Annotated in this window: 49 protein-coding genes and 1 tRNA gene (1 of these 50 cut by a window edge); 24 read left to right on the top strand and 26 right to left on the bottom strand. The window is 72.1% G+C overall.

The window, feature by feature from the left end:
• Positions 1–210 carry the 3' end of a WGR domain-containing protein gene (locus tag ACZ7H1_RS17955; protein ID WP_470787717.1) on the top strand. The gene continues 1230 nt to the left of window position 1, outside the view, so 210 of the gene's 1440 nt are visible here — the last part of the coding sequence; the start codon falls outside the window, past its left edge; it ends in the stop codon at positions 208–210.
• Between the two features lie 75 nt (positions 211–285).
• Positions 286–945 (top strand): DUF2293 domain-containing protein, encoded by a 660-nt coding sequence (locus ACZ7H1_RS17950; protein ID WP_470787716.1) that lies wholly within the window; start codon positions 286–288, stop codon positions 943–945.
• Positions 946–948: 3 nt separating this feature from the next.
• Here ACZ7H1_RS17950 and ACZ7H1_RS17945 read toward each other — a convergent pair whose 3' ends face one another.
• The 4 genes from ACZ7H1_RS17945 to ACZ7H1_RS17930 all read right to left on the bottom strand — a co-directional run bounded on the left by ACZ7H1_RS17945 (position 949) and on the right by ACZ7H1_RS17930 (position 7501).
• A complete protein-coding gene (locus ACZ7H1_RS17945; protein WP_470787715.1) occupies positions 949–1635 on the bottom strand; it encodes a chaplin in 687 nt (228 codons plus the stop codon).
• 171 nt (positions 1636–1806) lie between these two features.
• Positions 1807–3027, bottom strand: a complete 1221-nt coding sequence (locus ACZ7H1_RS17940; protein WP_470787714.1) for an SWIM zinc finger family protein — start codon at positions 3025–3027, stop codon at positions 1807–1809.
• Positions 3024–5924, bottom strand: a complete 2901-nt coding sequence (locus ACZ7H1_RS17935) for a DEAD/DEAH box helicase (RefSeq protein ID WP_470787712.1) — start codon at positions 5922–5924, stop codon at positions 3024–3026. The genes ACZ7H1_RS17940 and ACZ7H1_RS17935 overlap by 4 nt, the downstream gene beginning before the upstream one ends.
• Positions 5925–6037: 113 nt before the next feature.
• Positions 6038–7501, bottom strand: coding sequence for a helix-turn-helix domain-containing protein (locus ACZ7H1_RS17930; protein ID WP_470787711.1), 1464 nt, complete (start codon positions 7499–7501; stop codon positions 6038–6040).
• Positions 7502–7683: 182 nt separating this feature from the next.
• On the opposite strand from ACZ7H1_RS17930, the gene ACZ7H1_RS17925 reads away from it, so the two are divergent.
• Both ACZ7H1_RS17925 and ACZ7H1_RS17920 read left to right on the top strand, forming a co-directional pair.
• Positions 7684–8328, top strand: a complete 645-nt coding sequence (locus ACZ7H1_RS17925) for a hypothetical protein (RefSeq protein WP_470787709.1) — start codon at positions 7684–7686, stop codon at positions 8326–8328.
• A gap of 58 nt (positions 8329–8386) precedes the next feature.
• On the top strand, positions 8387–8650 hold the full coding sequence (locus ACZ7H1_RS17920) for a DUF6343 family protein (RefSeq protein WP_470787708.1): 264 nt from the start codon (positions 8387–8389) through the stop codon (positions 8648–8650).
• Positions 8651–8689: 39 nt separating this feature from the next.
• Here the strand turns inward: ACZ7H1_RS17920 and ACZ7H1_RS17915 are convergent, their stop codons facing one another.
• The 4 genes from ACZ7H1_RS17915 to rpsA all read right to left on the bottom strand — a co-directional run bounded on the left by ACZ7H1_RS17915 (position 8690) and on the right by rpsA (position 12470).
• Positions 8690–9061, bottom strand: a complete 372-nt coding sequence (locus tag ACZ7H1_RS17915) for a tetratricopeptide repeat protein (RefSeq protein WP_470787706.1) — start codon at positions 9059–9061, stop codon at positions 8690–8692.
• A 78-nt stretch (positions 9062–9139) separates the two neighbouring features.
• Positions 9140–9745, bottom strand: coding sequence for a dephospho-CoA kinase (gene coaE / locus ACZ7H1_RS17910; RefSeq protein WP_470787704.1), 606 nt, complete (start codon positions 9743–9745; stop codon positions 9140–9142).
• 44 nt (positions 9746–9789) lie between these two features.
• A complete protein-coding gene (locus ACZ7H1_RS17905) occupies positions 9790–10728 on the bottom strand; it encodes a PAC2 family protein (RefSeq protein WP_470787703.1) in 939 nt (312 codons plus the stop codon).
• 230 nt (positions 10729–10958) lie between these two features.
• A complete protein-coding gene (gene rpsA / locus ACZ7H1_RS17900; protein ID WP_470787702.1) occupies positions 10959–12470 on the bottom strand; it encodes a 30S ribosomal protein S1 in 1512 nt (503 codons plus the stop codon).
• Between the two features lie 338 nt (positions 12471–12808).
• On the opposite strand from rpsA, the gene ACZ7H1_RS17895 reads away from it, so the two are divergent.
• Both ACZ7H1_RS17895 and hrpB read left to right on the top strand, forming a co-directional pair.
• On the top strand, positions 12809–13681 hold the full coding sequence (locus ACZ7H1_RS17895; protein WP_470787700.1) for a class I SAM-dependent methyltransferase: 873 nt from the start codon (positions 12809–12811) through the stop codon (positions 13679–13681).
• Positions 13682–13688: 7 nt separating this feature from the next.
• Positions 13689–16292, top strand: coding sequence for an ATP-dependent helicase HrpB (gene hrpB, locus ACZ7H1_RS17890; protein WP_470787699.1), 2604 nt, complete (start codon positions 13689–13691; stop codon positions 16290–16292).
• Here the strand turns inward: hrpB and pgfA are convergent.
• The 3 genes from pgfA to ACZ7H1_RS17875 all read right to left on the bottom strand — a co-directional run bounded on the left by pgfA (position 16282) and on the right by ACZ7H1_RS17875 (position 18768).
• Complete coding sequence (gene pgfA, locus ACZ7H1_RS17885; RefSeq protein ID WP_470787698.1) at positions 16282–17322, bottom strand: cell envelope lipid trafficking protein PgfA; 1041 nt, start codon at positions 17320–17322, stop codon at positions 16282–16284. The two genes, hrpB and pgfA, sit on opposite strands and share 11 nt — an antisense overlap.
• A gap of 14 nt (positions 17323–17336) precedes the next feature.
• Positions 17337–17477 (bottom strand): SPW_0924 family protein, encoded by a 141-nt coding sequence (locus ACZ7H1_RS17880; RefSeq protein WP_470787696.1) that lies wholly within the window; start codon positions 17475–17477, stop codon positions 17337–17339.
• A 100-nt stretch (positions 17478–17577) separates the two neighbouring features.
• Complete coding sequence (locus ACZ7H1_RS17875) at positions 17578–18768, bottom strand: lytic transglycosylase domain-containing protein (RefSeq protein WP_470787695.1); 1191 nt, start codon at positions 18766–18768, stop codon at positions 17578–17580.
• A 155-nt stretch (positions 18769–18923) separates the two neighbouring features.
• Here ACZ7H1_RS17875 and ACZ7H1_RS17870 point away from each other — a divergent pair, with 155 nt between their 5' ends.
• Complete coding sequence (locus ACZ7H1_RS17870) at positions 18924–19778, top strand: DUF4184 family protein (RefSeq protein ID WP_470787694.1); 855 nt, start codon at positions 18924–18926, stop codon at positions 19776–19778.
• 55 nt (positions 19779–19833) lie between these two features.
• On the opposite strand, the gene polA is transcribed toward ACZ7H1_RS17870, so the two are convergent.
• Positions 19834–22554: a DNA polymerase I gene (gene polA, locus ACZ7H1_RS17865; protein ID WP_470787693.1), complete on the bottom strand. Its 2721-nt coding sequence runs from the start codon at positions 22552–22554 to the stop codon at positions 19834–19836.
• A 113-nt stretch (positions 22555–22667) separates the two neighbouring features.
• Between polA and ACZ7H1_RS17860 the strand changes: the two genes are divergently transcribed.
• The 8 genes from ACZ7H1_RS17860 (at position 22668) to ACZ7H1_RS17825 (ending at position 32373) form a co-directional block, all read left to right on the top strand.
• A complete protein-coding gene (locus ACZ7H1_RS17860; RefSeq protein WP_470787692.1) occupies positions 22668–24953 on the top strand; it encodes an FdhF/YdeP family oxidoreductase in 2286 nt (761 codons plus the stop codon).
• Between the two features lie 65 nt (positions 24954–25018).
• Complete coding sequence (locus tag ACZ7H1_RS17855; protein ID WP_470787691.1) at positions 25019–25507, top strand: PaaI family thioesterase; 489 nt, start codon at positions 25019–25021, stop codon at positions 25505–25507.
• 149 nt (positions 25508–25656) lie between these two features.
• Positions 25657–26070, top strand: coding sequence for a hypothetical protein (locus ACZ7H1_RS17850; RefSeq protein ID WP_470787689.1), 414 nt, complete (start codon positions 25657–25659; stop codon positions 26068–26070).
• A gap of 563 nt (positions 26071–26633) precedes the next feature.
• Complete coding sequence (locus ACZ7H1_RS17845) at positions 26634–27872, top strand: branched-chain amino acid ABC transporter substrate-binding protein (protein WP_470787688.1); 1239 nt, start codon at positions 26634–26636, stop codon at positions 27870–27872.
• Between the two features lie 115 nt (positions 27873–27987).
• Complete coding sequence (locus tag ACZ7H1_RS17840) at positions 27988–28920, top strand: branched-chain amino acid ABC transporter permease (protein WP_470787686.1); 933 nt, start codon at positions 27988–27990, stop codon at positions 28918–28920.
• A 5-nt stretch (positions 28921–28925) separates the two neighbouring features.
• Positions 28926–30641, top strand: a complete 1716-nt coding sequence (locus ACZ7H1_RS17835; RefSeq protein ID WP_470787685.1) for a branched-chain amino acid ABC transporter permease — start codon at positions 28926–28928, stop codon at positions 30639–30641.
• Positions 30642–30646: 5 nt separating this feature from the next.
• Positions 30647–31660 carry an ABC transporter ATP-binding protein gene (locus tag ACZ7H1_RS17830; RefSeq protein WP_470787939.1) on the top strand — a complete coding sequence of 338 codons (1014 nt, stop codon included), beginning with the start codon at positions 30647–30649 and terminating at the stop codon, positions 31658–31660.
• The gene (locus ACZ7H1_RS17825; protein WP_470787684.1) at positions 31657–32373 is read left to right on the top strand and encodes an ABC transporter ATP-binding protein; all 717 of its coding nucleotides are present in this window, start codon (positions 31657–31659) and stop codon (positions 32371–32373) included. Before ACZ7H1_RS17830 ends, ACZ7H1_RS17825 begins: the two co-directional genes overlap by 4 nt.
• A 69-nt stretch (positions 32374–32442) precedes the next feature.
• On the opposite strand, the gene ACZ7H1_RS17820 is transcribed toward ACZ7H1_RS17825, so the two are convergent.
• Complete coding sequence (locus ACZ7H1_RS17820; protein ID WP_470787682.1) at positions 32443–32949, bottom strand: DinB family protein; 507 nt, start codon at positions 32947–32949, stop codon at positions 32443–32445.
• A gap of 81 nt (positions 32950–33030) precedes the next feature.
• Positions 33031–33687 carry an ANTAR domain-containing response regulator gene (locus ACZ7H1_RS17815; RefSeq protein WP_470787681.1) on the bottom strand — a complete coding sequence of 219 codons (657 nt, stop codon included), beginning with the start codon at positions 33685–33687 and terminating at the stop codon, positions 33031–33033.
• A gap of 92 nt (positions 33688–33779) precedes the next feature.
• Between ACZ7H1_RS17815 and ACZ7H1_RS17810 the strand changes: the two genes are divergently transcribed.
• Together ACZ7H1_RS17810 and ACZ7H1_RS17805 are read left to right on the top strand one after the other, a co-directional pair.
• A tRNA-Leu gene (locus tag ACZ7H1_RS17810) sits at positions 33780–33866 on the top strand.
• Between the two features lie 82 nt (positions 33867–33948).
• Positions 33949–34725: a helix-turn-helix domain-containing protein gene (locus ACZ7H1_RS17805; protein WP_470787680.1), complete on the top strand. Its 777-nt coding sequence runs from the start codon at positions 33949–33951 to the stop codon at positions 34723–34725.
• Between the two features lie 13 nt (positions 34726–34738).
• On the opposite strand, the gene ACZ7H1_RS17800 is transcribed toward ACZ7H1_RS17805, so the two are convergent.
• From ACZ7H1_RS17800 to ACZ7H1_RS17790, 3 genes are all read right to left on the bottom strand, one after another.
• A complete protein-coding gene (locus tag ACZ7H1_RS17800) occupies positions 34739–35566 on the bottom strand; it encodes a glutamate ABC transporter substrate-binding protein (RefSeq protein WP_470787679.1) in 828 nt (275 codons plus the stop codon).
• Positions 35567–35757: 191 nt separating this feature from the next.
• A complete protein-coding gene (gene pyk / locus ACZ7H1_RS17795; protein WP_470787677.1) occupies positions 35758–37185 on the bottom strand; it encodes a pyruvate kinase in 1428 nt (475 codons plus the stop codon).
• A gap of 161 nt (positions 37186–37346) precedes the next feature.
• Positions 37347–38048, bottom strand: coding sequence for an SIMPL domain-containing protein (locus tag ACZ7H1_RS17790; RefSeq protein ID WP_470787676.1), 702 nt, complete (start codon positions 38046–38048; stop codon positions 37347–37349).
• A 129-nt stretch (positions 38049–38177) separates the two neighbouring features.
• Between ACZ7H1_RS17790 and ACZ7H1_RS17785 the strand changes: the two genes are divergently transcribed.
• Complete coding sequence (locus ACZ7H1_RS17785) at positions 38178–39995, top strand: bifunctional metallophosphatase/5'-nucleotidase (RefSeq protein ID WP_470787675.1); 1818 nt, start codon at positions 38178–38180, stop codon at positions 39993–39995.
• 14 nt (positions 39996–40009) lie between these two features.
• On the opposite strand, the gene ACZ7H1_RS17780 is transcribed toward ACZ7H1_RS17785, so the two are convergent.
• The 7 genes from ACZ7H1_RS17780 to ACZ7H1_RS17750 form a co-directional block, all read right to left on the bottom strand.
• Positions 40010–41431: a lysine N(6)-hydroxylase/L-ornithine N(5)-oxygenase family protein gene (locus ACZ7H1_RS17780; RefSeq protein WP_470787674.1), complete on the bottom strand. Its 1422-nt coding sequence runs from the start codon at positions 41429–41431 to the stop codon at positions 40010–40012.
• Positions 41428–42822, bottom strand: a complete 1395-nt coding sequence (locus ACZ7H1_RS17775; protein WP_470787673.1) for a pyridoxal phosphate-dependent decarboxylase family protein — start codon at positions 42820–42822, stop codon at positions 41428–41430. Before ACZ7H1_RS17775 ends, ACZ7H1_RS17780 begins: the two co-directional genes overlap by 4 nt.
• A gap of 220 nt (positions 42823–43042) precedes the next feature.
• Entirely contained in the window at positions 43043–45607 is a 2565-nt protein-coding gene (gene pepN, locus ACZ7H1_RS17770; RefSeq protein ID WP_470787672.1) for an aminopeptidase N, read from the bottom strand.
• 23 nt (positions 45608–45630) lie between these two features.
• Positions 45631–45951, bottom strand: a complete 321-nt coding sequence (locus ACZ7H1_RS17765; protein ID WP_470787670.1) for a chorismate mutase — start codon at positions 45949–45951, stop codon at positions 45631–45633.
• Between the two features lie 71 nt (positions 45952–46022).
• Positions 46023–47168, bottom strand: coding sequence for a sensor histidine kinase (locus ACZ7H1_RS17760; RefSeq protein ID WP_470787668.1), 1146 nt, complete (start codon positions 47166–47168; stop codon positions 46023–46025).
• Positions 47169–47208: 40 nt separating this feature from the next.
• Positions 47209–47865, bottom strand: coding sequence for a response regulator (locus ACZ7H1_RS17755; RefSeq protein ID WP_470787667.1), 657 nt, complete (start codon positions 47863–47865; stop codon positions 47209–47211).
• Positions 47866–48172: 307 nt separating this feature from the next.
• The gene (locus ACZ7H1_RS17750) at positions 48173–48985 is read right to left on the bottom strand and encodes a serine protease (RefSeq protein ID WP_470787665.1); all 813 of its coding nucleotides are present in this window, start codon (positions 48983–48985) and stop codon (positions 48173–48175) included.
• Between the two features lie 109 nt (positions 48986–49094).
• Between ACZ7H1_RS17750 and ACZ7H1_RS17745 the strand changes: the two genes are divergently transcribed.
• Positions 49095–50018 (top strand): hypothetical protein, encoded by a 924-nt coding sequence (locus ACZ7H1_RS17745; RefSeq protein ID WP_470787663.1) that lies wholly within the window; start codon positions 49095–49097, stop codon positions 50016–50018.
• Between the two features lie 147 nt (positions 50019–50165).
• Here the strand turns inward: ACZ7H1_RS17745 and ACZ7H1_RS17740 are convergent, their stop codons facing one another.
• Positions 50166–51077: an SDR family oxidoreductase gene (locus tag ACZ7H1_RS17740; protein ID WP_470787662.1), complete on the bottom strand. Its 912-nt coding sequence runs from the start codon at positions 51075–51077 to the stop codon at positions 50166–50168.
• A 1-nt stretch (position 51078) separates the two neighbouring features.
• Positions 51079–51843 carry an SDR family oxidoreductase gene (locus ACZ7H1_RS17735; protein ID WP_470787660.1) on the bottom strand — a complete coding sequence of 255 codons (765 nt, stop codon included), beginning with the start codon at positions 51841–51843 and terminating at the stop codon, positions 51079–51081.
• Between the two features lie 54 nt (positions 51844–51897).
• Between ACZ7H1_RS17735 and ACZ7H1_RS17730 the strand changes: the two genes are divergently transcribed.
• The 5 genes from ACZ7H1_RS17730 to ACZ7H1_RS17710 all read left to right on the top strand — a co-directional run bounded on the left by ACZ7H1_RS17730 (position 51898) and on the right by ACZ7H1_RS17710 (position 56378).
• Entirely contained in the window at positions 51898–52656 is a 759-nt protein-coding gene (locus ACZ7H1_RS17730; protein ID WP_470787658.1) for an enoyl-CoA hydratase family protein, read from the top strand.
• Positions 52657–52739: 83 nt separating this feature from the next.
• Positions 52740–53576: a CoA transferase subunit A gene (locus tag ACZ7H1_RS17725; RefSeq protein ID WP_470787937.1), complete on the top strand. Its 837-nt coding sequence runs from the start codon at positions 52740–52742 to the stop codon at positions 53574–53576.
• Complete coding sequence (locus tag ACZ7H1_RS17720) at positions 53573–54328, top strand: CoA-transferase subunit beta (RefSeq protein ID WP_470787656.1); 756 nt, start codon at positions 53573–53575, stop codon at positions 54326–54328. Before ACZ7H1_RS17725 ends, ACZ7H1_RS17720 begins: the two co-directional genes overlap by 4 nt.
• The gene (locus ACZ7H1_RS17715; RefSeq protein WP_470787654.1) at positions 54328–55395 is read left to right on the top strand and encodes an NAD(P)H-dependent flavin oxidoreductase; all 1068 of its coding nucleotides are present in this window, start codon (positions 54328–54330) and stop codon (positions 55393–55395) included. The genes ACZ7H1_RS17720 and ACZ7H1_RS17715 overlap by 1 nt, the downstream gene beginning before the upstream one ends.
• A gap of 29 nt (positions 55396–55424) precedes the next feature.
• Complete coding sequence (locus ACZ7H1_RS17710) at positions 55425–56378, top strand: tyrosine-protein phosphatase (protein ID WP_470787652.1); 954 nt, start codon at positions 55425–55427, stop codon at positions 56376–56378.
• The last annotated feature ends 191 nt before the right edge of the window (positions 56379–56569 follow it).

Raw genomic sequence — 56569 nt, 5'->3', positions numbered from 1 at the left:
GCGGCGCCCGCGGGCGGCGTGGTGGTGGAGTGCGTGCAGGACGGCAGCCGGCTGCGGGTGCAGGTCGTGTCGGGCGGCTTCGAGCCGGGGTGGAACGTGCAGTTTCCGCGGGGGATCCGGGAGGCGGGGGCGCGCTACGTCGTCGACGGACTGCACCCGGCCTCGGGCGGCTTCTACCGGGTCCGCGGCGAGATACGCCGACTGGTCTGACGGAACTCCCCGCGGTCGTCGGCGAATCGGCGGCGGACAGGTGAGAGGGGGCTGCGCCGGCGGTATCAACCACCCATGAACCTGGTCGTCTTCGAGGTGCTCAGGCCGGTGCACTGCGCGGAGTGCCGGCAGGGCCCGCTGTCCCTGCTCGTCCGTGAGTCCGGAGTGCCGCGCTGCCTGGACTGCGCCGACCTCGGACACCTCGTCTACCTCCCGCGCGGCAATGCGGCGCTCACCCGGCGGGCCCGCGAGGGCAGTTCGCTGTACGCCGTCGTCGTGCGCCATGTGAAGCGGCGCCGCCGGCACGAACGCCAGGGGCTGCTGGTCGAGGAGGAGGCGCTGGTCCGCGCGGAGGCCCGGTGCCTGGCGGATGCCGAGGCGCGGGCCCGGCGGCGGGCCCGCGACCGGGTGCGCCGCGCGGCCGAGGACACGCGCTTCACTGCGGCGTTCGCGGCGGAGATCCGCCGGCTGTTCCCCGGCATACCGCCCGAACGGGCCCTGTTGATCGCCGCGCACGCCTCGGCGCGGGGTAGTGGCCGAGTGGGCCGCACCGCGGCCGGCCGGGCCCTCGACGAGGACGCGGTCTCGGTCGCGGTGCGGGCCTCTGTACGCCACGACGACACGGACTACGACGCACTGCTGATGGCGGGGGTCCCCCGCTACCAGGCCCGCGCCCGGCTGGCGCCGCGCATCGAGGCGATCCTGGCGGCGTGGCGCCGCCCGGAGGCCGCGTAGGGGTCAGGAGCTCTGGCCTGCGACGGGGCGGAAGCGGCGATAGAGCACGGCGCCGCCGAGCAGCAGGGCGGCGCCCGCGGGGACGGCGTAGCCGATGCCGTCGGCCCCGGTGTGGGCGAGGGACTCGGTCACCGGACGCTCGGGCCGGGGCGCGGGTGCGGGAGGGGGCGGGGGCGTCACCGGGCGGACCTCGGGGCGCTGCGGCGGCTTCGCTCCGCTGCGTCCGGGCTCGGTGCCGTTGACGGAGGTGTTGCCCGTGCTGCCGTTGCCGACGCCGACGACGTTCACGGAGTTGCCGGAGACGTTGACCGGCAGCTCGACCGGAACCTGGACGCCGTTGCCGGAGAGCACCCCGGGCGAATCCTTTCCGCGCCCGTCGGCTACCGCTCCCCCGGCCCGCCCGGGCCCCGGTTTGGAGCCGTGCGGGGCCTTGCCCCGATGGCTTTCGTTGACGCAGGTATTGCCTGGGGCCGGGTTCAGCAGCCCGACGACGTTCACGGTGTTGCCGCACACGTTCACCGGCGCGTGCACGGGCAGTTGCACCAGGTTCCCGGAGAGCAGCCCCGGCGAACGCTCGGCCCTGCCGCTCGCATCCGCATCCGCGAACGCAGCCCCGGCGGCACCCGCCACCGAGAGCGCACCGCCCGCGACGACCGCCGCGATCAGGCCGTTACGACGACTCTGCCGCATCAGATTCCCTGCCTTCCGGAGGAGTTCACGGGCGTCCCGCCCGCACCCGGATCAACGCGGTAAACCCGTTCGGGTTATAGAGCCGGTACGCATTTCACTCCATCGTGTACTGGGACCTCCCGACTTCATGACCGGTCGCACCGACGGCCACACGGGCGGCACCCCTGCCCGTCACACCGGCCGGTCTCCGCGGGCGAGCGCCTCGACCGGATCGCGGTGCGGGGGGCCCGCGGGCCACCAGTCCGCGGTGTCCGGCGGGGATTCGTACGGGTACCAGAGGCCGTTGCGGCCGAGGCGGAGCTGCCGCGTGGAGGCGGTCAGGTGGTTGCGGTGGGGGCGGAAGGCGCCCTGCCCGGCCGCCAGGAGCGCGGGGCGGGCCCGGTCGAAGGGGCCGGCGGGCGGGTCCCAGACCTCCTCCAGCACTTCCAGCGCCGCAAGTTCCCCGTGCCGCCAGGCCGTTGCCGCGCGGGCGAGGTCGGTCGCCGACCGGCCGGTGGCCCGGGAGAGGTCCCGGTAGAGGGTGCGGGCCGCGCCGGTCAGGCCCGAGGTGGGGTGGGCCGCGGCGAGGCGGACAGCGTCCTGCCAGACGTCCAGCGGGGCGATGGGGTCGGCGCCCGTCGTGAGGACGGCGTACGCGCGGGCGGCCGCGTCCGTCGCCAGCTGGTCGAGGGCCAGCAGGTCCGGGGCGCCCGGCCCGCCCGGGTAGGCGGGCGGGTGGGACGGGGCGGCCGGGTCCGGCTGCGGGGCCGGCAGCGGCGGCAGGGTGCGCGGCGCGACGGCCGTACGGGCGGGGACACCCGGCAGCCCCTCCGGGGGCGCTGTCTGCTCACGGGCGGCGTGGGCGGCGTTGCGCCGGGTCAGCTCCTCGGTCAGTTCGCGTTCGCCGCGGCCGCGCAGCAGCAGGAGGACGAACGGATCCTCGTCGAGCAGCCTGCCGGTCCGGTAGCAGAGCGCGGCGGCGTGCTTGCAGGGCGGCTGTGCGGGGTCGGGGCAGGAGCAGCGGGGCCGCAGGTCTCCGGGTCCGGGCAGCAGGGCGTCGGCGAGGCCCCGCGGCACGTCCCCTTCGAGCAGCGCCGCCAGCTGCCCGGGATCGGCGGCGGTGCGCTCCAGGAACACCTCCCAGTCCTGCGCACCGAAGGGCTCCACGGCGATCTCGGTCCGGTACGGGCGGGACCTGCTTCCGCGGACGTACGCCACGATCCGTCCGGGGGTGACCGTAACGGCGTCGACGTGCCCCTCGGCGGCGTACCGCAGGCCGCGGGCGAGCCGGCCGGCGTCCTGCGAGGCCGCCTCCAGTGCGGCCACCCAGGTCCGGCCCCACCAGGTGGTGGCCTCCGGGCCGCCGGGAAGCGAGTCGAAGGTGCGGCGGCGGTCGTCCCGCGCGGTGATCATGAGGGCCTGCGCAGGGAGACGAGGTCGGACAGCTCGGCGTCGGTCAGTTCGGTCAGGGCCGCCTCACCCGTGCCGAGCACGGCGTCGGCCAGGGCGCGCTTCGACGCGAGCATCTCGGCGATCCGGTCCTCGACCGTGCCTTCCGCGATCAGTCGGTGCACCTGCACGGGCTGGGTCTGCCCGATGCGGTAGGCGCGGTCCGTGGCCTGCTCCTCGACGGCCGGGTTCCACCAGCGGTCGTAGTGCACGACGTGCCCGGCGCGGGTGAGGTTCAGCCCGGTGCCGGCGGCCTTCAGCGAGAGCAGGAAGACGGGGACCTCGCCGGCCTGGAAGCGGTCGACCATCTCCTCGCGGCGGGCCACCGGAGTGCCCCCGTGCAGCAGCTGCGAGGGGACTCCGCGCGCGGTGAGGTGGTCGGAGAGGATCCGGGCCATCGAGACGTACTGGGTGAAGACCAGCACGGAGCCGCCCTCGGCCAGGATCGTGTCGAGCAGTTCGTCGAGCAGGGTGAGCTTGCCGGAGCGGTGCGCGAGACGCGTCCGCCCTTCCTTCAGATACTGCGCCGGGTGGTTGCAGATCTGCTTGAGCGAGGCCAGCAGCTTCATCACCAGGCCTCGCCGCGCGATTCCCTCGCTGGCCTCGATCAGCGCCATGGTCTCCGTGACGGCCGCCTGGTAGAGCGAGGCCTGTTCCCGGGTCAGGGCGACGGGATGGTCGGTCTCGGTCTTCGGCGGCAGCTCGGGGGCGATGCCCGGGTCGGACTTCTTGCGGCGCAGCAGGAACGGCCGCACGAGGCGGGCCAGCCGGGCCACCGCCTCCTCGTGTCCCGGGTTCTCGCCCTGCTCCGCGGCCCGCGCGTGCCGGGCGCGGAAGGTGGTGAGCGGTCCGAGCAGTCCGGGTGTCGTCCAGTCGAGCAGCGCCCACAGCTCGGAGAGGTTGTTCTCGACGGGCGTGCCGGTCAGGGCGACCCGGGCGGGCGCGGGCAGGGTGCGCAGGGCCTTCGCCGTGGCCGAGTGCGGGTTCTTCACGTGCTGGGCCTCGTCGGCGACGACCATCCCCCAGGGCTGCCCCGCGAGCCGGGGGGCGCTCGCGCGCATCGTGCCGTACGTGGTCAGGACGAACCCCCCGCCGAGGCTGTCGAAGCCGTCGAGGCTGCGGCTGCTGCCGTGGAAGCGGCGGACCGGGACGCCGGGGGCGAACTTCTCGATCTCGCGCTGCCAGTTGCCGAGCAGCGAGGCGGGGCAGACCACGAGCGTGGGCTCCGGCCGGGCCCGGTGCAGGTGCAGGGCGATCAGGGTGACGGTCTTGCCGAGGCCCATGTCGTCGGCGAGGCAGCCCCCGAGGCCGAGGGAGGTCATCAGGTCCAGCCAGGCGAGGCCGCGCTGCTGGTATTCGCGGAGCACGGCCGCCAGGCCCGGCGGCTCGGCGAGCGGTGCGAGCTCGGCGGTCAGCCTGGTCCGCAGGGCGGCGAGCGCCCCGACGGGCACGGCCTCCACGCGCTCTCCGTCCACCTCCGCGGTGCCGGTCAGGGCCGCCGCCAGCGCGTCGACGGGGTCGAGCAGGCCCAGTTCGCGCTTGCGGGCCTTGCGTACGAGCGCGGGGTCGACCCGCACCCACTGGTCCCGCAGCCGCACGATCGGCCGGTGCGCCTCGGCCAGGGCGTCCATCTCGGAGGGCGTGAGCCGGTCGCCGCCGAGCGCCACCTCCCACGCGAACGAGAACAGCTGCGAGGCGTCGAAGAACGACGTGCCGTCGGCGGCCGAGCCCGGCGCGGACCGCACGACCGCGGTGGCGGTGAGCGTACGGGCGAGCTCCCGGGGCCAGTGCACGACGACCCCGGCGTCGGCCAGCCGGGTCGCCGCCGTGCCGAGCAGTTCCTCCAGCTCCGTGTCCGAAAGGGCCAGCACGTCCGGCACGGGCTGTTCCAGCAGCCGCAGCAGCGGGGGCCAGACCCGCGCGGCCCGGCGCAGGGCGAGTACGGCGTCGATCCGGGCCCGGGGCCCGAAGCTCTCGGCCGGGGCCCGGCCCGCCCACAGCAGGCCGGCGTCCGTGACCCGGGTGGGATCGGCGAGGCTGTGGACCTGGACCACGGCCGCCCCCGCCCGGCGCAGGCGGCGCTCCGGACGCCGGTCCCGGTGCTCGTGCCGGGGGCCGGAGGAGTCCCGCACCGCAGCCTCCTCCGGGTCGTCGGAGGAGTCGAACAGCCCGTACGCGGACAGGTCGAGCCGCAGGGAGATGCCGACTCCTTCGTCCGCTCCGGCGGCCACCTGCACCGCCCAGTCCCGCATCGCCGGAACCTGCTGCGGCTCGCGGGCCGCGAAGGGGCGGCCCGCCGCGTGCGCGGCCGCCGGCGTGCGGGGCAGCGCGTCGGCGACGGCGTCGAGGAAGGCCCGCAGCAGCGCTTCCGGCTCCGGCAGGAGGAGGGGTCCGCGGCCCGCCAGCGGGGTGGCGTGGGCCTCGTACGGCATCGCGGCCGCGACCGCCCTCAGGTGGGCGAGGTCGTCGGCGGACAGCGGCCCGGCCCGCCAGGCGTCGTGGCCCCCGGCCGTCACCCCGGGCAGCAGTCGGCCCCGGGCGGTCAGCCGGAGGGCCTGCCGGGCGGCCGCGCCCCAGCAGCGGGACGCGGGATGCGCGCCCGGATCGGTCCCGGCCCGTATGAGCAGCGGCAGCGCGGCGACGACGGGAAGCACGGCGGCGGCCACGGACCGGCTGCGGGCACCGGAACCGTGCGGACCGGCCACCGTGAGCACGGCGGTGACGGCCCCGGTCGGCAGCTCCGCGGGGAGCGGCTCGCCGTCGGGCGACCAGAAGGCCATCCGTCCCTCGCGGGGCACCTCCGCGGGCAGGAAGACCGCGGCGCGGCGCAGCAGGGCGCGCACTGCTGCGGACTCGTCCATCGCCGCCGCCCTCCCTCACTCGCCGCTGCCGTCACCGGTTACCCACTGCGAGTCTAGGTGCGCCCGCTGACAGCGCCTCTGACCTGGGGTGATGAACAGCGGCGAAGGGTGGGTCAGCCGGTTGCCCAGCGGCCCGACTCCGCCGCGTAACCGTAGAGCGGCCGTCCGGTGGCCGCGCTGGTGCGGAAGGGCCGTCCGCCGTCGTCGATGCGCGTGGATCCCCGCCGGCCGTCGGCCGTCCACTGCACTTCGAGGTACCAGTCGCAGTCGCAGCCGCTCGCGGCCGCCTCGACCCGCAGCACGGCCGGGTCGTCCGCCGTGACGGTCAGGGGGAAGGCGGGCGGCTCGATGGCGTTCTCCCCGTCGTGCCCGGCGACGGGCCGGGCCAGCGGGCGCGGGGCGTCGAGGTTGACCGTGAAGACCGCGGGCGTGAGGGAGCCGCCGCAGCCCTGGGACATCGCGTACACGTTCCACGGCGGCGGGGTGCGGCGGCCCACCACGCGGACGTTCAGCGCCTGGAGGACCACCGGTCCCGCCGCCCTCGGGCCCGTGACCGTCGCCTCGACGATCTGGCGCCCGGCGTGCACGGCGCCCTGGGCGCGCGCCCAGCTCTCGGCGTCCTGCTCGACCGGTGGCGCGGGCACCCCGGCGGGGCCGCGGCGGATGAGGTACGCGTGGTCGCAGCCGTTCTGCCACACGTGCGAGCGCACCGCGACGGCCGGCGGCCGCGCCGGAACCGCACCCGGGCCGCCTCCCGCGGTCCGGGACGGCGTGGCCGAAGGGCCGGCGGACGGGCGTGCGGACCCGGCTGTTCCGGAGGCGACGGGCGTCGGGGCGCCGGTGGGGGCCGTGGGCGTCGCGGTGCCGCCTGGTGGCGACGCGGGACCCGCACCGCCGCCGGGCAGCGCGCCGGAACGCGAGGCGGAGGGGCGCACCGCACCCGCGCCCTGTTCCCTTCCGGGTCCCGAGGGGGCGGTCACCGCCAGGGCGAGTGCGATGACCACGCCGACGGCTGCCCCGGCTCCGGCCACGCCGGCGACCCGCCGCCTGCGGTACCAGGGGGCGGGGGCCGTACCCGTGCCCGGTGCCGCGGGCCCCCCGGCCTGCGGGCCCGACACCAGGGTCTCCGGCTCCGCCGCCACCACCGGCTTCTCCCGCACGGGAGCGTCCCCGGCACCGGCACCGGCACCGGCACCGGCACCGGCACCGGATCCAGCCTCCGCCGCGACCTGCTCGGCCGGCTCGACAGGCTCGGCCGGCTCGGCCGCAGTGCCCCGGGCCGCCGTCTCCCTGACCGCCGTCTCCCGTGCCGCCGCGCGCCGCCGAGCATCCGCCAGCAGCCACGCCCGGTGCAGGTCCAGCGCCTCCGCCTGCGCCGCCCCGCACGCACGCGCGAACCGGTCCACGACCGCGAACTCAGCCGGCACGGCATCGCCGTTGCAGTACCGGTGGAGCGTCGACGTACTCGTGTGCAGCCGCCGCGCCAGGGTGCCGTAGCTGAGCCCCGACCTGTCCTTCAGCCCCCGCATCAGGCGCGCGAACGCCTCTGCCTCCGCTGCCCTTTCCGACCCGCCCACGGCTCCCCCGTCCCGCTACGCCGTTCCATGCGAAGGGTGTTCCCCCAGCTCACAGCACCTTTATCCGTTCCAGTGTCCCGAATCGGCGCCGTTCCATTGTCCGACACCCCGGGCGGGGGCAAGTCTGTTGCCACAGCACGAGACCACACCGAAACGCACCGATCACTACGGGGAGAACCACCGTGTTCAAGCGCTCCACGACCGTCGCCGCCACGGCCGCAGCCGCAGCCGTCACCGCCGCCCTGGTCATCCCGGCGGCCACCGCCGCCTCTGCCTCCACCGCCGCGCCCCGGGCCGCTGCCGCCGTCACCGCACCGGGCTTCATCAAGGGCAAGGACCTCCCGCCGCACCCCGGATCCGCCTGGTTCGCGGGCCCGGTCAAGAAGGGACTCCCGGACAACGGGCTGTTCTGCATCGCCGGGGCGGTCCCGACCGCCAACACCTGGCACCGGCTCTTCGGCACGGAGTTCGACACGGGCGCGAGCCAGATCTCGGTCCGCGCCGGCACCGAGGCCAAGGCCAAGGCCCTCGCCGCCACCCTGGAGAAGCGCGTTGCGGCCTGCGCGGCCGACTGGCTGCGGAAGACCCCGGGCGGCACCGCCAGTTGGCAGGACTACGGCAAGCTCCGCGTCGAGGAGGGCGCCCACGTCTACGGCGTGCACACCTCCATTCCGGAGTCGGAGCCCGGCGTCCACCTCTTCGGCATCGGCCGCGACGGCTCGACCGTCACCGTCGTCGAGTGGGGGCAGATGGGGAACCTGAGCCACGCACCCGTCGCCGCCTTCAAGAAGACGACCATCACGGCCGTGAACAAGCTCAACCCGTAGCGGAGCCCGCGGGCGGGCGGCAGCGGTGAGACCATGTACGTGAGGCGAGGCGATGGCCATGCGTACCGGAAACGAGCCGCTGACCGCCCGCAGCCCCCTCCGGCTGCGGTTCTGGCTCAGCGTGTGGGGCCTGATCTGGGCGGTCGCGGGTACCGCCGCGTTCGCGCTGGCCGAGCGCCCGGGCTGGGCGATCACCTGCGCCGTGCTGACGCTCCTGGTCGGAGCGGACCTGATGATGGTGGTCCACCGCCTCCACCAGGGCGCCCACTACCAGCCCGGCCCGGACGTCCCCCCGTACGAGCCCCCCGACGACCACGCCTGAAGCCCGCCGCGCCCCGGCCCGGCCAGGCCCGCGGAAGATCTAGTCCTCGAAGCGCGCCGCGGCCAGGTACTCCGGGTTCGGGTCCAGGGCAGCCGCCAGCCTGAAGTGGCGCCGGGCGGGCTCGTTGCGCCCCGCGCGCTGGAGGGTGCGGGCCAGCGCGAAGTGCGCGAAGGCGTTGTCCGGCTCCCGCTCCAGGACCAGTTCGAATTCGAGCTCGGCCGGACGCAGTTGGGCGGCCGCGAAGAAGGCGCGGGCCCGCAGCAGCCGGGCGGCCGTGTTCTCGGGGTGGGCGGCTATGACCGAGTCGAGCAGCTTCACGGCTCCGCGCGGATCCTTCGCCGCGAGCAGCTGTTCGGCGGCGCGGTAGTCGATGACGTGCGTCTCGGGGCTGCCGGGGCTGGTATCGGACACGGTCCACTTCCTTCCCTGTTCAGGGACGTTCAACGCGGGCAGCCGAGGCCGTCGTTCCGACACCGGGCCGGGCGGGCCTCAGGCGGCGCGGCCGGCCCGCTCCAGGAGCTCTGCCCAGACCTTGCGGACCTGGGGCTCCAGCGCCTCCAGCGGACCGTCGTTGTCGATCACGAGATCGGCGACGGCGAGCCGCTGTTCGCGCGTGGCCTGCGCCGCCATCCGCGCCCTGGCCTCCTCCTCGGCCATCCCGCGCCGCGCGGTCAGCCGGGCCAGCTGGGTCTCCGGCGCCGCGTCCACCACGACGACCAGGTCGTACAGCGGCGCGAGGCCGTTCTCCGCCAGCAGCGGTACGTCGTTCACGACGATCGCGTCCGGCCCCGCAACCGCCTGGAGCTCGGCGGAGCGGGCGCCGACCAGCGGGTGCACGATGGCGTTCAGCGTCCGGAGCTTCTCCTCGTCGGCGAAGACGAGGGATCCGAGCCTCGGCCGGTCCAGGGTGCCTTCGGGGGTCAGTACCGAGTCCCCGAAGGCCTCGACCACGGCCGCGAGGCCCGGCGTGCCCGGCTCGACGACCTCGCGCGCGATGCGGTCCGCGTCGACGATCACCGCTCCGTACCCCGCCAGCAGCCGCGACACTTCGCTCTTGCCCGCGCCGATCCCGCCCGTCAGACCCACTCTCAGCATGGTCCGAAGCTTAGACGGGCCGCCCCTCCCCCAGAAGGGCCGGTCTACGCATCTCCCTCGCGCTCCGCCAGGAAGCGCTCGAACTCGCGGCCGATCTCGTCCGCGGAGGGGATCTCCGCGGGCTCGGCGATCATGTTGCCCCGGGTCTCGGCCCCGGCAGCTGCGTCGTACTGGTGCTCGAGGCCCTGGACCAGCGAGACCAGCTCGTCGTCGCCCTCGCGGATCTGGCGGTCGATCTCGGTCTGCGTGCGGTGCGCCTCGGTGCGCAGGGAGTGCGCGATGCCGGGCAGGACCAGGCCGGTCGCCGCCGTGATCGCCTCCAGCGCGGTGAGCGCGGCGTCCGGGTACGGCGAGCGCGCGATGTAGTGCGGAACGTGCGCGGCCACCCCCAGGACGTCGTGTCCGGCCTGCGCGAGCCGGAACTCGACCAGCGACTCCGCACTGCCCGGCACCTGCGCCTCCTCGAACGGGCTGCGGTGCCCCGGCATCAGGTCGGTGCGGTTGCCGTGCGGGGTGATGCCCACGGGGCGGGTGTGCGGGACGCCCATCGGGATGCCGTGGAAGTTCACCGCGAGCCGGACCCCGAGGCGCTCGACGATCTGCTCGACGGCCTTGGCGAAGCGCTCCCACTCCACGTCCGGCTCGGGGCCGGAGAGCAGCAGGAAGGGCGCCCCGGTGGCGTCCTGCACCAGGCGGACGTCGAGCTGGGGCGCGTCGAACTCGGCCCAGTGGTCGCGCTGGAAGGTGAGCAACGGGCGGCGGGCGCGGTAGTCCACGAGCCGGTCCGCGTCGAACCGGGCGACGACCTGGTGCGGCAGCGTGTCGAGCATCCGCTCGACGATCTGCTCGCCGGTGTCCCCCGCGTCGATGTACCCCTCGAAGTGGTAGAGCATGACCAGTCCGGCGGAGTCCTGGGCGAGCGCCAGGTCGACCACCGCCAGACCCTTGGCGTCCCATTCGTACAAACCTTGTGGATCAAGCACGGTTACCACTCCTCCTCGCGTCAATGCCAAGAACGTACGAAGAGTCGCGACCATTCCCCCGTCCGTGAACGCGCAGTGAAAAACGCCAGGAGAGAGGGCACGCAGGAAGAAGGGCGGGACGCCGCCGGGGGGCCGCACGGGCCCGGGAACGCGGTGAGGCCCGCCCCCCGGAGGGGACGGGCCTTACCGTTTCAGCTCAGCTCACGCCGGAGCGTGATGCGCTGCTGCGATCAGCTCTGGCCGCCGGCCAGCTTCTCGCGGAGCGCGGCCAGGGCCTCGTCCGACGCCAGGGCGCCGGAGTTGTCGTCCGACTCCGAGGAGTACGAACCACCCGAGATGCCCGCACCGGCGTTGCCACCGGCGGCCGGGGCGGCAGCGCCCTCGGCGGCAGCGGCCTCGTCGGCCTCGCGGCTCTTGATGACCTGGGCCTGGTGCTGCTCGAAGCGGACCTGCGCCTCGGCGTACTGGCGCTCCCACGTCTCGCGCTGGGTGTCGAAGCCCTCGAGCCAGTCGTTGGTCTCGGGGTCGAAGCCCTCGGGGTAGATGTAGTTGCCCTGGTCGTCGTAAGACGCGGCCATGCCGTACAGGGTCGGGTCGAACTCGACCGAGGCCGGGTCGGCACCGAAGGACTCGTTGGCCTGCTTCAGCGAGAGGCTGATGCGACGACGCTCGAGGTCGATGTCGATGACCTTGACGAAGATCTCGTCGTTGACCTGGACGACCTGCTCCGGGATCTCCACGTGGCGCTCGGCCAGCTCGGAGATGTGGACCAGACCCTCGATGCCCTCGTCCACGCGGACGAACGCACCGAACGGAACCAGCTTGGTGACCTTACCCGGGACGACCTGGCCGATCTGGTGGGTCCGGGCGAACTGCTGCCACGGGTCTTCCTGCGTCGCCTTCAGCGACAGGGAGACGCGCTCGCGGTCCATGTCGACGTCGAGGACCTCGACGGTGACTTCCTGGCCGACCTCGACAACCTCGGACGGGTGGTCGATGTGCTTCCAGGACAGCTCGGAGACGTGGACGAGACCGTCGACGCCGCCCAGGTCCACGAAGGCACCGAAGTTGACGATCGAGGAGACGACGCCGGAGCGGACCTGACCCTTCTGCAGGGTGGTGAGGAACGTCTGGCGAACCTCGGACTGGGTCTGCTCGAGCCAGGCGCGGCGGGACAGGACCACGTTGTTGCGGTTCTTGTCCAGCTCGATGATCTTCGCCTCGAGCTCCTTGCCCACGTAGGGCTGGAGGTCGCGGACGCGACGCATCTCGACGAGGGAGGCCGGCAGGAAGCCACGGAGGCCGATGTCGAGGATGAGACCACCCTTGACGACCTCGATGACGGTACCGGTGACGATGCCGTCTTCTTCCTTGATCTTCTCGATCGTGCCCCAGGCACGCTCGTACTGAGCGCGCTTCTTGGACAGGATGAGACGGCCTTCCTTGTCCTCCTTCTGGAGAACCAGGGCCTCGATCTCGTCGCCGACCTTGACGACCTCGTTCGGGTCAACATCGTGCTTGATCGAGAGCTCGCGGCTCGGGATCACGCCTTCGGTCTTGTAACCGATGTCGAGCAGGACCTCGTCCCGGTCGACCTTCACGATGACGCCGTCGACGATGTCGCCGTCGTTGAAGTACTTGATCGTCTCGTCGATCGCGGCCAGGAAGGCTTCCGCGTTACCGATGTCGTTGACCGCTACCTGCGGAGGGGTGGTGGCGGTGGTCTCGGTGCTGCTCGTCATGTGGGAAAGGGCTCCGGTTACGGACAGAAAGTCGTAGGTACTGCTACGCCGGGAGCCTTTATCGCGTCTGCCTGAGCCGGACAGCCAAGGAGGCCTCGCACCGCCAGCGGCGGGGAAAACCTCGAAAACCGAGAGGTTGCAACAGATGCGAGCGCAGCCTGCTAGGTCTGAGGAGCGCAGGCTCGCAGCGCAACTTGTAGCATACGGGGGCAGCCGGACAGGGTCAATGCGCGAAGGCGCCGACCCGTTACGGAACACCACAAACCCGGCACAACTCGTGTGCGGGCGTGCGCGGCTGCGCGCTGCAACGTGGTGCGAAGACTACGACGACGGGCCCGATGAACCAAGAGGATGACGCCTCCGAAGGCGTGTACGAGTTTCCGAACCTGCCCGGCGCGGTCGACACGGACGACGACGACGGCTCCGAGGCCACCCGCCGTGACGCCGACGACGCGGAGAGCAGCCGGGCCAGCCGCGGCTGGTGGGACCGCAACGCCGACGAGTACCAGAGCGAGCACGGGGCCTTCCTCGGCGACGACCGCTTCGTCTGGGGGCCCGAGGGCCTGGACGAGGCCGAGGCGGGCCTCCTCGGCCCGGCGGCCTCGCTCAAGGGCCGCGCCGTCCTGGAGATCGGCGCGGGCGCGGCCCAGTGCAGCCGCTGGCTGGCCGCGCAGGGCGCCCGGCCGGTGGCCCTGGACCTCTCCCACCGCCAGCTCCAGCACGCCCTGCGGATCGGCGAGGGCGACGTGCCGCTCGTCCAGGCCGACGCCGGGGCGCTGCCGTTCCGCGACGGCTCCTTCGACCTGGCGTGCTCGGCCTACGGCGCCGTGCCGTTCGTCGCGGACCCCGTGAACGTCATGCGCGAGGTGCACCGGGTGCTGCGCCCCGGAGGCCGCTGGGTCTTCTCCGTCACGCACCCGATCCGCTGGGCGTTCCCCGACGAGCCGGGCCCGGAGGGCCTGTCCGTCTCCGCCTCCTACTTCGACCGGACGCCGTACGTCGAGCAGGACGAGCAGGGCCGGGCCGTGTACGTGGAACACCACCGCACCCTCGGCGACCGGGTCCGCGACGTGGTCGCGGGCGGCTTCCGCCTGGTCGACCTCGTCGAGCCCGAGTGGCCGGCCTGGAACAGCCAGGAGTGGGGCGGCTGGTCCCCGCTGCGCGGGAACCTGATCCCCGGCACGGCGGTCTTCGTCTGCGAGAGGGACTGATCGTCCGGTGCGCACCGAGGCCCTCGACGCCCTCCCGGTACGGGAGGCCGTACCCGCCCTGACCGCGGCCCTGAACGCGCACGGCACCGCGGTGCTGTGCGCGCCGCCCGGCACCGGCAAGACCACCCTGGTGCCGCTGGTGCTCGCCGGGCTGGCCGGCGCCGGCGGCCCGGTGCGGCGCGTGGTCGTGGCCGAGCCGCGGCGGATCGCGGCCCGCGCGGCGGCCCGCCGGATGGCGTGGCTGCTCGGCGAGCGGGCCGGGCACCGGGTGGGCTTCACGGTGCGAGGCGAGCGGGTCGTCGGCCCCTCGACGGTCGTGGAGGTGGTCACCACCGGTGTGCTGCTCCAGCGCCTCCAGCGCGATCCGGAACTGTCCGGGGTGGACGTCGTGGTCATCGACGAGTGCCACGAGCGCCATCTCGACGCCGACACGGTCGCCGCGTTCCTCCTGGACGTGCGCGCCACCCTGCGCCCGGAGCTGAGGCTGCTGGCGGCCTCGGCCACCACGGACGCGGCGGGCTGGGCCCGGCTGCTGGGGAACGCCCCGGTGGTGGAGGCGGCGGGGGTATCGCACCCGGTGGACGTGGTGTGGGCTCCCCCGGCGCGGCCGGTGCGCCCGCCGCACGGGATGCGGGTGGACCCGGCCCTGCTCGCGCACGTCGCCGCGGTGGTGCGCCGGGCGCTGGCCGAGCACGAGGGGGACGTGCTGTGCTTCCTGCCCGGCACCGGCGAGATCGCCCGGGTGGCGGGGCAGCTGGGCGGTGTGCCCGCCGAGGTGCTCCAGGTGCACGGGCGGGCCCCGGCGGCCGTGCAGGACGCGGTCCTCGCGGGCGGAGCCGGACGGCGGGTGATCCTGGCGACGGCGGTCGCGGAGTCGAGCCTGACGGTGCCCGGGGTGCGGATCGTGGTGGACGCGGGCCTGGCGCGGGAACCGCGGACCGACCACGCCCGGGGGCTGGGCGCCCTGACGACCGTACGCGCCTCCCGGGCGTCGGCGCGCCAGCGCGCCGGCCGGGCCGGGCGCGAGGCGCCGGGCGTGGTGTACCGCTGCTGGCCGGAGGCGGAGGACGGCCGGCTGGCCGCGTTCCCCGCACCCGAGATCAAGATCGCGGATCTGGCGGAGTTCGCCCTGCAGGCCGCCTGCTGGGGCGATCCCGACGCGTCGGGTCTGGCGCTGCTGGACCCGCCGCCCGCCGGGGCGCTGGCAGCGGCCCGCGAGGTGCTGGCGGCCGTGGGCGCGGTCGACGCCGCCGGGCGGGCCACCGCGCGCGGCGTCCGGATGTCACGGCTGGGCCTCCACCCCCGGCTGGCGCGGGCACTGCTCGACGCGGCCCCGCTGGTCGGCGCCCGCAGGGCCGCCGAGGTGGTGGCCCTGCTGAGCGAGGAGCCACCCCGGGCGTACGGCGACGACCTGGCCGCGGCATGGCGCGAGGCGCGCCGCGGCGGCGCCGGGGACGGGTACGCGGCACGGTGGCGTACGGAGGTGCGGCGGCTGGCCCGCGCGGCCGAGAGGGCCGGCGCTGCGGACGCGGAGGACCCCGGGAGCGGCGCGGGCGGCGGGAACGGCGGGGGCGGCGGGAACGGCGCGGACAGCGGCAACGGCGGGAGCGGCCGGGATGCCGGGCCGTCGGACGATGCGGTGGCCGGGCTGGTGGCGGCGTTCGCGTTCCCCGAGCGGGTGGCGCGGGCCCGCGGCGAGGGCGCGTACCTGATGGCGTCCGGGACCGGCGCCGAGCTCGCGGACGGGTCGCGGCTGCGCAGCGCGCCCTGGCTGGCGGTGGCCGTCGCCGACCGGGGTGCGCACGCCGCCTCGGCGCGGGTGCGGCTGGCTGCCGTACTGGACGAGGACACGGCCCGGACCGCGGCCGCGCACCTGCTGGCTTCGGGTGAGGAGGTGCACTGGGAGGACGGCGAGGTCGTCGCCCGGCACGTGGAGCGCCTCGGTGCGGTGGAGCTGGCAGTACGCCCGCTGCGGGACCCGGATGCGGCGCTGGTGCGCGACGCCCTGCTGTCGGGTCTGGGCCGGGAGGGCCTCGGGCTGCTGCGGTGGACTCCGGAGGCGGCGGGGCTGCGGGCCCGGCTGGCGTTCCTGCACCGGGTGGCGGGCGAGCCGTGGCCGGAGGTGTCGGACGGGGCGCTCCTGGCCCGCGCGGGCGACTGGCTGGAGCCGGAGCTGTCCCGGGCGCGGCGCCGGTCGGACCTGGGGCGGATCGACGCCGGGCAGGCGCTGAACCGGCTGCTGCCGTGGGCCGGCGGTGAGGCGTACCGCCTGGACGAGCTGGCTCCGGAGCGGCTGGAGGTGCCGAGCGGCTCGCGGATACGCCTGGACTACTCGGCCGAGCAGCCGGTGCTGGCGGTCAAGCTCCAGGAGCTGTTCGGGCTGCGCGAGACCCCGCGGGTGGGCGGGGTGCCGGGGGTGCCGGTGCTCGTCCACCTGCTGTCGCCGGCCGGCCGGCCCGCGGCGGTGACCGCGGACCTGGCGTCGTTCTGGCGCGACGGGTACCGGGCGGTGCGGGCCGAGCTGCGCGGCCGCTACCCGAAGCACCCGTGGCCGGAGGACCCGGCGACGGCCGAGCCGACCCGGCACACGAACGCGCGCCTCAGGCGCTGACGGGGACCCCGCCCGGTTCGCCGGTGCTCGCGCCGCCGCCGGCCGTACCGCCCGCGCCGCCCGCCGAGCCGCCCGCCCGGGGGCGCCGGGCGCGGGCCTCGAGCCAGAGCGCGAGGGCGAGCAGCCCGGCGCCGCCGACGGCGAGGCCGACGGGGGCGTAGGTGTGCAGGACGAGGATCTTGGTGCGGTTCGCGGAGACCAGCTTCACCACGTGGCGGATGTAGTCCTCGCGCATCTTGACGTGCCCGTCGAAGACGACGAGCCGCTGGTCGGGCGCGGCCGCGGCGAGCTGGCCGCCGCGCAGCTCCTCGGTGTGGATCTCCTCGCCGTTGACGGGCGCGCCCGTGACGGGGTCGACCCAGAACATCCGCTTGGTGGTGTACCAGCGGCTGGTGCCCATGGTCTTCTCGATGCTCGCCGGGTCGAAGCCCGGGATCGGCATCTTCTTCGGGAAGGGCACCTTGGTCCAGGGGATGGTCTGCTCGAAGTAGTAGACGTCCATGCCGCGGAACGTGCGGGGTCCCACGTAGTGGATGGGCGCGGAGGTGCGGGTCTGCGCGTCGAAGTAGAGGTAGTCCCGCGGCTCGGTGAAGAACGGCCACTTGAACTCGATGCCCTCGCGCCGGACGGGGTCGCCGTCGACCATCTCGCCGCTCGCGTGCACCGGGTCCTGGGTGTGCGCGTCGAAGATGTAGCGCTCGGGGATCGCCGACACCATCTTGCCGTCCGGTCCGACGACGTAGGAGAGCCCGTCCCAGACGACGACGTCCTTGCCCGCGCCGGCTTCGATCTCCTCGGAGCGCTCGACGTTGCCCTTGAGGGTCTGCACGATCGTGATCTTCGAGACCTTCTTGGGCTTGAGCGTGGAGTAGTCGAGCAGGGTCGCGGGAGCGGCCTCCAGGACCGTCTCCTGGTACTGGCTCGGCGGGATCTTCGCCATGCTCGGGTACATCCACCAGCGCATAAGCGGCGCGAGCGTGGTGCAGAACACGGCGAGGGAAAGCAGGACGAGGCTCGCTCTGCGTCGCATGGCCGGGCCTCCTCTCACTGTCCGGGCGCGGACGGGACGCTGGTGAGCAGCGGCTTGGGCGAGGTGGTGCCTTCGGGCGGCCCGATCGCCGTGACGACGAACACGAGGGCCAGCGCGGCGACCAGCCCGATGGCGGCGGCGAGCAATGCGCGCATGGCGGGGCCTCCGGAATCTGATACGGCGTCAGGGCTGGGGCACCGTAGCAATGCGGGGGCGAGATGAGAACACCGGTGCGCGGGCGCGCCCGCGGCACGGTCAGGGGGAGTCGGAGGCCGCCGGGGAGGGGCTCGCACCGGCCGTCGGGGTTGCCGGCGCGGAAGCGGAAGCGGAAGCGGACGCGGATGCGGACGCGGACGCGGACGCGGTGGGCGACGGCGTGGCGGTGGGAGTCGGGGTGGGCGTGGGACTCGGGGTCGGCGTCGGCTTCGGGGTGGGAGCAGGCGTGGGCTTGGGCGTCGGGGTGGGAGTGGGCTTCGGGGTCGGCGTAGGAGTCGGCGTCGGCCTGGGGGTCGGGGTCGGCTTGGGGGTCGGCGTAGGAGTCGGCGTCGGGCGGGCGTCCGGGACCTCGTGGATGCCGTCGACGCCCGAGTAGTACGCGAACCACGACCGCACCGTGTGCAGGTACTCCGCCGAGCGGTTGTAGCTGAGCACCGCGCGGTCCAGATCCGCCCCGACCCGCAGGTCCCGCCCGCCCGCACACAGGTAGCGGCCCGCCGCCAGTGCCGCGTCGAAGACGTTGTCCGGGTTGCGGCGCCCGTCGCCGTCGGCGTCCCGGCCCCACGCGGCCCACGTGGACGGGATGAACTGCATGGGCCCGACCGCCCGGTCGTACACGGTGTCCCCGTCGTACGCGCCGCCGTCGGTGTCCCGGACGAGGGCGAATCCGGAGCCGTTGAGAGCGGGGCCCAGGATCCGGGTCAGCGTGGTGCCCGCGGCGTCGACGAGGCCTCCACGGGCCTGCCCGGACTCGACCTTGCCGATCGCGGCGAGCAGCTGCCACCGCAGTGCGCAGCCGGGGTCGCCGGCCGCGACGGTCCGTTCGGCCTGCCGGTAGGCGGCGAGGACGGTCGCCGGTATCCCCCGGCTGCCCTCCGGGGCGCCGCGCAGCGCCCGCCGTGCCGCCGGCGGCACGGGCCGGGTGACCGGGGCGGGTGCGGCCGTGCGCGTGGGCGCCGGCGCCGGTACCGACGGCGTTTCCGGCGTTTCCGGCGTGCCCGGCGGGTACGGGCTGACCAGCGGCGGCAGCGCCGTGTAGTACGCGGGCCTGCCCTGCGCGGGGTCCGGCGGCGCCGCCGTGTCCCGCTGCGGGAGCGCCCGGCCGGCCGTCGCCGACAGCGTGTCGCCCGCGGCCGGTCCCTGAGACGCCGTCACCGCGCCGGCCACCAGCGCGGAGACGAGGGCCGCCGCCCCTCCCCTGCGCAGCCTGCGTCCGAACCGAGCTGCCATGGCCGGGCCCTCCCCCTTCGACGGCCTTGCGTCCGCGCGACCCTACGACAACCTCCCGTACGGCGACAGCACTTGACGGGCAGCATTCACGGCTTCGCCACGAGCTGCACGACCCGCGCATACTGAAGTGCCGTGATCCACAAAGGGAGGGCGTCATGCCGTTCACGCTCAGCCATGCGGCGGCCGTACTGCCCGCCGTCCGCCGCACGGGCCGGGCCCGCGGCCCGCTCGTCGCCTCGGCGCTCGTCGCGGGCTCCTTCGCTCCCGACCTGACGTACTTCGCCGCGAGCGTGGTGCCCGGCGGGATGGAGTTCGGGACGTTCACGCACTCCCTGCCGGGTGTCCTCACCGTCGACGCGGTGATCACCGCCGCCCTCGTCGGGGTGTGGCTGCTGCTGCGCGAACCGCTCGCGGCGCTGCTGCCCGCCCGCCGGCAGGGCCGCGCCTACGCGCTCGCGCGCGGCGAGTCCTGGCGCGGCCGGCCGCCGCTCGCCCTCGCCGCCTGGTTCTACGTCTCGGCCGTGGCCGGGTCGCTCACGCACGTGGTGTGGGACAGCTTCACGCATCAGGACCGGTGGGGCACCAACCTGCTGCCCGTGCTGCGCCGGGGATTCGCGGGCTTCCCGCTCTACCTGTTCCTCCAGTACGGGGGATCCGCGCTCGCGCTCGCCGGGATCGGATGGTTCCTGGTCACCGCGGTGCGCCGGATGCCCGCGGCTCCGGTGCCCGCCGCGGTGCCGGTCCTCTCGCGGGGCGAGTGGGCGGGGGCGCTCGCCCTGCTCGGCGGCTGCGTGGCGGCGGGGATCACGCAGCGCGTGCTGCGCTGGTACACCTTCTTCGACCACGCACGGAGCCCGCTCGACCTGGTGCCGACGGTCTGCTTCGGTGCGGGGACGGGGCTGGCCGTCGGTCTCGTGCTGTACGCGGCGCTGGTCCGGCTGCGCCGCCGCGGGCGCGGCCCTGCGCCGACGCCCGCCCTCCCGGAGGGGAGGACGGGCGTCCGCCGCTGAGGGCGGGCCCGCACGACCGGTGCGGCCGTACGGGCCCCGGGCTCACCGGGTGCGGTCAGTGGGCCGCGGACTCCCAGTCGGGGCCCACGCCCACCGAGACGTCGAGGGGGGCGCGCAGCTCGACGGCCGCGGCCATCTCGCGGCGGACCAGCTTCTCGACCTTGACCCGCTCGCCGGGAGCGATCTCCAGGACGATTTCGTCGTGGACCTGGAGCAGCATCCGGGACTGCAGCTTCGCCTCGGCCAGTGCGCGGTCCACGCGCAGCATCGCGACCTTGACGATGTCGGCCGCGGTGCCCTGGATCGGGGCGTTCAGCGCCATCCGCTCGGCCATCTCGCGGCGCTGGCGGTTGTCGCTGTTGAGGTCGGGCAGGTAGCGGCGGCGGCCGAGCATGGTCTCGGTGTAGCCCGTGGCCCTGGCCTCCTCGACGACGCGCTGGAGGTAGTCGCGGACCCCGCCGAAGCGCTCGAAGAAGGTGTCCATCAGACCGCGCGCCTCGGCCGGCTCGATGTTCAGCTGCTGCGAGAGGCCGAACGCCGACAGGCCGTAGGCCAGGCCGTACGACATCGCCTTGATCTTGCGGCGCATCTCGGCGTCCACCGCGGACCGCTCCACGCCGAACACCTGGGAGGCGACCGTCGTGTGCAGGTCCTCGCCGGAGAGGAACGCCTCGATCAGGCCCTCGTCCTCCGACAGGTGGGCCATGACCCGCAGCTCGATCTGGCTGTAGTCGGCCGTCATCAGGGACTCGAAGCCCTCGCCCACCACGAAGCCGCGGCGGATGGCCCGGCCCTCGTCCGTGCGCACCGGGACGTTCTGCAGGTTCGGGTCAGTCGAGGACAGACGGCCCGTCGCGGCCACCGTCTGGCTGAAGGTGGTGTGGATCCGGCCGTCCGCGGCGATCGTCTTGATCAGGCCCTCGACGGTGGAGCGCAGGCGGGCCTGCTCCCGGTGCCGCAGCATGATCACTGGGAGGTCGTGGTCGGTCTGCGACGCCAGCCAGGCCAGCGCGTCCGCGTCCGTGGTGTAGCCGGTCTTGGTCTTCTTCGTCTTGGGCAGGCCCAGCTCGCCGAAGAGGACTTCCTGGAGCTGCTTGGGCGAGCCGAGGTTGAACTCGTGGCCCACCGCCGCGTGCGCCTCCTTCACCGCCTGCTGCACCGCGCCGGCGAACTGGGCCTCCATCGCCACCAAGTGGTCGCGGTCGGCCGCGATCCCGGACCGCTCCATCCGGGCGAGCAGCTCGGACGTCGGCAGCTCCACCTCGTGGAGCAGCTCGACCGCGCCGACCTCGCCGAGCCGGGTCGCGAAGGCGTCGCCCAGGTCCAGGACCGCGCGGGCCTGCGCCATCAGCGCCTCCGCCTCGGCCTGCTCGTCCGCGCCGAACGCCAGCTGGCCGTCGCCCGAGGCGGGCTGGAGCTCGCGGCCCAGGTACTCCACGGACAGCACGTCCAGCGCGAAGGACCGGCGGCCCGGCTTGACCAGGTACGCGGCGAGCGCCGTGTCCATCGTGACACCGCCGACCCGCCAGCCCTGGTCGGGGAAGACCCGCATGACGGCCTTGGCGTTGTGCATGACCTTGGGGCGGACCGGGTCCGCGATCCAGGCGGCGAACGCCTGCTCGTCGGCCTCGTCGAGCTGCGCCGGCTCGAACCAGGCGGCCGCGCCCCCGGCCGCGGCCAGCGCGATCTCGGTGACGCTGCCGGTGCCCTGCGCCCACGTGTCGACGGTCGCCACACCGAGCACGCCGCTCGCGTGCGACTCCAGCCAGGCCGTGAGCTCACCGGCGCCCAGCACCGAGGCGTCCAGCTCCACACCGGCCGCCGGAGCGGGCTCCTCCGCCTCGACCGCACCCGGGTCCACGGCCAGCAGCCGCTCCCGCAGCGAGGCGTTGCGGATCTCCAGCACCTCCAGGAAACCGGTCACGCCCGCCCGGTCGTACGGGGCGCGCACCAGGTCGGCCGGGGCCTTCGGCAGCTCCACGTCCCGGACCATCTCGGTCAGCACGCGGTTGAGCTTCACGGCCTCCAAGTGGTCCCGGAAGTTCTGCCCCGCCTTGCCCTTGACCTCCTCGGCGCGCTCGACGAGCTCCGCGAACGAACCGAACTGGTTGATCCACTTCGCCGCGGTCTTCTCGCCGACGCCCGGGATGCCGGGCAGGTTGTCCGACGGGTCGCCGCGCAGCGCCGCGAAATCCGGGTACTGCTGCGGGGTGAGGCCGTACTTCTCCTCGACCTTCTCCGGCGTGAACCGGGTCAGCTCGGAGACGCCCTTCGTCGGGTACAGCACGGTCGTGTACTCGCTGACCAGCTGGAACGAGTCACGGTCGCCGGTGACGATCAGCACGTCGAAACCGGCCGCCTCCGCCTGCGTCGCCAGCGTCGCGATCACGTCGTCGGCCTCGAAGCCGTCCACCGCGAACCGCGGCACGCTCATCGCGTCCAGCAGCTCGCCGATCAGCTCCACCTGGCCCTTGAACTCGTCGGGCGTCTTCGAGCGGTTCGCCTTGTACTCCGGGAACTCCTGCGAGCGCCACGTCTTGCGCGATACGTCGAAAGCCACCGCGAAGTGCGTGGGCGCCTCGTCGCGCAGGGTGTTCGCCAGCATCGACGCGAAGCCGTAGACGGCGTTGGTCGGCTGGCCGCTCGCCGTCGTGAAATTCTCCGCCGGCAGCGCGAAGAACGCCCGGTACGCCAGGGAGTGCCCGTCCATGAGCATCAGCCGGGGCCGGCTCGCTGCGCTCTTGTCTTCCGTCTTCTTCGATGCTGTCTCTGCCACGCCCCCGATCCTAGGCGGCCGCACTGACAAAACCGGCGTCGGCGATGTCCGCGGACCGTGACAGGATCGGACACGTACAGAAAAGACGTGCAGCATGCTCGAAGGGGAGCGCCATGGCCGCCAAGCCGCCCACAGGTGATCCGGTACAGGACGCGCCCCAGGTCGCGCCCCCCAGCCACGCCGCCGCAGGCCTGCCCGCCATCGGCCACACCCTGAAGATCGCACAGCAGCAGATGGGCCTGCGGCGCACCGCGCAGACCCTCCTCAAGGTCAACCAGAAGAACGGCTTCGACTGCCCCGGCTGCGCCTGGCCCGAGGGCGACAAGCGCCACACCGCGGAATTCTGCGAGAACGGCGCCAAGGCCGTGGCCGAGGAGGCCACGCTGCGCCGCGTCACCCCGGACTTCTTCGCCGCGCACCCGCTGGCCGACCTCGCCGCGCGCTCGGGCTACTGGCTCGGCCAGCAGGGCCGCATCACGCAGCCGATGTACCTGCCCGAGGGCGCCGACCGGTACGAGGCCGTCACCTGGGAGCGGGCCTTCGCGATCATCGCGGAGGAGCTCACGGCCCTGTCCTCGCCCGACCGCGCCCTCTTCTACACCTCGGGCCGCACCAGCAACGAGGCCGCGTTCCTGCTCCAGCTCTTCGCCCGCGAATTCGGCACGAACAACCTGCCCGACTGCTCCAACATGTGCCACGAGTCCTCCGGCTCCGCGCTCAACGAGACCATCGGCATCGGCAAGGGCAGCGTCTCCCTGGAAGACCTCCACCAGGCCGACCTGATCATCGTCGCCGGGCAGAACCCGGGCACCAACCACCCGCGGATGCTGTCCGCACTGGAGAAGGCCAAGGCCTCCGGCGCGAAGATCATCTCGGTGAATCCGCTGCCCGAAGCCGGCATGGAGCGGTTCAAGAACCCCCAGACCCCCCTGGGCATGATCAAGGGCACCGCCCTCAACGACCTCTTCCTCCAGATCCGCATCGGCGGCGACCAGGCCCTCTTCCGCCTCCTCAACAAGCTCGTCCTGGAGACCGAAGGCGCCACCGACGACGTCTTCATCCGCGAACACACCCACGGATACGACGACTTCGCCGCAGCCGCCCGCGCCGCCGACTGGGACGAGACCCTCACCGCCACCGGGCTGACCCGCACCGAGATCGAAGAGGCCCTGGGCATGGTCCTCGCCTCGCAGCGCACGATCGTCTGCTGGGCCATGGGCCTCACCCAGCACAAGCACTCCGTCGCCACCATCCGCGAGGTCGTCAACTTCCTCCTGCTGCGCGGCAACATCGGCCGCCCCGGCGCCGGCGTGTGCCCCGTCCGCGGCCACTCCAACGTCCAGGGCGACCGCACGATGGGCATCTTCGAGCGCCCCGCGCCCGCCTTCCTCGACGCCCTCGACAAGGAATTCGGCATCACCTCGCCCCGCGAGCACGGCTACGACGTCGTCCGCTCCATCCAGGCCCTGCGCGACGGCGAGGCCAGCGTCTTCTTCGCGATGGGCGGCAACTTCGTCGGCGCCACCCCCGACACCGAGGTCACCGAGGCGGCGATGCGCAAGGCCTCGCTGACCGTCCACGTCTCGACGAAGCTCAACCGCTCCCACGCGGTCACCGGCCGCCGCGCCCTGATCCTGCCCACCCTCGGCCGCACCGACAAGGACGTGCAGGCCTCCGGCAAGCAGTTCGTCACCGTCGAGGACTCGATGGGCATGGTCCACGCCTCCCGGGGCAACCTGCCCCCCGCGAGCCCCCACCTGCTCTCCGAGCCCGCGATCGTCGCCCGCATGGCCCGCGCCGTGCTCGGCGATGCCTCCCGCACCCCGTGGGAGGAGTTCGAGGAGGACTACGCCGCCATCCGCGACCGGATCTCCCGGGTCGTGCCCGGCTTCGAGGACTTCAACGCACGCGTCGCCCGGCCCGGCGGCTTCACCCTGCCGCACGCCCCCCGCGACGAGCGCCGCTTCCCCACCAAGACCGGCAAGGCCAACTTCACCGCGGCCGCCGTGGAGTACCCGCGCGTCCCCGCGGGCCGACTGCTGCTGCAGACCCTGCGCTCGCACGACCAGTACAACACCACGATCTACGGCCTCGACGACCGCTACCGCGGCATCACCGGAGGCCGCCGGGTGGTCCTGGTCAACCCGCACGACGCCCGCGAGCTGGGGCTCGCCGAGGGCTCGTACACGGACCTGGTCGGCGAGTGGAAGGACGGCGTGGAGCGCCGCGCCCCCGGCTTCCGGGTCGTCCACTACCCCACGGCGCGCGGGTGCGCGGCGGCGTACTACCCGGAGACCAACGTGCTGGTCCCGCTCGATTCCACCGCCGACACCAGCAACACCCCCGCGAGCAAGTCCGTGATCGTCCGCTTCGAGCCCGCGAACCGGCAGGCAGACTGAAGCCCCGCCGGGTCGGGTGATATGAAGAGCGTCGTTAACGGTCGTTTACGAACGGAGTCGGCCCCATGGGCGAGCAGACCCAGGTGAAGTTCCCTCAAGAGGTCATCGACGAGTACGCGGAGCTCGGCGTGGACCTGCCCGCACTCTTCTCCGCCGGAGACCTCGGCACCCGGATGGGCATCCAGATCCTGGAGGCGGCCGCCGACCGCGTCGTCGGCGTCATGCCCGTCGAGGGCAACACCCAGCCCTACGGCCTGCTGCACGGCGGCGCCTCGGCCGTACTCGCCGAGACCCTCGGCTCCATCGGCACCATGCTCCACGGCGGCAGCACCAAGCTCGCCGTGGGCGTGGACCTGAACTGCACCCACCACCGCGGCGCCCGCTCCGGCCTGGTCACGGGCGTGGCCACCCCCGTCCACCGCGGCCGCTCCACGGCCACGTACGAGATCGTCATCACCGACGAGCAGGACAAGCGGATCTGCACGGCCCGCCTGACCTGCATGCTCCGCGAGGTCGGCGCCCCCGCCGCGCTCGCGGCCGCCACGGGCGCCTGACCCGCCCGGCGCACCACCGCGCCCTCCCCCGGGACTCCCCGGCCCCCAGGGACCCCAAGGACCCCGGGGGCCCGGGGAGTCCCGGCGGATCCCCGGCATTTACCCGGAGGCGGTTGTCCCGCCGATCGCGACCGCCTACCGTCCCCTCCATGGGGACCGCGCCGCACACCCTGGGCCGGCACGCCGGCTGCGTGCTCCTCGCGGCACTGGCACTGAGCGGATGCTCCGGTTCCACTCCTTCCGCCCCGCCGACCCCGCCCGCGACCGGCAGCAGCCCCGCGCCGCGCACCAGCTCCCCCGCCGACATCTGCACCGCCCTCGTCTCCTACTGGGCCCGCGAGGCGCTCACGGGCGGTAAGTGGGCCGGGCTCGACTGGGAGCAGAAGGGCATGTCGAACGGCCAGTACGAGATCCACGAGCAGATCGTGGCCGAGGCCCGCGCCGCCGAGCGAACTTCCGGACGCCAAGCGGGACTTGACCTCATCGACCGCCGCGTGAGACAGCGCTGCACCGAGGAGGACGGGGCCACCCGCAGCTCCGAGAACTGGCGGCCGCCGGCCTGAGCCGCCTCTCCGGATTCCGCTCCGCCTGTCCGCCTTCCGGTCACCCGGCCGCCCGCGCACGGGCCGGACCCGCGCGGCTGGTCGGAACCGGTTTCCGCACCCCGCACACCCGTGGGCACCGGGCGTCGACACCACCCGGACAATTACCCTCCGTAAACATCACCCATTTTGAAATAACGCCCTGAACAGGGCTTTCTTGCCCGTGGACCCACCGGAGGAAGCACCCCGGACACACGGTGCTACCAAAATGTTCAAACGATCAGCGTCAGCACCATGGGGCCCTCAAGCGCCTTAGCGGAACGGGGAATTCTCACCATGCGGACATCCACCCCCACCCACAAAGGCCCGAAATGCCCGTACTCCCGGCACACATTCTTGGCCTTGGCATAACAAGAGCGTCACATCCTCCTTTCCCCGCTCCCCCAGCTCGCCACCTCCGCTCTAGAGTCACGGCCAGTCACCGCGCCGCCGGGCGCTCCTCAGCACGGCCGTGCACCTCCCAGTGCGGCCCGGCGACACAACGGCACCTCACAGAGGGAGCCGCGCCAGGGAAAGGAAGAATCGTGCGACACCGTTCTTTGCTCGTCCTCACCACCGTGATCACCACGGGAGCACTGACCCTCACCGCCTGCGGATCGCGCGACGGAAAGACCGACGAGGGCAAGACCGACGGCAGCAAGAAGACCGTCGTCGTCATCGGCGTCGACGCCCCGCTGACCGGCTCGCTCTCCGCCCTGGGCCAGGGCATCAAGAACTCCGTCGACCTCGCGGCCAAGACGGCCAACAAGAACAACGAGGTCCCCGGAGTCGAGTTCAAGGTCGAGGCCCTCGACGACCAGGCGGTCCCCGCCTCCGGTCAGGCCAACGCCACCAAGCTCGTCGGCAACAAGGACGTCCTCGGCGTCGTCGGCCCGCTGAACTCGGGTGTCGCCCAGCAGATGCAGGGTGTCTTCGCCTCCGCCAACCTGGCGCAGGTCTCGCCGGCCAACACCAACCCCTCGCTCAGCCAGGGCGACAACTGGGGCAAGGGCGAGTACAAGCGCCCCTTCAAGACCTACTTCCGCACCGCCGCCACCGACGTGGTCCAGGGCAAGTTCGCCGCCCAGTACCTCTTCAAGGACGCCGGCAAGAAGAAGGTCTTCGTCGTCGACGACAAGCAGACCTACGGCGCCGGCCTCGCCGCGATCTTCTCCGACGAGTTCAAGCGCCTCGGCGGCAAGGTCGTCGACACCGACCACGTCACCGTCAAGGAGACCGACTTCTCCTCGACCGCCGACAAGGTCAAGACCTCCGGCGCCGACTCCGTCTACTTCGGCGGCCAGTACCCCGAGGGCGGCCTGCTCTCCGACCAGATCAAGAAGACCGGCGCCAAGATCCCCGTCATGGGCGGCGACGGCATCTACGACCCGGCCTTCATCGCCGCGTCCGCCGAGGCCAACGACGGCGACCTCGCCACCTCCATCGGCTACCCGGTCGAGAAGCTCCCCACCGCCAAGACCTTCATCGCCGACTACGCAGCCGGCGGCTACAAGGACCCGTACGCGGCCTACGGCGGCTACTCCTACGACGCCGCCTGGTCCGTCATCCAGGCCGTCAAGGCCGTCGTCGCCGCCAACGGCGGCAAGGTCCCGAACGACGCCCGCGCCAAGGTCGTCGACGCCCTCGGCAAGGTCTCCTTCGACGGCGTGACCGGCAAGGTCGCCTTCGACGAGTACGGCGACACCACCAACAAGCAGCTCACCGTCTACAAGGTCGAGGGTGGCGCTTGGAAGGACGTCAAGAGCGACACCTTCACCGAGTAGCACTCCCCCAGGCCCCCGGGCCTGACCCGCAGCACCAAATGAACCAAACCGCGCGAGGGCGCAAACAGCGCCCTCGCGCGGAGTCTTATCCGACACGCTCATCGGAGGCCCTGCGGTGAACGAACTGCCGCAACAGCTGGCCAACGGCCTTGCCCTCGGTGCCCTTTATGGCCTCATAGCCATCGGGTACACCATGGTCTACGGCATCGTCCAGCTCATCAACTTCGCCCACGGCGAGATCTTCATGATCGGTGGCTTTGGCGCCCTCACCACCTACACCGTTCTCCCGAGCGGTACCTCACTCCTGGTGGCGATACCGCTCATGATCATCGGTGGCGCGATCGCCTCCGTAGCGGTCGCCACCGCCGCGGAACGCTTCGCATACCGACCCCTGCGCAGCGCGCCCCGGCTCGCCCCGCTCATCACCGCCATCGGCCTCTCCATCGCGCTCCAGCAGCTCGTCTGGCAGTTCTACCCGGACGCCAAGAAGGCCGTGACGTTCCCCGAGATCACCGGTGACGCCTACCAGATCACCGAACACCTCTCGATCCAGCGCGCCGACGCCTTCGTCCTCGCCCTCGCCCCCCTGTGCATGCTCGCCCTCGGAGTCTTCGTCTCCAAGAGCCGCAGCGGCCGCGCCATGCAGGCCACCGCACAGGACCCCGACACCGCGAAGCTGATGGGCATCAACACCGACCGCATCATCGTCATGGCCTTCGCCATCGGTGCCGCGTTCGCCGCCGTCGCAGCCGTCGCCTACGGCGTCGACAAGGGCCAGATCAACTTCGAAATGGGCTTCATCCTCGGCCTCAAGGCGTTCACCGCAGCCGTCCTCGGCGGCATCGGCAACATCTACGGAGCCATGGTCGGCGGCGTCGTCCTCGGCATCGCCGAATCACTCTCGATCGCCTACATCGAGGACATCCCCGGCATGCAGCAGCTCGGCGGTGGAGCCTGGTCCAACGTCTGGGCGTTCGTACTCCTCATCGTCGTCCTCCTCGTCCGGCCACAAGGCCTGCTCGGCGAGCGCGTCGCGGATCGGGCGTGAGAACCATGACCACCGACAGCACCACGAAGACCACCACCGCGGGCGCCCCCAAGAGCAGCCTGCTGTACACGATCATCGGCGGCAGCCTCGCCGCGATCGTCAGCACCTACCTCGCCTGGACCTGGACCACCGACTTCCCCGGTGACCTCACGATCTACGGCAGCCCCGCCCCGCTCCAGATGCTCACCCTCGTGGGCGCCCTCCTCACGGCCGCCTTCGCGCTCTCCGCGCTCGGCACCAAGGGCTTCCGCTGGCTCACCCCCACCGGCGCCCGCAAGGCCGTCTGGCTCCTGGCCCTCGGCACCTTCGCCACCACCCTGTTCACGGTGCTCTCCATCACCGTCGAACTCGGCGGCTTCGCCCACCTGGAACCCGGCGCCTACATCGCCGTCGTCGCCTCGCTCGTCCCGGCCCTCGCCGCGTACAAGCTCCCCGACGACACCCGCAAGGCCGCCCCGGCCAAGCAGCTGCCCTCCTGGGCCGAAATCCTCATCATCACCGCGGCGTTCGCCGTCGGCCTCTACGTCGTCACCTTCGGCATCGACACCGACGACAAGGAACCGCAGCTCTTCATCGCGTACCTGATCATCGTCGGCTTCGCCACGAGCGCCCTCCTCAAGTCCGGGCTCATCGAACGGTTCTCCGCACTCACCGCGAACAACCGCCAGGTCACGATCATCGGCACCATGGCCGCAGCCGTCGCCTTCCCGTTCATCCAGCAGAGCGGCGACACCTACACCCTCATCGCGGTCAACATCCTCATCTTCGCGACCGTCGCCCTCGGCCTCAACGTCGTCGTCGGCCTCGCGGGCCTCCTCGACCTCGGCTACGTCGCCTTCCTCGGCGTCGGCGCGTACACCGCAGCCCTCGTCTCCGGAAGCACCGCCAGCGCCTTCGACGTCAAGTTCCCCTTCTGGGCCGCAGTCCTCGTCGGAGCCCTCGCCTCGCTGGTCTTCGGCGTGGTCATCGGCGCCCCGACCCTGCGCCTGCGCGGCGACTACCTCGCCATCGTCACCCTCGGCTTCGGAGAAATCTTCCGCATCGCCATGGGCAACCTCGACGGCGTCTCCGGCCCCGACATCACCAACGGGCCCAACGGCATCCCGAACGTCCCCCACCTCGAAATCCTCGGGTGGAACTTCGGCGAATCCCACATCGTCATGGGCATCGAGCTCGGCGCCTACGCCAACTACTACCTGCTCATGCTCCTCGTGATGGCCCTCGTCATCGTCATCTTCGCCCGCGCCCAGAACAGCCGCATCGGCCGCGCCTGGGTCGCCATCCGCGAAGACGAGACCGCCGCCACCGCCATGGGCATCAACGGCTTCCGCGTCAAGCTCATCGCCTTCGCCCTCGGCGCCACCCTCGCGGGCCTCGCCGGCACCGTCCAGGCCCACGTCAACACCACGGTCGTCCCCGAGAACTACGTCTTCGCCGGCCCCGTGCCCCCGAACTCCGCGTTCCTCCTCGCCGCCGTCATCCTCGGCGGCATGGGCACCATCCGCGGCCCCATCCTCGGCGCCGCACTGCTCTTCCTGATCCCGGCCAAGCTGCAGTTCCTCCAGGACTACCAGCTCCTCGGCTTCGGCATCGCCCTCATCCTGCTCATGCGCTTCCGCCCCGAAGGCCTCATCGCCAACAAGCGGGCGCAGCTCGAGTACCACGACGACACCGCTGACCAGGCCCCCACGGACCTGGCCACCGCCAAGGCGGGGGCGTGAACGACATGACGACGACCACCACCACCAACGCCACACCCGTCCTCGAAGCCAGCGGCGTCACCATGCGCTTCGGCGGCCTCACCGCCGTCCGCTCCGTGGACCTCACCGTCAACGCAGGCGAGATCGTCGGCCTGATCGGCCCCAACGGCGCCGGCAAGACCACCTTCTTCAACTGCCTGACGGGGCTCTACATCCCCACCGAGGGCACCGTCAGCTACAAGGGCACGGTCCTCCCGCCGAAGCCCCACCTGGTCACCCAGGCCGGCATCGCCCGCACCTTCCAGAACATCCGGCTCTTCTCCAACATGACCGTGCTGGAGAACGTCCTCGTCGGACGCCACACCCGGACCAAGGAAGGCCTCTGGTCCGCCCTCCTGCGCGGCCCCGGCTTCAAGAAGGCCGAAGCCGCATCCGAGGCCCGGGCCATGGAACTCCTCGAGTTCATCGGCCTGCAGAACAAGGCCCAGCACCTGGCGAAGAACCTCCCCTACGGCGAACAGCGCAAGCTGGAAATCGCCCGGGCCCTCGCCAGCGACCCCGGCCTCATCCTCCTCGACGAGCCCACCGCCGGCATGAACCCACAGGAAACCCGCGCGGCCGAAGAACTCATCTTCGCCATCCGGGACATGGGCGTCGCCGTCCTCGTCATCGAGCACGACATGCGCTTCATCTTCAACCTCTGCGACCGCGTCGCCTGCCTCGTCCAGGGCGAAAAGCTCATCGAAGGCACCGCATCCGTCGTCCAGGGCGACGAACGCGTCATCGCCGCCTACCTCGGCACCCCCTTCGAGGGAGACCCGGGCGCGGAAGAGGTCGCCGAAGTCGAAGCCGCAGAAGCCGCCGCCGAAACCGAGGCCGAAACCCCCGCCGAAGCCGCCGCCGAACCCGTCGAGTCGACCGAAACCGCCGACACCACCGACGAAACGGCCGACACCGAAGCGGACACGGAAGCCCCCACGGCAACCGAACCCGCCGAGGACAGCACCACCCGCACGGAAACGGAAGGAGAGGCCAAGTGACCGCACTGCTCAAGGTCGAAGACCTCAAAGTCGCCTACGGCAAGATCGAAGCCGTCAAGGGAATCTCCTTCGAGGTCAACCAGGGCGAAATCGTCTGCCTCGTCGGCACCAACGGCGCCGGCAAAACCACCACCCTGCGCACCCTCTCCGGCCTCATCAAGCCCCGCTCGGGCAGCATCACCTTCGACGGCCAGCCCCTCAGCACCGTCCCCGCACACAAGATCGTCGCCCTGGGCCTCGCCCACTCCCCCGAGGGACGCCACATCTTCCCCCGGCTGACGATCGCGGAAAACCTCCAGCTCGGTGCGTTCCTCCGCAGCGACAAGGAAGGCATCGAGAAGGACATCGAGCGCGCCTACGAGATGTTCCCCATCCTGGGCGAACGCCGCAAGCAGGCCGCAGGAACCCTCTCCGGCGGCGAGCAGCAGATGCTCGCCATGGGACGCGCCCTCATGTCCCAGCCGAAGCTCCTCATGCTGGACGAGCCCTCCATGGGCCTGTCCCCGCTGATGATGCAGAAGATCATGGCCACCATCTCCGAGCTCAAGGCAGCCGGCACGACGATCCTCCTCGTCGAACAGAACGCCCAGGCGGCGCTCTCGCTGGCCGACCACGCCCACGTGATGGAAATCGGCAAGATCGTCCTCTCCGGCACCGGCGACGAACTCCTCCACAACGAGGACGTCCGCAAGGCCTACCTCGGCGAAGACTGACCCCCGCCACACACGACTGAGGCCCGCCCCCGGATCCCATCCGGAGGCGGGCCTCACTCGTCATCCGCCTCAATCGCCCGTCGTGCCGTCCAGCAGCTCCCGCAGAATGTCCAGATGACCGTTGTGCCGGGCCGTCTCCTCCGTCAGGTGAAGCAGGATCCAGCGCAGATCGACGTGCACGCCACCGCGAACCGGCCGCTTCGCCCGATCGCCCAGACCACACCCGGCGACCAGCTCCCGGTAACGCACACTCTGCCCGGCGTACTCCTCGAGCAACTGCCCGAGCGGGAAGTCGACCGCAATACGCATCTCGCGGTCCGGATCCTCCTCGGTCCAGGGACCCCCGTCCTCCTCACCGAGAAAGACCACCTGGAACCAGTAATACTCCACCCAGCGGAGATGGCTCACCAACCCGCTCACGGTCATCAGCGGCGAACCCGGCAGGAGCGCCTTGCGGGCGTTCTCCGCAGAGACGCCCTCACACTTGGCGCGCACGGTGTCGCGTGCGTAGTCGAGGAACGTGGTGAGCTGCGTGCGCTCGTCCCACGCAGAAGGCGTGTCGTCGATTCTTGTCATCGTGCGAAGCGTCGCCGATCACACGACCGATGTCGAAGCATTTACCGACGACACCCCCGGCACGACCCGCCGGACAGACCCCTAGCCCTTGGCCGCCTTCTTCTCCTCGGCGTCCTCGATGACCGCCTCGGCGACCTGCTGCATCGACATGCGCCGGTCCATCGACGTCTTCTGGATCCACCGGAACGCAGCCGGCTCCGAGAGCCCGTACTGCGTCTGCAGCACGCTCTTCGCCCGGTCCACCAGCTTGCGGGTCTCCAGCCGCAGCGAGAGGTCCGCGACCTCCTTCTCCAGCGCCTTCAGCTCCGCGAACCGCGACACCGCCATCTCGATGGCCGGCACCACGTCGCTCTTGCTGAACGGCTTCACCAGATACGCCATCGCCCCGGCGTCCCGCGCCCGCTCCACGAGATCGCGCTGCGAGAACGCCGTCAGCATCAGCACCGGCGCGATGGACTCCTCCGCGATCTTCTCCGCCGCGGAGATCCCGTCCAGGACCGGCATCTTCACATCGAGGATCACCAGATCCGGCCGGTGCTCCCGCGCCAGCTCGACGGCCGTCTGCCCGTCCCCGGCCTCACCGACGACGGAGTAGCCCTCCTCCTCGAGCATCTCCTTGAGGTCGAGGCGGATCAGCGCCTCGTCCTCGGCGATGACGACGCGGGTCGTCAGCGGCGGGACGTGCGACTGGTCGGCGTCGACGGGCGTGGGCGACGACTCGTGCTCGGCGGCGGTCACGGGGGCTCCTTGGTACGGGGCAGTGCTGCTGGAATGAGCCTACCTAGCAGCGCCGCTACCTGGTCACCGGGTACACTCCGTCGTGCGGTCTTGCCGGGTTGGCGCAATTGGTTGACGCGGAGGTCTCAAACACCTCTGTCCGCAAGGACATGTGGGTTCGAATCCCATACCCGGTACCAACGAACAAAGCGGATGTTCACGTTCTCGTGAACATCCGCTTTTTGCTACTCGCATATCCCAGCCATTACGCAGAGTGGCCGCATGGAGTTCCACAGCCTGGAAGTACGCCAAAAGGCCCTGACCCTCCTCCGGGGCGGAGCCAGGAACGCGGACGTGGCCCGGCAGCTGGTCGTCCCGCTCGGCACCGTCAGCTACTGGAAGCACGTGGACCGCGCCGCCCGGGGAGAATGCCCGGGGGCGCACGACCCCACCTGTCCGCGATGCGACGGGAGCGATCTGGACGAACCCGCCTACGTCTACCTGCTCGGCCTGTACCTCGGAGACGGCCACATCAGCCAGTACTCCGGGCACCGCGTACCGAACCTGATGGTCACCTGTGGGGATGACTGGCCAGGACTCATCGATGCAGCAGAGAAGGCCATACACGCTGTGTTTCCTGAGAACAGGACCTGCCGCGTCCAACGCATCGGCTGCCAGAACGTCAAGGTGTACTCGAAGCACCTGATCTGCTTGTTCCCACAGCACGGGCCCGGCCGGAAGCACGAACGCCCCATTCACCTCGAACCGTGGCAGCAGGCGCTCGTCGATGCGAACCCATGGGAGCTCGTGCGTGGACTTATCCACTCCGACGGATGTCGGATCACCAACTGGACCACGCGCCGCGGCAAGCGCTACGAGTACCCCCGGTACTGGTTCACGAACGTCTCGGACGACATTCGCAAGCTCTACACCGACACCCTCGACCGGCTGGGCGTCTCGTGGACGTCGTGCACGCGGCACGGAAAGCCGTACAACATCTCGGTGGCCCGACGGGCGTCCACCGCGTTGATGGACGCCCACGTCGGGCCGAAGTACTGAAAGAGGGGCGGCGTCAGCTGCCCTCGGTGATGGCCGGGGCCGGGTCGTACTTGAAGTTCGCCGGGCCGAAGTTGGCCGTCACGAAGCGCTCCCAGGAGCCGTCCTGGACCATCTTCTTCAGGGCGATGTTGATCTGCGAGCGGAGCTGGGTCTCGCCCTTCTTGACGCCGATGCCGTACTGCTCGTTGCTCAGGCTCAGGCCGACCAGCTTGAACGCGCCCTGGTACTTCTTCTGGGCGGCGAAGCCGGCGAGGATCGAGTTGTCGGTGGTCATCGCGTCGAGGTGGGTCTCCTTGAGGGCGACCGCGCACTCGGAGTAGTTGCCGAGCTCCATCAGGCCGGCCTTGGGGGCGAGCTTTTCCTTGACGTTGCGGGCCGAGGTGGAGCCGGTGACGGAGCACATCAGCTTGTTGTTGAGGTCTTCGGCCTTCTTGATCTTCGTGTCGCCGGCGCGGACGAGGATGTCCTGGTGGGCGGTGAAGTACGGGCCGGCGAAGTCGACCTGGGCCTTGCGCTTGTCGGTGATCGAGTAGCTGGCGACGACGTAGTCGACCTCTCCGTACTGGAGGAGGAGCTCGCGGTCGGAGCTGGTGACCTGCTTGAACTCGATCTGCTCGGGGGTGTAGCCGAGGTCCTTGGCGACGTAGCGGGCGACGTCGACGTCGAAGCCGGTGAAGGTGTCGTTGGTGCCCTTGAATCCCAGGCCGGGCTGGTCGTACTTGATACCGATGGTGATCTTGTCCTTCTCGTCGCCGTCGTCGCCGCCGAAGCAGCCGGTGGCGGTCAGGGAGAGGGAGAGGACGAGGACGGCAGCGGACAGACCGGCTCGGGAGACCTTCATGGTGCGGGACTTCCTTTGGTGGTGCGACGAAAGGAAGTGCGCATACGTCTTCCTCGGCTGCAAGGAACCTAGAGAGGTGTCGTGTGCAGCGTCAGCAGAATTGAGCAGAACTTGAGGTAACGATCCGGACCGCCGGTAGATCTTGCGGCCGCGGCGGGGGCGGGCCGCAAGATCAACTAAGGCTGGGCGGGTCAGCGGACGGCGTCGCCGATGCGGTGGACGCGGACGAGGTTGGTGGAGCCGGCGACGCCGGGGGGCGATCCGGCGGTGATCACGACGATGTCGCCGGGGACGCAGCGGCCGATGCGGAGCAGTTCTTCGTCGACCTGGGCGACCATCGCGTCGGTGGAGTCGACGTGGGGGCCGAGGAAGGTTTCGACGCCCCAGGTGAGGTTGAGCTGGGAGCGGGTGGCGGGGTCGGGGGTGAAGGCGAGGAGGGGGATGGGTGAGCGGTAACGGCTGAGGCGGCGGACGGTGTCGCCGCTCTGGGTGAAGGCGACGAGGAATTTGGCGCCGAGGAAGTCGCCCATTTCGGCGGCGGCGCGGGCGACGGCGCCGCCTTGGGTGCGGGGCTTGTTGCGGTCGGTGAGCGGGGGGAGGCCCTTGGCGAGGATGTCTTCTTCGGCGGCTTCGACGATGCGGGACATGGTGCGGACGGTTTCGACGGGGTATTTGCCGACGCTGGTTTCGCCGCTGAGCATGACGGCGTCGGTGCCGTCGATGACGGCGTTGGCGACGTCGGAGGCTTCGGCGCGGGTGGGGCGGGAGTTGTCGATCATCGAGTCGAGCATCTGGGTGGCGACGATGACGGGTTTGGCGTTGCGCTTGGCGAGTTTGACGGCGCGCTTCTGGACGATGGGGACTTGTTCGAGGGGCATTTCGACGCCGAGGTCGCCGCGGGCGACCATGATGCCGTCGAAGGCGGCGACGATGTCGTCGACGTTCTCGACGGCCTGGGGCTTTTCGATCTTTGCGATGACGGGGAGGCGTCGGCCTTCCTCGTCCATGATGCGGTGGACGTCTTCGATGTCGCGGCCGCTGCGGACGAAGGAGAGGGCGATGACGTCGGCGCCGGTGCGCAGGGCCCAGCGGAGGTCTTCGATGTCCTTGTCGGAGAGGGCGGGGACGGAGACGGCGACGCCGGGGAGGTTGAGTCCCTTGTGGTCGGAGACCATGCCGCCTTCGATGACGTGGGTGGTGACGCGGGGGCCGTCGACGGCGGTGACTTCGAGGGTGACGCGGCCGTCGTCGACGAGGATGCGTTCGCCGGGGGTGACGTCGGTGGCGAGGCCGGTGTAGGTGGTGGCGCAGGTGTGGCGGTCGCCTTCGATGTTTTCGACGGTGATGGTGAATTCGTCGCCGCGTTCAAGGAGTACGGGGCCTTCGCGGAAGCGGCCGAGCCGGATCTTCGGGCCTTGAAGGTCGGCGAGGATGCCGACGCTGTGGCCGGTTTCGTCGGATGCCTTGCGTACGCGGTGGTAGCGCTCCTCGTGCTCGGCGTAGGTGCCGTGGCTGAGGTTGAGGCGGGCGATGTCCATTCCGGCTTCGACCAGGGCTTTGATCTGGTCGTATGAGTCGGTGGCGGGGCCCAGGGTGCAGACGATTTTGGCTCGGCGCATGGGTCGAGCGTATGCCCCTACCGGGCAGTAGAAAACGGGATCGGAGTGTCTCCTCAACAACCTTTTGGTGAAAGGCTGTTGACAAGTCTCGAATGGTGGGCGGGGGTGCTCCGATGAGCACCCCCGCGGTGGGTTCGGGGGGTGGTGTGCGGGGGGGGGGTTCAGAGGCGGGGCGGGGTCATGGTGAAGCGGGCGTTGACGGAGGCGTAGACGGTCTGGCGTTCGGGTTCGAGGTCGAGGGCGGGGGCGGTTTCGGCGTCTTGGGCGAAGGCCATGCTGCGCATCATGCCGCCGGGTGCGGACATGGCCATGGGGCGGGCGTCTTCGGCGCCGAGGTCGGCGAGTTCGACGAGGGCGGCGAGTTCGGCGCCGAGGGCGGCGGCGTATTCGCGGGCGCGCTGGACGGCTTCGAGTACGGCTTGGCGGCGGGCGTCGCCGTGGGCGGGCGAGTCGGGACGCAGGGCCCACCAGGGTCCGTCGACGCTGGTGAGTTCGAGGTCGGCGAGGCGGGTGGTGAGTTCGCCGAGGGCGGTGAAGTCGCCGAGTTCGGCGGTGAGGTGGACGCGTCCGTGGTAGGCGCGGATGCGTTCGCCGCGGCCGTGGCGGGTGAGTTCGGGGGTGATGGAGAAGGTGCCGGTTTCGAGTTTTTCGACGGCTTCGCCGTAGCTTTTGACGAGTTCGAGGACGGCGGCGTTGCGGCGGGTGAGGTCGTCGAGTGCGGTGCGGCGGTCGGTGCCGCGGGCGCTGACGGTGATGCCGAGGCGGGCGATTTCGGGGTCGACTTCGATGCGGGCTTCGCCGCGGACGGCGACGCGGGGGACTTCGGGGGTGCCGTAGGGCTGGGGTGTGGGGTCCTGGGTCATGCGGTCCACTGTGGCATTCGGTGGGGGTGTGTGCCGGGTCACCGGATCCGAAAGCTGTCGGGGGTGTTGTGGCCGGTTGTGGCTGGGTCAGAATCTACGCGCGTTGTTTGGCCTCACAAGGGAGATGACATGCCGTTCGACCGTAGGACGTTTCTGGGCACATCGGCTGCGACGGGTGCTGCCGTGGCGCTGACGGGGGCTGTTGCGGCTCCTGCTGTTGCGGTTCCTGCTGCGGAGGTTCCCGCTGCGGGTGCGCGGCGGCGCCCGCACACGTATTCCTTCACGGTCATGGGCACGACGGATCTGCACGGGAACGTCTTCAACTGGGACTACTTCACGGACAGGGAGTTCGACGACAAGGCGCACAACGACGTGGGTCTGGCGAAGATCTCGACGCTGGTGAACCGGGTGCGTGCGGAGAAGGGGCGGCGGAACACGCTGCTGATCGATGCGGGTGACACGATCCAGGGCACGCAGTTGTCGTACTACTACGCCAAGGTGGATCCGATCACGGCGCGGCGTGGTCCGGTGCATCCGATGGCGCAGGCGATGAATGCGATCGGGTACGACGCGGCGGCGCTGGGGAACCACGAGTTCAATTACGGGATACCGGTGCTGCGGAAGTTCGAGGAGCAGTGTGATTTCCCGCTGCTGGGGGCGAACGCGCTGGATGCGAAGACGCTGCGGCCGGCGTTTGCGCCGTACAGCATGCACCGGCTGCGGACGCCGTGCGGGCGGGTGGTGAAGGTGGCGGTGCTGGGTCTGACGAATCCGGGGATCGCGATCTGGGACAAGCAGAACGTGCAGGGGAAGATGACGTTCCCGGGGCTGGAGGAGCAGGCGGCGAAGTACGTGCCGCGGCTGCGGTCGATGGGTGCGGACGTGGTGATCGTGTCGGCGCATTCGGGGTCGAGCGGTACGTCGTCGTACGGTGATCAGCTGCCGTACGTGGAGAACGCGGCGGGTCTGGTGGCGGAGCAGGTGCCGGGGATCGACGCGATCCTGGTGGGGCATGCGCATACGGAGATCCCGGAGTACCGGGTGAAGAACAGCGTGACGGGCAAGGACGTCGTGCTGTCGGAGCCGTTGAAGTGGGGGCAGCGGCTGACGCTGTTCGATTTCGAGCTGTCGTTCGCGCGGGGCCGTTGGTCGGTGGACCGGGTGTCGGCGTCGGTGCTGAACTCGAACACGGTGGAGGAGGACCCGAAGATCACGGGTCTGCTGGCGGACGAGCACCGCAAGGTGGTGGCGTACGTCAACCAGGTGATCGGGACGTCGACGGCGGCGATGGCGTCGGCGGAGGGTCCGGTGAAGGACGTGGCGATCATCGATCTGATCAACCACGTGCAGGCGGAGACGGTGAAGTCGGCGCTGGCGGGTACGGAGTGGGCGGCGCTGCCGGTGCTGTCGCAGGCGTCGTGTTTTTCGCGGACGGCGGCGATTCCGGCGGGGCAGGTGACGATCCGGGATGCGGCGGGTCTGTATCCGTTCGAGAACACGCTGGAGGCGCGGCTGCTGACGGGTGCGCAGCTGCGTGACTATCTGGAGTTCTCGGCGCGGTATTTCGTGCAGACGGCGGTGGGTGAGCCGGTGGATGCGGCGAAGCTGACGAATGCGGAGGGGACGCCGGACTACAACTACGACGCGGTGTACGGGTTGTCGTACGACATCGACATCGCGCGGCCGAGGGGGTCGCGGATCACGGGTCTGTCGTTCCGGGGGGTGCCGGTGGATCCGGCGGCGCAGTTCGTGCTGGCGGTGAACAACTACCGGGCTTCCGGTGGCGGGGCGTTCCCGCATGTGGCGGGGGCCCGGCAGTTGTGGGCGAATTCGGACGAGATCCGTAACACGATCATTGGTTGGGTGAAGGCGAAGGGGACGGTGGATCCGGCGGAGTTCGCGTCGGTGGACTGGCGGCTGACGCGGGCGGGTGTGCCGGTGTTCTAGGCGGGTTTTGTCTGTCAGGGGTGTTCGACGAGCGGGAGCAGTTCTCCGGTGGTGTGTGGCCGGGGCTGCTCCCGTTCGCGTAGGCCGAAGGTGGTGAAGGCGGTGCGGTCGGGGAGGGGGTAGGGCTCTTTGCCGGTGAGGGTGTTGAGGATGGCGGCGCTGCGGCAGGCGGTGAGGCCGAGGTCGGGGGCGCCGATGCCGTGGGTGTGGCGTTCGCCGTTCTGTACGTAGACGTTGCAGCCGGTGGCGGTGATGGCGGGGGCGAGGAGCATGCGGTAGCGGTCGTCGATGCGGGGGCGGCCGGAGGAGTCCTTGCGGATGTAGGGGTCGAGTCCGGCGAGGAGGCGGCCGAGGGGGCGTTCGCGGTAGCCGGTGGCGAGGACGACGGCGTCGGTGGTGATGCGGGAGCGGGTGCCCTGCTGGGTGTGTTCGAGGTGGAGTTCGACTTTGGTGGTGGCGACGCGGCCGGCGGTGCGGACGCGGACTCCGGGGGTGAGGACGGCGTCGGGCCAGCCGCCGTGGAGGGTGCGGCGGTAGAGCTCTTGGTGGATGGCGGCGATGGTGTCGGTGTCGATGCCTTTGTGGAGTTGCCATTGGGCGGGGATGAGGCGGTCGCGTACGGGTTCGGGGAGGGAGTGGAAGTAGCGGGTGTAGTCGGGGGTGAAGTGTTCGAGGCCGAGTTTGGAGTACTCCATGGGGGCGAAGGAGGGGGTGCGGGCGAGCCAGGTGAGGCGTTCGCGGCCGGCGGGGCGGGCGCGGAGGAGGTCGAGGAAGACTTCGGCGCCGGACTGGCCTGAGCCGATGACGGTGACGTGGTCGGCGGCGAGGATGCGGGCGCGGTGGTCGAGGTAGTCGGCGGAGTGGATGACGGGGACGGTGGGGGCGTCGGCGAGGGGGCGCAGGGGTTCGGGGACGTGGGGGGCGGTGCCGATGCCGAGGACGAGGTTGCGGGTGTAGCTGCGGCCGAGGGCTTCGGCTTCTCCGTCGGCGTCGAGTTGGGTGAAGTCGACTTCGAAGAGGGTGCGTTCGGGGTTCCAGCGGACGGCGTCGACTTGGTGGCCGAAGTGGAGTCCGGGGAGTCGTCCGGCGACCCAGCGGCAGTAGGCGTCGTATTCGGCGCGCTGGATGTGGAATTGCTCGGCGAAGTAGAAGGGGAAGAGGCGTTCTTTGTGCCTCAGGTAGTTGAGGAACGTCCAGGGGCTGGTGGGGTCGGCGAGGGTGACGAGGTCGGCGAGGAAGGGGACTTGGATGGTGGTGCCGTCGATGAGGAGTCCGGGGTGCCAGCGGAATTCTCGTCGCTGGTCGTAGAAGGCGGTGGCGGGGCCTCCTTCGCCGGGGCCGTGGGGCAGGCCGTGGGCGAGTGCGGCGAGGGAGAGGTTGGAGGGGCCGATGCCGATTCCTACGAGGTCGTGGGGGGTGTCGGGGTGGGCGGTCATCGGTGGGCGCTGCCTTCCAGGAGGGTCAGGAGGTCTTGGAGGTCCTCCGTGCCGGTGTGGGGGTTGAGGAGGGTGGCCTTGAGCCAGAGGCGGCCGTCTGCGGTGGCGCGGCCGAGGACGGCGCAGCCGTCGTGGAGGAGGGTGCGGCGCAGGGCGGCGACGTCGGTGTCGGGTGCGCCGGTGGGGCGGAAGAGGACGGTGGTGATGGTGGGTGGGGCGTGGAGTTCGAAGTGGGGGTGTGCGTCGATGAGGTCGGCGAAGTGGTGTGCGGTGGCGCAGGTGCGGTCGATGAGGTCGGCGAGTCCGTTGCGGCCGAGTGAGCGCAGGGTGGTGGCGATTTTGAGGATGTCGGGGCGGCGGGTGGTGCGCAGTGAGCGGCCGAGGAGGTCGGGGAGGCCGGCTTGGGTGTCGTCGGGGGCGTTGAGGTAGTCGGCTTGGTGGGCGAGGGGGGCGAGGAGGTGGTGGTGGGGGACGGTGAGGAGGCCGGCGGCGGCGGGTTGCCAGCCGAGTTTGTGGAGGTCGAGGGTGAGGGAGTGGGCGTGCCGGAGGCCTTCGACTTGGGGGTGGTGGCGGGGGCTGAAGGCGAGGAGGCCGCCGTAGGCGGCGTCGATGTGGAGTTCGGTGTGGTGGTGGGCGCAGACGGCGGCGATGTCTTCGAGGGGGTCGATGAGTCCGGCGTCGGTGGTTCCGGCGGTGGCGGCGACGAGGGTGGGGCCGGGCTGGTCGGTGAGGGCGCGGTGGAGGGTGGCGGGGTCGAGGGTGCCGGTGGGGGTGGGGAGGGTGAGGGGGGTGGGGAGGCCGAGGAGCCAGGCGGCGCGGGGCAGGGAGTGGTGGGCGTTGGCGCCGTGGACGAGGCGGACGGGGCCGTGGCGTTCGCGGGCGAGGAGGAGGGCGAGTTGGTTGGATTCGGTGCCGCCGGTGGTGATGAGGGCGTCGGCGTCGGGGGTGCCGTGGAGGTGGGTGGCGAGGGTGTGGGTGACGAGGGTTTCGAGGGCGGAGGCGGCGGGTGCCTGATCCCAGGAGTCGAGGGAGGGGTTGAGGCAGGAGGCGGCGAGGTCGGCTACGGCGGCGACGGCGAGCGGGGGGCAGTGGAGGTGGGCGAGGCAGTGGGGTTCTGCGGGGTCGGCGGCGCCTTCGGTGAGGGTGCGGACGACGGTGCGGAGTGCCTCGTGGTCGCCGGTGCCGTGGGCGGGGAGTGCGTCGCCGAGGGCGGTGCGTACGCGGGTGTCGACGGTGTCGGGGCCGCCGCGGGGCAGGGGGCCGCTGCGGGCGCGGGCTCCGGTGTGGAGGGCGTCGAGGAGGGTGTCGAGGAGGGGCCGCAGGGCCGCTGGGCCGGTGGTGCCGCCGGCGAGGGGCGGGGCGGGCGGCGGGGGGCCGGGCGGCGGTGTCATGCGGGTTCCTCAGGGGCTGTCCGGGAGCGGGGAGGGTTTGCTCCCGGACAGCTCAACGATCAGGCCCGAATGGGGTAACCGCCGCGGGTGGCCGGACCGGTGTGTTTCGGCCGCGGGCGGGCCGTGGGTGCGCCGTGCGTGCGGGCGTGCGGGCGTGCGCGTGGGGACGTGCGGGCGGCGCGGGCGGCGCGGGTCCCGGCGGGGTGGGGGCCGGGTGGGGTCAGCCGCCGGTGCGTACGCGCAGGGCGCGGGCGAGGTCGTCGAGCTGGTCGACGAGCTTGCGCCGCAGCGCGGGGATCATGTGGGTCTCCTTGAGGCAGTCGCGGCCGGTGGCGAGGGCTTCGGCGGTGACGGTGTGGGCGGGGAAGGCGTGGCGGCCGGCAGCTTCGGCGATGGCGGGGCCGCGGCGGTCGGCGAGTGCGACGGCGTCGCGGTAGTAGCGGTCGACGTACGGCTGGACGAGGTCGGCCTGCTCGGGCTGCCAGAAGCCCTGGGCGGTGGCGGTGAACAGGTAGTTGGAGAGGTCGTCGTGGGCGAACATGCGGTCCCAGGCGGCCTGCTTGGCCGTGGGGTCGGGCAGGGCGGCGCGGCAGCGGGCGGCGGCTTCCTGTCCGGTGGCGGTGGGGTCGGCTGCGAGTTCGGCGGCGATGGCGGTTTCGTCGGCGGCGCCGAGTACGCACAGGCGGGTGAGGATGCGCCAGCGCAGTTCGGGGTCGAGTTCGGGGCCGCCGGTGACGGTTCCGTCCTCGTACCAGGCGGCGATGGTGTCGGGCTGGGTGGCGCTGTCGATGAAGGTGCGGACGGCGGTCAGGCGCAGTCCGGGTGCTTCGCCGCTGCGCTTCGCTGCGCCTTGACTGCTGTTCCAGTCGTCGGAGGTCAAGCCCTCCGTGCGCCGGATGAGGGCGCGGGCGGCGGAGGTGATGAGGGCGAGGGCTGCGGGCCGGTCCCGGTCGGGGAGGTAACGGTCGGCGATCTGGGTGCGCGCGAAGCCGAGGACGCCCTGGACGATGGCGAGGTCGCTCTCCTGGGGGAGGTGGGTGTGGAGGGCTTCGAGGTGGGCGGTGGGGGCGAGGTCGCCGTCGCGGACCATGTCGCGCAGGGCGTTCCAGACGACGGCGCGGGTGAGGGGGTCGGGGAGGCCGGAGAGGCTGCGCAGTGCGGTGTCGGCGGAGTGTGCGTCGAAGCGGATCTTGGTGTAGGTGAGGTCGCGGTCGTTGGGGACGAGGAGTGCGGGGCGGGGGCCGACGGAGGAGATGACTTCGCCGGAGGGGATGTCCACGTCGAGGAGTTCGCGCAGTTCGAGGCGGTGTTCGCGGCCGGGTTCGGGGTCGTAGGCGCCGATGGCGATGCGGTGGGGGCGGTTGCCTTCGTGGGCGACGGTGAGGGTCCAGCCGCCGTCGGCTTCTTCGATGCGGGGGGTGAGGGTGTCGATGCCGGTGGTGCGCAGCCAGGTGTCGGCCCAGGCGTGGACGTCGCGGTCGGTGTGGGCGGCGAGGGAGTCGGTGAAGTCGGCGAGTGAGGCGTTGCCGAAGCGGTGGCGGGCGAAGTGGGTGTTGATGCCGGCGAGGAAGTCTTCTTCGCCGAGCCAGGTGACGAGCTGGCGGAGGGCGGAGGCGCCCTTGGCGTAGGAGATGCCGTCGAAGTTGAGGAGGGCGGCGGCGGTGTCGGGGACGGCGCCGGGGTCGGGGGCGACGGGGTGGGTGGAGGGGCGCTGGTCGGCGTCGTAGCCCCAGGCTTTGCGGGCGACGCCGAAGTCGGTCCAGGTGTCGGTGAAGCGGGTGGCTTCGAGGAGGGTCTGGTAGCCCATGTATTCGGCGAAGGACTCGTTGAGCCAGATGTCGTCCCACCAGCGCAGGGTGACGAGGTCGCCGAACCACATGTGGGCCATTTCGTGCGCGATGGTGACGGCGCGGGACTGGCGTTCGGTGTCGGTGACGGCGGAGCGGAAGACGTATTCGTCGCGGAAGGTCACCAGGCCGGGGTTCTCCATGGCGCCGGCGTTGAATTCGGGGACGAAGGCCTGGTCGTAGGAGTCGAAGGGGTACGGCTCGGTGAACTTCTGGTGGTAGCGGTCGAAGCAGGCGGTGGTGATGCCGAGGAGTTCGTCGGCGTCGGCGTCGAGGTGGGGGGCGAGGGAGCGGCGGCAGTGGATGCCGAAGGGGAGGCCGGCGTGTTCGGTGCGGATGCTGTGCCAGGGGCCTGCGGCGACGGCGGCGAGGTAGGTGGAGATGACGGGGGTTTCGGCGGCGGTCCAGGTGGCGGAGCCGTCGTCGTGGGTGGTGGTCTTCTCGGTGGTGCCGTTGGCGAGGACGGTCCAGCCTGCGGGGGCGGTGACGGTGATCGCGAATGCGGCTTTGAGGTCGGGCTGGTCGAAGGCGGCGTAGACGCGCTGGACGTCGTCGAGGAAGAGCTGTGTGTAGACGTACGTCTCGCCGTCGGTGGGGTCGGTGAAGCGGTGCATGCCCTCGCCGGTGTGCGAGTACCGCATGCGGGCTTCGATGCGGAGCTCGTGGGGGCCTTGGGTGAGGCCGGGGAGGGGCAGGCGCCCGGCGTCGAGGGTCCCGGGGTCGAGGGGGTGTCCGTCGAGGACGGCGGAGCGCAGTTCTTCCGGTTTCAGCTCCACGAAGGTGTCGCCGTCCGACCGGGCGGTGAACCGGATGACGGTGGTGGAGTGGAAGGTCTCGTCGCCGGTGGTGAGATCGAGGTCGATCGCGTAGCGGTGGACGTCGAGGAGCTGTGCTCGGAGCTGCGCTTCGTTGCGCGTCAGTGCGGACATGGGCCCCATGCTGCCTGATGGGGGCCGGTGGCTTAAGGGGTCTGGTCTTCGCCCGCAGCGATCGTCTCGTGGTGGCGGATGACCTCGGCGATGATGAAGTTGAGGAGCTTCTCGGCGAAGGCCGGGTCGAGCTTGGCGCTCTCGGCGAGCTGGCGGAGCCGGGCGATCTGGTTGGCTTCGCGGCCGGGGTCGGCCGGGGGCAGGTGGTGGCGGGCCTTGAGGTGGCCGACCTGCTGGGTGGCCTTGAAGCGCTCGGCGAGCATGTGGACCACGGCTGCGTCGATGTTGTCGATGCTGTCGCGCAGCCGTGCCAGTTCGGCTCGGACGCCCTCGTCGATGTCGCTGTTGTTCATGAGGTGTGAGCTTAGTCGGCCGGGCCCGGTCGGATCGTCGTTTGATCGGACGGTGAGACGGCTCACGGGGGTCACAGCGGGAGGACGGCGGTGACGAGCCAGCCGCCTTCGGGGGCCGGGCCGGCGGTGAGGGTGCCGCCCAGGGCTTCGGCGCGTTCGGTCATGCCGGCGAGGCCGAAGCCGCCGCCGCGGGCCTGGTCGGAGAGGCGGGCGGGGCGGCCGCCGCCGTCGGCGATGCGGATTTCCAGGCCGGCGGGGACGGTGCGCAGGCCGATGCGTACGGCGGTGGCGGTGGCGGCGTGTTTGGTGATGTTGGTGAGGGCTTCGAGGACGATGCGGTGGGCGGTGGCGGCGACGTCGCCGGGGATCTTCGTCTCGAGGTCTTGTTCGAGGTAGAGGGCGACGGGTGGTCCGGTGGTGGTGAAGCGGTCGGCGAGGTCGCGGATCTGGGCGAGTCCGGCGACGGGGGTGGTGCCGGCGGTCGTGTCGTTCTCGCGCAGGACGCGGACGAGGCGGCGCATGGAGCCGAGGGCTTCGTCTCCGGCGGTTTCGATGCGGGCGAGGATCTCTTCGGCGCGTTCGGCGGTGACGTGGGTGAAGCGGGCGGCGCGGGCTTCGACGACGATGCCGGTGACGTGGTGGGCGACGAGGTCGTGGAGTTCGCGGGCGAGTTCGAGGCGTTCGGCGGTGCGGACGGCGCGGACCTCGCGGTGGCGCTGGACGGCTTGGAGGCGCAGGAGCAGGGAGTAGGCGCCGACGACGACGGTGAGGACGGAGAAGAGGAGGGTGAAGCGGCCGGGGTCGGTGTCGCGTACGGGTACGGCCATGCAGCCGAGGCCGAGGAGGGGGCCGAGGACGGCGGCGGTGCGGGCGGGGGCGTGCAGGAGGACCTGGCTGAGGAGGACGAGGAGGGCGAGGGCTTCGCCGCCGCCCCAGACGACGATGGGGTGGTTGCCGAAGATCAGCAGGCAGGTGGCGGTCCAGGTGACGGCGGCGGCGAACCGGGCGCGGGCGAGCAGGGGGGTGTGCGGCCAGGGCGCGGCGGCGAGGCAGACGAGGATGCCGGAGCACCAGACGACGGCGTGGGGGGTGCTGGGCCGGCGGGCGAGGACGACGCCTTCGAAGGTGACGAGGCTGAGGAGGGCCAGGGAGAGGGTGAGGCGGATGCAGTCGGCGGCGCGGGGGTGCCGTCGGGCCCAGCCGGCGAGGGGGCTCACTGTGCGGCCCGGTGGCCGGGGGCAGGGGTGGGGGCGGGCGTCACGGGGTGCTCGCGGCGAGTCCGCTCTCCCAGGCCCAGGCGGCGATCTCGACGCGGTTGCGGGCGTCGAGCTTGGCCTGCACGTTCGCGAGGTGGGTTTTGACGGTGGACAGGGATACGTAGAGTTCCGCGGCGATCTCGGCGTTGGTCATGCCGCGGGCCAGGCAGCGTACGACGTCCCGCTCGCGTTCGGTGAGGGGTTCGGCGGGGCGGCGGGCGGCTGCCGCGGCGAGGGTGCGGGGGGCCATTTCGCGCAGCAGGCGGACGGTGATGGCGGGTGAGACGAGGGAGTCGCCGACGGCCGCGGCGCGGACCGCCTCAACCAGCATGGCGGGGCTCGCGTCCTTGAGGAGGAAGCCGGACGCGCCGCCGTGGAGGGCGGCGTGGACGTATTCGTCGAGGTCGAAGGTGGTGACGATCACGATGCGGGGTGCCGGGCGGCCGGCCAGGCGCCGGGTGACTTCCAGGCCGTCGAGCCGGGGCATCCGGATGTCGAGGAGGAGCACGTCGGGCCGGTGGGTTTCGACGGCTTCGAGTGCGGCCTGGCCGTCGACGACGTCGGCGAGCACTTCGATGTCGGGCTGGCTCTCCAGGATCATCCGGAATCCGGTTCTGACCATGTCCTGGTCGTCCGCGATGACCACGGTGATCGTCATGCGCTGCCTGTCCCTGTGTCGCCCGCCGGTCTGTCCTTCCCATGGGACCGGGGCGCCGGGTGGCCCGCAACCGCAGAGCGGGCCGCTGGGAGGGGTCAGCGGGGCCGGGTCGCAAGGGTGCCGGCTGCGCGCTGTCCCTGCCGGGGTTGGGGCGGCGGGGGCAGGTGTGCCTCCCCCTTCCGGCCGGTTCGGTACCGGCCGGAAGGGGGAGGCGTACGGGTCCGTCAGGGCGGGCGGCGCGCGGGGGCGCGGGAGGGGTCGCGGCCGTCGTCCCGGCGGTCACCGCGGGGGCGGGCCGGGGTGTGGATCACATCCCGGCGGCTGCGGACCTGATCGCGGAGGCGAAGGTGGAGACCTCCGTGTAGACGCCGGGGTAGTCGGGCCGGGCGCAGCCTTCGCCCCAGCTGACGATGCCGACCTGGATCCAGGCGCCGGCGTTGTCGCGGCGGAACATGGGTCCGCCGGAGTCGCCCTGGCAGGTGTCGACGCCGCCCTCGTCGAGGTATCCGGCGCAGATCTCCTCGCCGGGGATCAGGGAGCTGCCGTACGCGCCCTGGCAGTCGGCGTCGGAGACGAAGGGGACGGTGGCCTTGAGCAGGTAGCGCTGCTGCGCGCCGCCTTCGCGGGCGGCGCCCCAGCCCGCGACGGTGAAGGTGCCGTTGTTGTACTGCGTGGTGTCGGCGATCTGGAGGGTGGGCAGGTTGATGGGCTGGGCGAGTTTGATGAGGGCCCAGTCCTTGCCGCTGCCGTTGTAGCCGGGGGCGCGCAGGACCTTGGTGGACCTGACCTTGATGGCGCTGCTGCTGCGCAGGTCGACGACGCCGGCGGTGGCGGTGATGGAGGTGTTGGGGCCGGAGCTGCCGACGCAGTGGGCGGCGGTGAGGACGATGGTCGAGGTGTAGAGGGAGCCGCCGCAGCCCATGGAGAGGCGGACCATGAAGGGGAACTCGCCCTGGGCGGCGCGGACGCCTCCGACGACGGGTGCGGGGGCGGCGCCGGCGCCGGTGGTCTGGAGGCTGACGGCGGCGAGGACTACGGCGCCGACGGCGAGGGTGCGCTTGAGGGCGCGGGCGAGGGTGTTCCGTTTCCGCTGCGCGATTTTGGACAGCACAGTCAACACACTGCCTTTCGTGGGGGGTTGGGCGTGCGTTTGGCGTGTCCATGTCACATCACGAGGTGCCGTTCGAACAAGAACGCGTTTTCGGCCAACTTGCGGTGAGGGAGCCGGCATGACGGACGAAGCAGCGCGCGGCGGCCCGGTCGCGCACGGATTTCCGCACCTGGACACGGTGCGCAGCGCCGTCACCGCGCTGTACCGCAGGCTGTCCGCCGACGGGATCCGGGCGTACGCCCCCGCCTTCGCCCCGGCGGACGCGGCCTTCACGGACGAGGACGACCTGCACCTGGGGGCCCAGCGGGTGGCCCGGGCGCTGGTGCAGCAGCTCCGGCTGCCCGACGCCCGCATGATCGTCAGCTTCCGGCCGATGGAGCATGCGGCGAGCGTCGAACTGGCCGCCGGTCCGGAGTACTTCATCGAGGTCAACGACCGGTTCCGCAACCACCGCCGGGACCTCGCGGCGGCCCTGGCGCACGAGATCACGCACGTCCTGCTGCACCGGCTGGACCTGGCCTTCCCGGGGACCGGCGCCAACGAGATCCTGACCGACACCGCCGCCGCCTACCTCGGCGCGGGCTGGCTGCTGCTGGACGCGTACCGCGAGGACGCGCTCTCGCTGCAGAAGCTCGGCTACCTGACCCCCGAGGAGTTCGGGTACGTCCTGGCCAGGCGGGCCATGGTGTTCGGCGAGGACCCGGCGGTCGCGTTCACCAGCCCGCAGGCGTACGAGGCGTACGCGCGCGGGCGCGACGAGGCGCGCCGGGACTTCCGCCGGGCCCCGCTGGCCGCGGCCGGCACGCTGGAGCGGCGCCGCTACGCGCGGGCCCGGCGCGCCGCCTCCGCGGGGGCCCGGGGCGGCTCGAACCGGCACGGACCCCCGGCCCCGTACCGGTTCGAGCCCGGCGGTGACGGGCCCGGCGGGCAGCGGGTGAACTTCCCCTGCCCGGTGTGCGGCCAGCGGCTGCGGGTCTCGGTGCGCGGCCGCCTGCGGGTGCGGTGCGCGCTGTGCCACACGGTGCTGGACTGCGACACCTGAGGGCCACCGGGGATTCCGGACAACATGATGGCTCGACTCCGGTTCAGTGGGTGGCCGGTGTGGGTAGGAAGCACGTGTCGCACGAGTTCACGGATCCGGGCCCGACCTCCCGCCAGGGGGCCGGGCCCGGATCCGTTCCCGCTGCGTCTACGACGCCCCGTACGCGCGCAGCGGGGGTGCGGCCGCGGCGAGGAGCTTGAGGGTGGCCTCGCCCGCCTCCGCCGGGGTCCAGCGGGCGCCGCGGTCGGCCGTCGGGCCCGGGTGCCAGCCCTCCATCACCGTGATCCGGCCCGCCTCGACCTCGAAGACCCGGCCCGTGACCCCGGCCGACGCGGCCGAGCCCAGCCACACCACCAGCGGGGAGACGTTCTGCGGGGCCATCGCGTCGAAGGCGCCCGGCTGCGGCGCCGCCATCGTCTCCGCGAAGGTCCGCTCCGTCATCCGGGTCCGGGCGGCCGGTGCGATGGCGTTGACCTGGACGCCGTAGCGGGCCGTCTCCGCCGCCGCGACCAGCGTCAGGCCCAGGACCCCCGCCTTGGCCGCGCTGTAGTTGCCCTGGCCGACCGAGCCCAGCAGGCCGGCTCCGGAGGAGGTGTTGACCACCCGGGCCGCAGCCTGCCTGCCCGCCTTCGCCTCGGCGCGCCACCACGCCGCCGCGTACTTGAACGGCAGGAAGTGCCCCTTGAGGTGGACCCGCATCACCGCGTCCCAGTCGTCCTCGCCGAGGTTCACGAGCATGCGGTCGCGCAGGAAGCCCGCATTGTTGACGAGGGTGTCCAGCCGGCCGAACTCCCCCACCGCGCAGTCGACCAGCGAGGAGGCGCCGCCGGCGGTCGCGATGTCCCCGCCGTGCGCCACGGCCTGCCCTCCCCCGGCCCGGATCTCGTCCACGACCCGCGCCGCGGGGCCGTCCGCCGCCGGGGCGCCGTCGAGGCCCACGCCCAGGTCGTTGACCACGACCTTCGCGCCCTCCGCCGCGAAGGCCAGGGCGTGGGCCCGGCCCAGGCCCCGGCCCGCGCCCGTCACGACCACCACGCGCCCGTCACAGATTCCGGTCATGTCAGCTCTCCTTGTTCGCCGTTGCCGCATCCAGGAACGCCGGGCGCTCCCCGCCCCCGTGTACGAGCAGGCTGGCCCCGCTCACGTAGGCCGCCCGGTCCGAGGCCAGGAACACCGCCGCCTCCCCCACGTCGGACGGCTCGGCGAGCCGCCCCAGGGGCACCGTCCGGCCCACTGCCGCGACTCCGGCCGCGTCGCCGTAGTGCAGGTGCGAGAGCTCGGTGCGCACCATGCCGAGGACGAGGGTGTTGACCCGCACCTCCGGGGCCCATTCCACCGCCATCGAGCGGGCCAGGTTCTCCAGTCCGGCCTTGGCCGCCCCGTAGGCCGCGCTGCCCGGCGAGGGGCGGGTGCCGCTGACGCTGCCGATCATGACGACCGAGCCGCGGGCCGCGCGCAGGTGTGCGTACGCGGCGAGGGACGCGGTGAGCGGGGCGACCAGGTTCAGGTCGACCACGCGCGCGTGCCGCTGCGCGTCGCCCTCGCCGAGCAACCGGTACGGCGTCCCGCCGGCGTTGTTGACCAGGCAGTCCAGCCGCCCCCAGCGGGCCGCGACCTGCCCGAAGACGTCCTCGACGGCGTCAGGGTCGCGCAGGTCGAGGGGCAGGTGGACGGCCGTGCGGCCACCGCTCTCGACCGGCGTGTCGGGCGGTCTGCGGGCGCACAAGGCGACCTGCGCACCGGCCGCGAGGAACGACCGTGCGATGCCGGCGCCGACACCCCGGGTGCCGCCGGTGACGACGACGACCCTCCCGTCCAGCTCCATGGGCTGCTACCTTCCACCTAACAAATGTTTGGTGGAAAGGTAGCTGATCCGCTCATGGGTGTCTCCACCTCCCGCCCCGACAAGGGCGTCGCCGTCGTCACCGTCGACTTCCCGCCCGTCAACGCGCTCCCCGTACGGGGCTGGTACGACCTCGCCGACGCCCTGCGCGCGGCCGGGCGCGATCCCGAGGTCCGCTGCGTGGTGCTGGCCGCCGAGGGCCGCGGCTTCAACGCCGGCGTCGACATCAAGGAGATGCAGCACGATCCCGGCCACGGCTCCCTCCTCGGCGCCAACCGCGGCTGTTACGAGGCCTTCGCCGCGGTGTACGAGTGCGAGGTCCCGGTCGTCGCGGCCGTGCAGGGGTTCTGCCTGGGCGGCGGCATCGGCCTGGCCGGCAACGCCGACGCGATCGTCGCGAGCGACGACGCCGTCTTCGGGCTGCCGGAGCTGGACCGCGGCGCCCTCGGCGCCGCCACCCACCTGGCCCGCCTGGTCCCCCAGCACCTGATGCGCGCCCTCTACTACACCTCGCGCACGGCGACCGCGGCCGAGCTGCACGCGCACGGCTCGGTGTGGAAGGTCGTGCCCCGGGCGGCGCTGGCCGCCGCCGCCCTGGAGCTCGCCGCCGAGATCGCGCAGAAGGACGGCTCACTGATCCGGCTGGCCAAGGCCGCCATCAACGGCATCGACCCGGTGGACGTGCGCCGCAGCTACCGCTTCGAGCAGGGCTTCACCTTCGAGGCCAACCTCAGCGGGGTGGCCGACCGCGTCCGCAGCACCTTCGGCACGCCCAAGGAGGAAGCGCAGCCGTGACCGACACCCCCGATACGACCGGCACCCCCGGCACCCCCGATACGAGCGGTACGAGGGGTACGGCCGCCGCAGCCGACAAGGTGATGACCCCCGACGAGGTGGCCGGACGGCTGCGCAGCGGCATGACCCTCGGCATCGGCGGCTGGGGCTCCCGGCGCAAGCCGATGGCCCTGGTGCGGGCGCTGCTCCGCTCCGCGGTCACCGATCTCACCGTCGTCTCGTACGGCGGCCCCGACGTGGGCCTGCTGGCCGCCGCCGGCCGGATCCGCCGGCTCGTGGCCCCCTTCGCCACGCTCGACTCGATCCCCCTGGAGCCGAACTTCCGGGCCGCCCGCGAGAGCGGTGCGTTCGCGCTGACCGAGCTCGACGAGGCGATGTTCATGTGGGGCCTGCACGCAGCCGCCAACCGGCTGCCGTTCCTGCCCGTCCGGGCGGGCCTCGGCTCCGACGTACTGCGCGTCAACCCGCAGCTGAGGACCGTACGCTCCCCCTACGAGGACGGCGAGGAGCTCGTGGCCGTGCCCGCGCTGCGCATGGACGCCGCGCTCGTGCACCTCAACCGCGCCGACCGCCTCGGCAACGGCCAGTACCTGGGCCCGGACCCGTACTTCGACGACCTGTTCTGCGAGGCGGCCGACACCGCGTACGTCTCCTGCGAGCAGATCGTCGAGACCGCCGAGCTGACCAAGGACGCCGCCCCGCAGACCCTGCTGGTCAGCCGGCACTCCGTCACCGGCGTGGTCGAGACGCCGCGCGGCGCGCACTTCACCTCCTGCGCGCCCGACTACGGACGCGACGAGGCCTTCCAGAAGCTGTACGCGACCACGCCCTGGGCGGAGTTCGCCGGCCGCTTCCTGTCCGGCGCGGGCGAGCGCGACTACCAGTGCGCCGTACAGGCCTGGCACGAGGAGCAGAAGTGACCGGACCCCACAGCGGTGTGCAGGCCCCGACCCGTGCCGAGTACTGCGTGATCGCCTGCGCCGAGGCCTGGCGCGGCGACGGCGAGGTCCTCGCCAGCCCCATGGGCCTGATCCCGTCCGTCGGCGCCCGGCTGGCCAGGCGCACCTTCTCCCCCGGCCTGCTGCTGACCGACGGCGAGGCGCTGCTGGTCGGGCCGGACGGGTCGGCCGAGGGCTGGCTGCCGTACCGCCGGCACCTGGCCATGGTGACCGGCGGACGGCGGCACGTGATGATGGGCGCCAGCCAGATCGACCGGTTCGGCAACCAGAACATCTCCTGCATCGGGGACTGGGAGCGGCCCGCGCGGCAGCTGCTGGGCGTGCGCGGGGCGCCGGTCAACACCCTCAACAACCCGGTCAGTTACTGGGTTCCCCGGCACTCCCGCCGGGTGTTCGTGGAGCGCGTCGACATGGTCAGCGGGGTGGGGTACGACCGGGCCGCCGCGGCCGGGCCGTCCGCGACGCGCTTCCACCGGCTGCCCCGGGTGGTCAGCGACCTCGGCGTCTTCGACTTCGCGACCCCCGACCGCTCGATGCGGCTGGCGTCGGTGCACCCGGGGGTGACCGTGGAGCAGGTCCAGGAGGCGACCGGCTTTGCGCTCGCGGTCGACGTCGAGGTGCCGTACACGCGTGATCCCAGCCCGGCCGAGCTGCGGCTGATCCGCGAGGAGCTCGATCCGAAGGGCCTGCGCGACCGGGAAGTGCGGGCCTGATGGAGACCGCGCTCACCAGGCTGGTCGGGGTCGAGCACCCCGTCGTGCAGACCGGGATGGGCTGGGTGGCCGGGCCCCGCCTGGTCTCGGCGACCGCCCACGCCGGCGCGCTGGGCATCCTGGCGTCGGCGACGATGACCCTGGAGCAGCTTCGGGCGGCCGTACGGGAGGTCAAGTCGCGTACGGATGCGCCGTTCGGGGTCAATCTGCGGGCCGATGCCGGCGACGCGGCCGAGCGGGTGCGGCTGATCGTCGACGAGGGCGTGAAGGTGGCGTCGTTCGCACTGGCGCCGTCGAAGGAGCTGATCTCCCGGCTCAAGGACGCGGGCGTGGTCGTCATCCCCTCGGTCGGAGCGCGCCGGCACGCGGAGAAGGTCGCCGCGTGGGGTGCGGACGCGGTGATCGTGCAGGGCGGCGAGGGCGGCGGCCACACCGGGGACGTGGCGACGACCGTGCTGCTTCCGCAGGTGGTGGACGCCGTGGACATCCCGGTGGTCGCGGCGGGCGGCTTCCACGACGGCCGCGGGCTGGTGGCGGCGCTGGCGTTCGGCGCCGCGGGGGTCGCGATGGGCACGCGCTTCCTGCTCACCTCCGACTCGACGGTGCCGGACGCGGTCAAGGCGCGCTATCTGGCCGCGGGCGTCCGGGACGTCACGGTCACCACGGCCGTCGACGGGCTGCCCCACCGGATGCTGCGCACCGAGCTGGTCGCGTCCCTGGAGCGGGCGGGCCGCACCCGGGCGCTGGCCCGTGCGGTGCGGCACGCGGCGGCCTTCCGGCGGGTCTCGGGCCTGACGTGGGCCGCGATGATCCGCGACGGGCTCGCGATGAAGCACGGCAAGGACCTGTCGTGGAGCCAGGTCCTGCTGGCGGCCAACACCCCCATGCTCCTCAAGGCGTCCATGGTCGAGGGCCGTACGGACCTCGGAATCATGGCATCGGGCCAGGTCGCGGGGGTGATCGAGGATCTCCCGTCCTGCGCGGAGCTCGTCGCCCGCGTCATGGCCGAGGCACAGCACGCGCTGGAAGAACTGCACGCGACCGCCACCCTGCCACCACCAGGGTGATCCCCTTCTCCGCCACAGGAGTCGCCCAGATGAGCCGTGTAAGAAACCGCCTGGCGACCGGAGTCCTCGTCTCCGTCCTCGCCGTCGGCGCCCTGCCCGCCTCCGCGCACGCGGAGGCCGCTCCCTCCCGGCCGGCCGCCGCCCCGGCCGGAACCGCCGCCGGCCGGCAGCACCGGCCCGCGGCGAGCGAAACGATCCAGCGGATACCGCTCCAGGGCGCGGTCAACGTCCGCGACCTGGGCGGCTACCGCACGTACACCGGCGGTCAGGTCCGCCGGGGCGTGGTGTACCGCGCGGATGCGCTGTCCAAGCTGACCGAGGCGGACGTCGCCGCGGTCGCCGGTCTCGGCCTCACGAAGGTCGTCGACTTCCGCATCGCGATGGAGGTGCAGTACGACGGTGCGGACCGGCTGCCCGCGGGCCTGGCCGTGACCGCCCGTCCGGTGAGCGACCTGGGCCTGTTCGGGACGCTGGTCACCGCGATCGGCAGCGGGGACCCGGTCCGGCAGGAGGCCATGCTCGGCAACGGCCGCGCCGAGGCCTACATGCGCGACATCTACCGCACGTTCGTCACGGACCCCGCGAACCGGGCGCAGTTCGCGGCGACGCTGCGGGAGCTGGCGGAGGGACCGCGGGGCCCGCTGCTCTACCACTGCACGTCGGGCAAGGACCGTACCGGCTGGATGAGTTACGTCCTGCTGCGCGCCCTGGCCGTCCCGACGGCCTCGGCGGAGCAGGACTACCTGGCCTCGAACACCTTCCGCGCCGCGTACGACGCGAAGGTCCGCGAGGGGCTGAAGCTGTCGGGCCGGATGCAGAATCCGGATCTGCTGATCCCGCTGCAGGAGGTCCGCCGGGACTACCTGGGCGCGGCGACGGCGCAGCTGGAGGCGGACTACGGCAGTTTCTACGGGTACCTGAGCGAGGGGCTCGGCCTGGACCTGCGGACGCTGGCGCGGCTCCAGGAGCGGCTGGTGCGCTAGGGAGTGGCGTCAAAGTGGGTCGTCCGCCCGGAGGGCGGGGCCGACGGGGTCCGGTGCGTGCGATCGCAAGGCGGAGTGCCGCTGCGGACAGGGGCGGGGCCGGGAACGGCGGAGGGCCCGGGGGGGGGGGGGGGGGGGGGGGGGGGGGGGGGCGGGGGGCCCCTCCTGTGGGGGCACGGAAGGAGGGCTTC

Source organism: Streptomyces sp. NPDC037401 (assembly GCF_055602345.1).
This window is presented reverse-complemented; position numbering and strand designations above follow the sequence as displayed.

Coding starts and splice junctions, on each gene's coding strand:
- ACZ7H1_RS17950 (WP_470787716.1), top strand. CDS start 286: ATGAACCTGGTCGTCTTCGAGGTGCTCAGGCCGGTGCACTGCGCGGAG.
- ACZ7H1_RS17945 (WP_470787715.1), bottom strand. CDS start 1,635: ATGCGGCAGAGTCGTCGTAACGGCCTGATCGCGGCGGTCGTCGCGGGC.
- ACZ7H1_RS17940 (WP_470787714.1), bottom strand. CDS start 3,027: ATGATCACCGCGCGGGACGACCGCCGCCGCACCTTCGACTCGCTTCCC.
- ACZ7H1_RS17935 (WP_470787712.1), bottom strand. CDS start 5,924: ATGGACGAGTCCGCAGCAGTGCGCGCCCTGCTGCGCCGCGCCGCGGTC.
- ACZ7H1_RS17920 (WP_470787708.1), top strand. CDS start 8,387: ATGCGTACCGGAAACGAGCCGCTGACCGCCCGCAGCCCCCTCCGGCTG.
- coaE (WP_470787704.1), bottom strand. CDS start 9,745: ATGCTGAGAGTGGGTCTGACGGGCGGGATCGGCGCGGGCAAGAGCGAA.
- rpsA (WP_470787702.1), bottom strand. CDS start 12,470: ATGACGAGCAGCACCGAGACCACCGCCACCACCCCTCCGCAGGTAGCG.
- ACZ7H1_RS17895 (WP_470787700.1), top strand. CDS start 12,809: ATGAACCAAGAGGATGACGCCTCCGAAGGCGTGTACGAGTTTCCGAAC.
- pgfA (WP_470787698.1), bottom strand. CDS start 17,322: ATGCGACGCAGAGCGAGCCTCGTCCTGCTTTCCCTCGCCGTGTTCTGC.
- ACZ7H1_RS17880 (WP_470787696.1), bottom strand. CDS start 17,477: ATGCGCGCATTGCTCGCCGCCGCCATCGGGCTGGTCGCCGCGCTGGCC.
- ACZ7H1_RS17875 (WP_470787695.1), bottom strand. CDS start 18,768: ATGGCAGCTCGGTTCGGACGCAGGCTGCGCAGGGGAGGGGCGGCGGCC.
- ACZ7H1_RS17870 (WP_470787694.1), top strand. CDS start 18,924: ATGCCGTTCACGCTCAGCCATGCGGCGGCCGTACTGCCCGCCGTCCGC.
- ACZ7H1_RS17860 (WP_470787692.1), top strand. CDS start 22,668: ATGGCCGCCAAGCCGCCCACAGGTGATCCGGTACAGGACGCGCCCCAG.
- ACZ7H1_RS17855 (WP_470787691.1), top strand. CDS start 25,019: ATGGGCGAGCAGACCCAGGTGAAGTTCCCTCAAGAGGTCATCGACGAG.
- ACZ7H1_RS17850 (WP_470787689.1), top strand. CDS start 25,657: ATGGGGACCGCGCCGCACACCCTGGGCCGGCACGCCGGCTGCGTGCTC.
- ACZ7H1_RS17835 (WP_470787685.1), top strand. CDS start 28,926: ATGACCACCGACAGCACCACGAAGACCACCACCGCGGGCGCCCCCAAG.
- ACZ7H1_RS17830 (WP_470787939.1), top strand. CDS start 30,647: ATGACGACGACCACCACCACCAACGCCACACCCGTCCTCGAAGCCAGC.
- ACZ7H1_RS17820 (WP_470787682.1), bottom strand. CDS start 32,949: ATGACAAGAATCGACGACACGCCTTCTGCGTGGGACGAGCGCACGCAG.
- ACZ7H1_RS17805 (WP_470787680.1), top strand. CDS start 33,949: ATGGAGTTCCACAGCCTGGAAGTACGCCAAAAGGCCCTGACCCTCCTC.
- ACZ7H1_RS17800 (WP_470787679.1), bottom strand. CDS start 35,566: ATGAAGGTCTCCCGAGCCGGTCTGTCCGCTGCCGTCCTCGTCCTCTCC.
- pyk (WP_470787677.1), bottom strand. CDS start 37,185: ATGCGCCGAGCCAAAATCGTCTGCACCCTGGGCCCCGCCACCGACTCA.
- ACZ7H1_RS17790 (WP_470787676.1), bottom strand. CDS start 38,048: ATGACCCAGGACCCCACACCCCAGCCCTACGGCACCCCCGAAGTCCCC.
- ACZ7H1_RS17785 (WP_470787675.1), top strand. CDS start 38,178: ATGCCGTTCGACCGTAGGACGTTTCTGGGCACATCGGCTGCGACGGGT.
- ACZ7H1_RS17780 (WP_470787674.1), bottom strand. CDS start 41,431: ATGACCGCCCACCCCGACACCCCCCACGACCTCGTAGGAATCGGCATC.
- ACZ7H1_RS17775 (WP_470787673.1), bottom strand. CDS start 42,822: ATGACACCGCCGCCCGGCCCCCCGCCGCCCGCCCCGCCCCTCGCCGGC.
- pepN (WP_470787672.1), bottom strand. CDS start 45,607: ATGGGGCCCATGTCCGCACTGACGCGCAACGAAGCGCAGCTCCGAGCA.
- ACZ7H1_RS17765 (WP_470787670.1), bottom strand. CDS start 45,951: ATGAACAACAGCGACATCGACGAGGGCGTCCGAGCCGAACTGGCACGG.
- ACZ7H1_RS17755 (WP_470787667.1), bottom strand. CDS start 47,865: ATGACGATCACCGTGGTCATCGCGGACGACCAGGACATGGTCAGAACC.
- ACZ7H1_RS17745 (WP_470787663.1), top strand. CDS start 49,095: ATGACGGACGAAGCAGCGCGCGGCGGCCCGGTCGCGCACGGATTTCCG.
- ACZ7H1_RS17740 (WP_470787662.1), bottom strand. CDS start 51,077: ATGACCGGAATCTGTGACGGGCGCGTGGTGGTCGTGACGGGCGCGGGC.
- ACZ7H1_RS17735 (WP_470787660.1), bottom strand. CDS start 51,843: ATGGAGCTGGACGGGAGGGTCGTCGTCGTCACCGGCGGCACCCGGGGT.
- ACZ7H1_RS17730 (WP_470787658.1), top strand. CDS start 51,898: ATGGGTGTCTCCACCTCCCGCCCCGACAAGGGCGTCGCCGTCGTCACC.
- ACZ7H1_RS17725 (WP_470787937.1), top strand. CDS start 52,740: ATGACCCCCGACGAGGTGGCCGGACGGCTGCGCAGCGGCATGACCCTC.
- ACZ7H1_RS17715 (WP_470787654.1), top strand. CDS start 54,328: ATGGAGACCGCGCTCACCAGGCTGGTCGGGGTCGAGCACCCCGTCGTG.
- ACZ7H1_RS17710 (WP_470787652.1), top strand. CDS start 55,425: ATGAGCCGTGTAAGAAACCGCCTGGCGACCGGAGTCCTCGTCTCCGTC.